Below are 56599 nucleotides of genomic sequence, written 5' to 3'. Positions count from 1 at the left end.
GGCAGCCGCTTCGTGTGGAGCCCGGACGGCACCGGCGTGCAGTACACGACCGGTTTCGGCTCGTCCTGGTCGGCGTCGAGCGGCATCCCGGCCGGCGCGATCGTCGAGTCCGACCGGGTCGACCCGAAGACCTTCTACGGCTTCAAGTCGGGGAAGTTCTACGTGAGCACGGACGGCGGAGCCACCTTCACGGCGTCCTCCGCGAGCGGCCTGCCGAGCGGTGACAGCGTCCGCTTCAAGGCGCTGCCCGGCGCCAAGGGCGACGTGTGGCTGGCGGGCGGGGCGAGCGGCAGCGCGTACGGCCTGTGGCACTCCACCGACGGCGGGGCGAGCTTCACCAAGCTGGCGAACGTCGACCAGGCCGACACGATCGGCTTCGGCAAGGCGGCGACGGGAGCGTCCTACCAGACCCTCTACACCAGCGCGAAGATCGGCGGTGTGCGGGGCATCTTCCGCTCCACCGACAAGGGCGCGAGCTGGACCCGCATCAACGACGACGCCCACCAGTGGGCCTTCACGGGCGCCGCGATCACCGGCGACCCGCGGGTGTACGGGCGGGTGTACGTGTCGACGAACGGGCGCGGGGTGATCTACGGGGACACCTCCGACACCGGCGGGGGCGACAGCGGCGGCGGCACCGACCCGACGCCCACCCCGACCGGCGCCTGCACGGTGACGTACAAGATCACCAACCAGTGGTCGGGCGGTTTCCAGGCGGACGTGCAGCTGAGCAACACCGGGTCCAGCGCCTGGAGCGGCTGGTCGCTCGGCTGGTCCTTCCCGGACGGCCAGCAGATCTCCCAGCTGTGGAACGCCGGCTTCACCCAGTCGGGCGCCGCGGTGACGGCGAAGAACGTGACCTGGAACGCCAATGTGGCGGCCGGGTCGTCGGTGAGCTTCGGCTTCACCGGGAGCTGGTCGGGCTCGAACACGAAGCCGGCCTCGTTCAAGCTGGGCGACCAGGAGTGCACGGTCGCCTGACCGGCCGGTGGGTGCGCGCACCGCGGGGCGCGCACCCACCTCCGCTCACGGTGTGTACACCGTGGGCCGCGGCGCCGTCGCCATCCCGTCGCCGATGAAGAAGCTCGGGTGCGGGGGCTGGTTGTAGGCGGTGTTCTGCCAGGCCAGGGCCGTGCGGTACTGGGTGTCGTGCAGCAGGGTGGTGATCCTGGTGCTCGTCTCGTACGGCGTCGAGTAGATCCTCAGCGCCGTGTTGTCGCTGGTCGGCCAGACGACCTCCTCACGCCAGTCGCCGAGGATGTCGCCGGACAGCGACGGCGTCGCCTTGGTGCTGTTGTTGGAGTGCACCGACGCGCCGGTCAGCAGGCGGGTGTCGGACGAGGTGCCGTACTTGTCGATGTGGGTGCCGTCGAGGAGTTCGCGGACGGTGTCGCCGTCCCACCAGGACAGGAAGTTGGTCGAGCCCGGCTTGCGGCTCGCGACGACCGTTCCCTTGGGGTTGCGGATGCCGCTCTCCGCGGCCGACCAGGACTCGGCGCCGGCGCTGCCGGCCCAGATGTCGCCGGAGACGCCGCGGCCGTTGTCGCCGTTGGCGGGGGTGGACCAGATGACCTGGCCGGTCCTCGCGTCCGCCATCCAGGACGACGGCTTGGAGGAGTCCTCGTCGACCTTGAACTCCTCCAGGCCCGCCCGGGACGGGTCCAGGTCGCCGACGTGCATCGCGTCGCCGTGGCCGTTCTTCGTGGTCCACAGCCCGGAGCCGTTGTCGTCCACGGCCATCGAACCGTAGACGATCTCGTCCTTGCCGTCGCCGTCGACGTCCGCGACGGACAACTGGTGGTTGCCCTGGGCGTCGTAGCCCTTGCCGGAGTTGGTCGAGGAGTTGGTGTCGAAGGTCCAGCGGCGGGTGAAGGCCCCGCCCCGCCAGTCCCAGGCGGCGATCACCGTGCGGGTGTAGTACCCACGGGCCATGATCAGCGAGGGGCGGGAGCCGTCCAGGTAGGCGGTGCCCGCCAGGAACCGGTCGACGCGGTTGCCGTAGGAGTCGCCCCACGACGAGACCGTGCCGCGGGCCGGGACGTAGTCGACCGTCTGCATCGCCTTGCCGGTCTGCCCGTTGAACATGGTCAGGTACTCGGGGCCGGACAGCACGTACCCGCTGGAGTTGCGGTAGTCGGCGGAGGAGGAGCCGATGACCGCGCCGGTGCCGTCGACCGTGCCGTCGGCGGTCTTCATGGCGACCTCGGCCTTGCCGTCGCCGTCGTAGTCATAGACCTGGAACTGCGTGTAGTGCGCGCCGGAGCGGATGTTGCGGCCCAGGTCGATGCGCCACAGCCGGGTGCCGTCGAGCTTGATGCCGTCCAGGACGGTGTTCCCGGTGTAGCCGGACTGGGAGTTGTCCTTGGCGTTCGTCGGCTGCCACTTCAGGACGAGGTCGAGCTGTCCGTCGCCGTTCAGGTCGCCGACGGAGGCGTCGTTGGCCTCGTAGGTGTAGGCCACGCCGTCCGGGGTGGTGCCGCCGGCCGGCGGGGTGATGGGGACGTCCTTGTAGCCGTTGCTCAGCTGCAGCGCGTGCTCGGAGTCGCCCTGCTCGGCGCCGTTCACGACCGCGCGGACGGTGTAGTCGGCGTTGGCGGCGCCGCCGGAGTGGAAGTAGTTCGTGGAGCCGGTGATCGGGCTGGAGTTGAGCTTGGCGCCGGACCGGTAGACGTTGAAGGCGACGTTGTCCGGGTCGGTGCCGAGCCAGCGCCAGCTGATCAGGTTGCCGCTGCTGGTGTGGACGCTGACCAGGCCGCGGTCGAGCTTCTCGACCTGCCGCGCCGTAGCGGCCTGGGCCGCCGTGGGGGGAAGCAGCGCGGTGAGTCCGGCGCCGACGAGGGCGGCGGCCGCCGTGGCGGCGGAGAGCAGGACTCGGCGTCTGCGGTGCGGGTGCGGGTGCTGCACGGGACGGACCTCCTGGGAGGACGGATGGGTTCCGCTCTCTCAGTCGCCGGCGCTCCGCGCCGCGTTGCCGTATCTTTCGGCCAGTTCGGCGAGGTTCTCGCCATCTTGGCGCGCAGTTCCGCCGGGCGCAGCACCTCGACGTCCGCGCCGAGGCGCAGGAACTCGCCGTGCGCGTGGCCGAAGGACTCGATGGGAACGGTGAACAGCCGCCAGCCATCCGCCTCTTCGGGCCCGGCCGGGCTGGTACGCCGTCCAGTACACGGCCGGCTCGAAGTCGTCAGGTCGGGCGAACTCCTCTTCGGTCAAGGTGAGTTCGAGGATCCGGTCGATACGGAAGGTGCGCGGCCCCGGGACGGCGACGACGTACCAGCGGCCCGCCTTCAGCACCAGGCCGTACGGCTCCAGGCGGCGCCGCACGTCGGTCGGTTCGGCCCGGCGGCGGTACAGGTTCCCGCCGGTCGTGGGCGGTTTCGCGGACCGCCGCGGCGAGTTCTACGGCGATGACCGGCACGACGGGAAGGACGTGCGGGTGCGGTTCGGGTGGACGGTCCTCTCCCCCGCCGCCGCCCGCTGGGAGCAGGCGTTCTCCGTGGACGGCGGCCGGACCTGGCCGACCGACTGCACGATGGACTTCACCCGGGCTTCCTGAAGGCGCGCAGGTGGAACACGGGGTCGGGGCGCGGCCGGTCCTGGTCGGGCAGCTGGGCGAGCCGGGTGGCGAACCGCTCGGTGAGCGGATCGCCGGGCGGCAGCGTGACGAACCAGCCGCGCCGCAGGTCGGCGATGGTGCGGCGGGGGCTGCGGCCCTGGCCCCGGCCCGGGAAGCCGGCCTGCCCGGCGGGGAGCAGCCCGTGCTCGGCGGCGCGCCGGGTGACGCGGTCGGCGGCGTCGCGGGCCGGGCTGCGCGGGCGGGCGGCCAGGACGGCGTCGATGTCGCTGCCGACGTTGTGGGACGCGGCCTTGTCCACGGTGGTGACGTACACCCCGCCGGGGCGCAGCACCCGGGCGCACTCGCCGACGGCGGCGCGGACGCCGTCCTCGTCGAGGAGGTGCAGCAGCCAGACGCTGGTGACGGCGTCGAAGGCGGCGTCCGGGAACGGCAGCGCGCGGCTGTCCGCCAGCACGACCGTGCCGGGCAGCCGCGCGGCGGCCATCCGGGCCATGCCCTGGGTCCGGTCGACGCCGGTCACCCGGGCGGCGGGCAGCGCGGCGGCCAGCCTCCGGGTCACTATCCCGGTGCCGCAGCCGATGTCGAGGAGCCGGCCGACGCGTGCGGGGAGCAGGCCCAGCACGGCGTCGGCGGCGGCCTCGGCCCTCGGCTCACCGCCGCGGGAGGCGTCGTAGACGTCGGCTTCCTTGTCGTAGTCGAGCACGGCGTCACTTGGCTCCGTGCCCGGGCGCGAGCGCCTCCACCCTCCGGGCGAGCGCGAAGTCCAGCTCGGTGATCTTCCCGCCGACGCTGTGCGTGTTCACGGACAGGGAGACGGTGTGGTAGCCGAGGGTGAGGTCGGAGTGGTGGTCGAGCTCCTCCTGGATCTGGGCGACGTGCACGACCATGGCGGTGGCCGCGAAGTGCGAGCCGAGCCGGTAGGAGCGGGTCAGGCGGTCGCCGTCGGCCGCCCAGCCCGGCAGCTCGGCCAGCCGGTCCTCGATCTCGGTGCGTGACAGCGGTTCGACGGGCATGAACTCGCTCCTCTCCGGGGGCCGGTACGCCTCTTCCAGCCTGCCACAGCCGCGCCGCCGCGTCCCTGGTCAGAACCACGCGGTGCGGCTTGAGCCACGGACATCCAGCCGCCGTCGACTACGGTCTTCCGTATGACGATTCTCGCCTCCGGCGGCACCGCGTCCGCCGCCGTCCCCGCCGGCCAGGGCGTCGGCCCGTTACTGCGGGCGTGGCGGGAGCGGCGGCGGGTCAGCCAGCTGGAGCTGGCGCTGCGCGCCGACTCCTCCGCCCGGCACATCAGCTTCATCGAGACGGGCCGCTCCCGGCCGAGCGAGGAGATGGTGCTGAAGCTGGCCGAGCACCTGGAGGTGCCGGTGCGCGAGCGCAACGCCCTGCTGCTGGCGGCCGGTTACGCCCCCCGCTACCCGAGGACCCCGCTGGACTCCCCCGCGCTGGACGCCCTGCGCGCGGGCCTGGAGCGTCTCATCCAGGGCTACGAGCCCTATCCGGCGCTGGTGGTCGACGCGACGTACGACGTGGTCACGGCCAACCGGGGCGTCATGATGCTGCTGGAGGGCGTCCCCGACGCCCTGCTGAAGCCCCCGCTGAACGCGATGCGGCTGACGCTGCACCCGCAGGGCCTCGCGCCCCGCATCCGCAACCTGCGCGAGTGGCGCGGGCATCTGCTGGCCCAGATGGAGCGGCAGATCGCCCTGGACCGCTCCGAGCCGCTGCGGGAGCTGTACGAGGAGGTGGCGGCGTATCCGGTGCCGGCGGGCGGGCAGGGCCACGAACCGGCCGAGTCCGTGCCGTACTTCGCGCTGCCGATGGTGATCGAGCACGCGGGCCGGACGCTGTCCTTCGTCTCGTCCATCTCCACGTTCAACACGCCCATGGACGTGACGGTCGCCGAGCTGGCCATCGAGACGTTCCTTCCGGCCGACCCGGCGACGGTCAAGTACCTCCAGTCGCCGGTGCCGCACGCGTGACGGCAGCCCGATGTGTATCTTCGCGGATCCTGTGAGAGTGTCGACGGAACATGACACACTGCTTCGCGCAGACGACGGTGCGTAGGGGAGGCGTGGCGTGAGTGAGCGGCGTCCCGCTCCCACGGTGGGGCAGGTGGTGCTCGGCAGGCGCCTGCAGGAACTGCGGGAGGCGGCCGGCCTCAGACGTGAGGAGGCCGCACGCGTCCTGCGGGTGGCGCCGGCGACCGTGCGGCGGATGGAGATGGCCGAGGTCGCGCTGAAGATCCCGTACGTGCAGGTGCTGCTGACCACGTACGGCGTGTCGGAAGCCGAGGCGGCCACGTTCGTCGCGCTGGCCGAGGAGGCGAACCGGCCGGGCTGGTGGCAGCGGTTCCACGACGTGCTGCCGGAGTGGTTCAGCCTGTACGTCAGTCTCGAGGGCGCCGCCCGGATCATCCGCTCCTACGAGCCGCACTTCGTGCCGGGGCTGCTGCAGACCCCGGAGTACGCGCGCGCCGTCATGGAGGCGGGGACGGTCGGGCAGACCGGCCCGGAAGGCATCGAGCGGCACGTGTCGCTGCGCATGGCCCGGCAGCGGCTGCTGGAGCGCCCCGACCCGCCCCACCTGTGGGTGATCATGGACGAGACGGTGCTGCGGCGCCCGGTGAGCATCCGCTCCGAGGTGATGCGCGACCAGTTGGACAAGCTGCTGGAGTTCACGGAACGCGACCGGATCACGCTCCAGGTCGCCGAGTTCTCCGACGGCCCGCACCCGGGGACGGTCGCGCCCTTCACGCTGTTCCGGTTCGCCCAGCCCGAGCTGCCCGACCTGGTCTTCGCCGAGTACCTCACCGGCGCGCTGTACCTGGACTCCCGCAAGGAGGTCTCCGCGCACCTGGAGGTCCTGGACCACATGACCGCGCGCGCCGCGTCGGCCGAGCGCACCAAGAAGATCCTGCGGGAGTACCGCGAGAACTTCTGAGCCGTCCCGCCACCGGATCACGCGCCGCACCTTCCGGGCGCACCCCTTCCGGGCACGCACATTCCGAGCACCTCCGAAGCACCTTCGAAGCACCGCCGAAGCACGCCGAAGCACCTTCCGAGAGACCGAGGAGAAGACAGCGCATGACCGGATCCGACGCCACCGCCGTCCAGATCGACACGAGCCGGCCGCACCCGGCCCGGGTGTACGACTGGTGGCTGGGAGGCAAGGACAACTACCCGGTGGACGAGGAACTGGCCCGCAGGATCCTGGCCTCGGACGGGACCGCGGTGCGCGGGGCGCGGGCCAACCGCCGGTTCATGCACCGGGCCGTGCGCACCGCGGCCGAGGCGGGCGTCCGCCAGTTCCTGGACATCGGCACCGGCATCCCCACCGAGCCCAACCTGCACCAGGTCGCCCAGGCGGCCGCCCCGGAGGCCAGAGTGGTGTACGCGGACAACGACCCGATCGTGCTGCGGCACGCCCAGGCGTTATTGCAGAGCACGCCCGAGGGCAGCACCGACTACATCCACGCCGACGTCCGCGACCCCGGCACGATCCTGCGCCTGGCCGGCGAGTCGCTGGACTTCGACCGTCCGGTGGCGCTGTCCCTGGTGGCGCTGACCCACTACCTGGGCGACGCGGAGGACGACGTGTACGGCCTGGTCAAGCGGTACGTCGACGTCCTCGCGCCGGGCAGCCACCTGATCCTCTCCCAGGTCACCCAGGACCTCAGCCCGGACGGCGTGGCCAAGGCCGCGGAGCTGTTCCGCAGGAGCGGCACGCCCTTCTACCCGCGCACCCTGCCGGAGTTCTCCCGCTTCTTCGACGGCCTGGAACTGCTCGGCCCCGGCGTGATCCCCGTCTACGGCTGGCGCCCGGACCCGGAGGACGTCACGGCCCAGGCCGAGGGCGTCGTACCGGTCTACGCGGGAGTGGCCCGCAAGAACTGACCGGCGCACGCGCCGGGCGCTCCCCGGGGCCGTACCCGGGGAGCGCGCGGCGGCATGATCCGGACGACGGGCCCGGCGCCTGGCCGGCGCGCCGGACGCCTCAGTCCTCGTAGGGGACCTCGGTCACCGCGGCTCCCCCGGTGACCGTGTGCACCGCGCCGCCCGGGCCGCCGGTCCGCAGCCGCCAGGGGTGCGGGCTGTCGGTCGTCACGCGGAGCCGGCCGCCCTCGCGGCGGACGTGGAAGCGGGCCGTCTCGCCGGTGCCGTCGGTGCGCGGGATCACGACCGTGCGCTCGGCCCCGTCGGCGAAGGCGTGCACGCGCAGCTCGACGTCCTCCGCCCACGCCGAGACCGGCCGCTGGTCGTCGGCGGCCAGCGGGATCACCGACTCCGGGCGGGCGAGCAGCGGCAGGGTGTGGAAGCCGTGCCGCTCGGTCACCCACCGCGGGCCGGTGACCCGGGCGCCGGTCAGGATGTTGGTCCAGGTTCCCTCGGGCACGTAGTACTCGACGGTGCCGTCGTCGGAGAAGACGGGGGCGACGAGCAGGTCGTCGCCGAGCATGTACTGGCGGTCGAGCAGGGCGGCGGTGGGGTCGTCGGGGAACTCCAGCAGCATGGCGCGCATCACCGGGACGCCGGTGGTGTGCGCCTGCTGCGCGGCGCGTTGGAGGTAAGGCGCGAGGCGGTGCTTGAGGAGGGTGAACTCGCGGGTGACCTCGACGGCTTCCTCGCCGTAGTCCCACGGGACGCGGTACGAGTTGCTGCCGTGCAGGCGGCTGTGCGAGGAGAGCAGGCCGAACTGCACCCAGCGCTTGAAGACGGCCGGGGTGGGGGTGCCTTCGAAGCCGCCGATGTCGTGGCTCCAGAAGCCGAAGCCGGACAGGCCCAGGGAGAGGCCGCCGCGCAGCGACTCGGCCATGGCGCCGAAGTGGGAGTCGCAGTCGCCGCCCCAGTGCACGGGGTACTGCTGGCCGCCGGCGGTGGCCGAGCGGGCGAAGAGCAGGGCCTCGCCCTCGCCGCGCTCCTCCCGCAGCAGTTCGAAGACGGCCTGGTTGTACAGGTGGGTGTAGTAGTTGTGCATCCGCTCCGGGTCGGAGCCGTCGTGCCAGACGACGTCGGTGGGGACGCGTTCGCCGAAGTCGGTCTTGAAGCAGTCCACGCCCTGGGCGAGCAGGGTGCGCAGCTTGCCGGTGTACCAGTCGCGGGCGGCCGGGGAGGTGAAGTCGACCAGGGCCATTCCGGCCTGCCACAGGTCCCACTGCCACACGCTGCCGTCCGGCCGGCGCACCAGGTGGCCCTCGCGCATTCCCTCCTCGAACAGCGGGGACTTCTGGGCGATGTACGGGTTGATCCAGGCGGAGATCTTCAGGCCGCGTTCCCTGAGCCGGGCCAGCATGCCCTCGGGATCGGGGAAGGTCTCGGAGTCCCAGTCGAAGTCGCACCACTGGTAGGCGCGCATCCAGAAGCAGTCGAAGTGGAAGACGCTCAGCGGGATGCCGCGTTCGGCCATGCCGTCGATGAAGCCGCCCACGGTGGCCTCGTCGTAGTCGGTGGTGAAGGACGTGGTCAGCCACAGGCCCAGGGCCCAGGCCGGGGGCAGGGCCGGGCGGCCGGTCAGCGCGGTGTAGCGCTGGAGGACCTCCTTGGGGGTGGGGCCGTGGACGACGAAGTACTCCAGCGACTGGTCCTCGACGCTGAACTGCACCTGGCCGACCGACTCCGAGCCGACCTCGTAGCCGACCTTGCCGGGATGGTTGACGAAGACGCCGTAGCCGCGGTTGGTGAGGTGGAACGGGACGTTCTTGTAGGCCTGTTCGCTGCTGGTGCCGCCGTCGGCCTGCCAGATGTCCACCGTCTGGCCGTTCTTGACGAACGGGGTGAACCGCTCGCCCAGGCCGTACACCGACTCGCCGACGCCGAGGGCGAGTTGCCCGACCATGTGGTGGCGGCCCTCGGCGTCGGTGACGAATCCGTTGCCCCGCTCCCCCGCGGAGGTCAGCACGCGCCCGTCCGCGACGAACTCCAGCCGCCACGGGCGGGAGGTGTCGACGCGCAGGGTCAGCCCGCCGGAGGTGAGGGTGAGCAGCGGGCCCTCGCGGCCGACCCTGCCCGCGTCCTCGCCGGCGCCGGGCAGCGCGAAGTCCGGTCCGCGGCGCGCGGATCCGGCGTGATGGGTGGTGCGCACCCCGATCACGCCCTCGGCCGGGGACCAGCACTCGACAGTGAGCAGCGGGCTGTTGAGGGTGCCGCCGCGGCGGGTGACCTGCTTCACCGGCGCGTAGAGGGTCATCCGGTGCCCGTCGGCGCGCACGTCGGCGATCTCGGCGGCGAAGTGGGCGGTGCAGCCCGGACGCATGAGCCAGTAGCCGTCCGTGAACTTCATCGGGTTTCCTCAGTACGGGCGCGGTGCGCGGTGATCAGGTCCCGGTACCAGCGGTAGCTGTCCTTGGGGGTGCGGGTCTGGGTGTCGTAGTCGACGCGGATCAGGCCGAAACGCTGCTCGTAGCCGCGTGCCCATTCGAAGTTGTCCAGCAGCGACCAGACGTAGTAGCCGCGCACGTCCACCCCGGCGGCGACGGCGTCGGCCACGGCGCCCAGGTGGTCGGCGAGGTAGCCGATCCGGTCGGTGTCGTGGACCTGGCCGTCGGGTGCGACGGTGTCGGTCTCGGCGGAGCCGTTCTCGGTGATCCAGACGGGAGGCAGCCGCGGGTGGCGGGCGTGCAGGTCGCGGAGCAGTTCGGTGAACGCGGACGGGACGACGGGCCAGCCCATGGTGGTGTGCCGGGTGCCGTACGGGTCCACCTCGGCCACGCCGATGTCCACCGCGGTGCGCCCGGCGGGGTCGTCGGCCTGGTGCGGCGCCGCGGCCACGCAGATGGGCCGGTAGTAGTTCAGGCCGACGAAGTCCAGTGGCGTGCCGATCAGTCGCAGGTCGTCCGGGAGCCGCCAGGGGCCGTCCGCCTGCCCGGCCCACGTCTCGGACTCGTGCTCGGGGTAGCGTCCGGCGAACAGCGGCTCGGTCCAGACGTCGTTGTGCAGGGTCTCGGCGCGGCGGAGGGCCGCGAGGTCCTCGGGCCGGTCCGAGGCGGCGTGGATCCGGTCGAGGTTGAGGGTGATGCCGACTTCGTGGTCACCGCTCGCGCGCAGGGCGCGCACCGCCAGACCGTGGCCGACCAGGAGGTGGTGGGCCGCGGCCAGGGCGCCGGCGCCCTCCCGGGTGCCGGGCGCGTGGCGTCCCTCGGCGTGGCCGACGAAGGCGGAGCAGTAGGGCTCGTTGAGCGTGATCCAGCGCCGTACCCGGTCGCCGTAGCGCTCGGCGGCGAGGGCCGCGTACGCCGCGAACGCCTCCGCCGTCTCCCGGACGCGCCAGCCGCCGCGGTCCTCCAGGGCCTGCGGGAGGTCCCAGTGGTACAGGGTGACGCAGGGCTCGATGCCGGCGGCGAGCAGTTCGTCGATCAGACGGTCGTAGAAGTCCAGGCCCTTGGGGTTCGCCGGGCCGGTGCCCGCGGGCAGCAGGCGGGGCCAGGAGATCGAGAAGCGGTAGCCGTCGACGCCGAGGTCGCGCAGCAGGGCGACGTCCTCGCGGTAGCGGTGGTAGTGGTCGGCGGCCGTGTCGCCGGTGGCGCCGCCGAGCGTACGGCCGGGTGTGTGGCTGAAGGTGTCCCAGACGGAGGGCCCGCGGCCGTCCTCGTCGTGGGCGCCCTCGATCTGGTAGGCGGCGGTGGCGGCGCCGAAGCGGAAGCCGGCGGGCAGTACCGGGAAGACCTGATCGGTCATGCGTTGTGAACCTTCGGGGAGTCGAAGCGGAAAGAGGCGAGGCGGAAGTCGCCGTGCAGGGTGAGCCGCAGGTCGTGGACGCCGTCGACGGGGGACGCGGTCGCAGTGGTCACCGTCGTCCAGGTGTGGCGGCCGCCGGTCACCGGGACGGCGGTGGCGGCGATGAGCCGGTCGCCGGCCCGGACCTCCAGCACCGCCCCGCCCGGCCCGGTGTCCTCGCGGGCGACCTCCGCCTCGAAGCGGGTGGCGCCGGACAGGTCGGCCGAGCGGAACAGCAGGGTCGCGGGGCGCCCGGCACCGGCCGGGGTGACCGCGTCGCCGGCGGCGCGGGTGGCGTCGACGAGGGTGATGTCCGTGTGGTCGTCGAAGTCGGCGGCCCGGGTGCGCCGGCCGGCGACCGCGCGGGGTGCGGGGGCGGGGCCGGTCACGGTCAGCGGGGCGGTCAGGACGACGTGTTCCGCGGAGCGGGCGACGAGGACCTCGTAGGCGCCGGGGTCCACGGTGAAGGCGCCGGTGGCGACGTCCCAGTGGGCGAGCCGTTCCGCGGGCAGCCGGAAGGCCACCTCCCGGCTCTCGCCGGGTTCGAGCCGTACCTTGCGGAAGTCGGCGAGCCGCAGCCGGGGCGCCTCGTAGCGTGCGTCCACTGCCCGGACGTAGAGCTGCACCACCTCGCTGCCGGGCCGGTCCCCGGTGTTGGACAGCGTCACCGAGACGTCCAGCGCACCGTCCTGGGCCGTCGTCGGGGCCGACAGCCGCAGGTCGCGGTGGGCGAAGCCGGTGTAGGACAGGCCGTGCCCGAAGGCGTACAGGGGCGCGGTCCGGTGGTACTGGTAGGTCCAGCCCGCCTTGATGACGTCGTAGTCGAGGGGGTGCGGAAGCTCGTCGTCACCGCGGTACCAGGTCTGCGGCAGCCGGCCGGCCGGGTCGGCCTCGCCGAGCAGTACGGCGGCCAGCGCGCGGCCCGTCTCCTGCCCGCCGTGGGAGGTCCACACCACGGCGGGCAGGTGCTCGTCGGCCCAGTCGACGGCGTAGGGGCCGCTGCTCATGACGACCAGCGCCGTCCGCGGGCGGACCGCGGCGACCGCGCGCAGCAGGGCCTCCTGCGTGCCGGGCAGTGCGGTGCCCGAACGGTCCTCGGTCTCGCGGCCGTTGATGAGCGGGTGGTTGCCGAGGACCACGATCGCCGCGTCGGCCGCCGCGGCGGCCCGGCGTGCCTCGGCCGGCCCGTCCCGCAGCAGTTCGCGCTGCCAGCGTTCGGCGGTCCGCGGGGTGTCGGCGGTGACGCGGAGGCGGCCGTCGGCGGGGTCGACCGCCGCGTAGCGGCCGGTGCGGACGTGGCGCAGGAGCACGGTGCCGGGCTCGCCGAGCGGGTCCGGTTCCAGGGTGAACGTCTCGTCGACGTACCAGGTCTTGATCACCCGGCGGTCCACGGCGAGCGAGTCGTCGTCCTTGCGGCCGAGGTGGCGGCCGGTTGCGGCGTCGCGCAGGGTCAGCACACCGTCGCCCCACTCGGCGACGTCGAACGTGGTGCCCGCCAGGAGGTCGCCGGTGGTGCGGGAGCGCAGCGCGATCCGGTCGGCGCCCTCCTCGGTGACGACGTCGCCGCCGCCCGCGCCGAGCGCCGCCCGCAGCCCGGACGCGATGCCGACCTGGTAGGGCAGGGTGCCGCTGTACCAGTCCTCGTACAGGGTGTCGGCGTGCGGGCCGATGACGGCGATGCGCGGTGCGCGGTCCGCCCGGAGCGGAAGCAGGCCGTCGTTCTTGAGCAGCACCACCGACTCGGTCGCGGCGCGCAGGGCGAGGGCCCGGTGCTCGGGCGAGTCGATCACGTCCGGAGCGATCCCGGAGTACGGATCCAGGTCCGGGTCGAACTCGCCCAGCCGGAAACGCAGTTGGAGGTGGCGCCGGGCCGCGCGGTCGATGTCGGCCTCGTCGAGCAGGCCGCGCTCCAGGGCCTCGCGCAGCCGGCCGGCCGTGGTCGAACCGTCCTCGTCCAGGTCGGTGAAACTGTCGATGCCGGCTTTCAGCGCCGCGGCGTGGGCCTCGGCGTGGTCGTCGAAGTAGTGCTCCGGGTCGACCAGGTTGGCCGGCGCTTCGGCGTCGCTGACGCAGAACAGCTCGTGTCCGGTCGGCGCGGCCCAGCTGCGCAGCTCCGTCTCCAGGAGCGGACTGACGTGACAGGGACGGCCGTTGACCAGGTTGTACGCGGCCATCGCGCCGGTCGCCGCGCCCGAGGCGACGACGGGCCGGAAGGCGGCCAGGTCGTATTCCTGCAGTACACGGGGGCGCAGCCCGGAGGAGGTGACGCTGCGGCCGTCCTCGTTGTTGTAGGCGAGGAAGTGCTTGAGCACCGGAGCCGTGCGCAGGTAGGCCGGATGGCCGCCGGCCAGGCCCCGGCAGTAGGCCGTGCCGAGCCGCGCGGTGTGCACCGGGTCCTCGGAGTAGCCCTCCTCGTTGCGGCCCCACCGCGGGTCGCGCAGCAGGTTCACGACGGGCGCCCACACCTGGAGGCCGGGGGTGCCGATGTCGTCCACCGGGGGGCGGTGGTGGTGGAAGGCGCGCAGTTCGGCGGAGACGGCTTCGGCGACCTCGCGGACCAGATCCTCGTCCCAGGTCGCGCCCAGGCCCACGGCCTGCGGGAAGACCGTCGCCGTGCCGAGCCAGGCGACGCCGTGCAGCGCCTCCGTGCCGGTGCGGAACGCGGCGACGCCCAGGCGCGGGACGGCCGGTGCGTACTGGTGCAGCAGCGCGATCCGCTCGTCGAGGGTGAGCCGGCCGAGCAGGTCGTCGACGCGCTTGCCGGTCGGCAGCGCGGGATCACGGAACGGAATCCGGCCGGTGGCGGGCAGGGACGGAGATCCCACGTGGCAAACCCCTAGTGAAGACTGATGCGGAGAGCATATCGTCGAAGCGCTTCGACGCTGACATTCGGCCCGGAGGACTGTCAATAGCCCAAGGTGAAGAAACTTTCGCTGCGTTCTCCCCCTTGTTTCGTCAGATACATGCCATTAGCGTTCGCCGCCGAGTGAAGCGCTTCGACGCTCTGAGGGAACAAGGGACGAACCAGCCGTGACAACGACAACCACCCAGCCGTCACAGGGACCTGACGGCATGCCGGACGAGCGGCCGGCGGACGCCACCGTGACCAACCCCGTGATTCCGGGTTTCCACCCCGATCCCAGCGTCTGCCGCGTGGGCGACGACTACTACCTCGTCTGCTCCAGCTTCGAGTACTTCCCCGGCATCCCCGTCTTCCACAGCCGCGACCTGGTGCACTGGCGGCAGATCGGCAACGCCCTCGACCGGCCGGGCCAGCTCCGCCTGACCGCCGCCACGCCGTCGTCCGGTGGCATCTACGCCCCCACCCTGCGCCACCACGACGGCCGCTTCTGGCTCATCGTCACGAACGTGGCCGAGGGCGAGGGCAACATGCTGTTCACCGCCACCGACCCCGCGGGTCCCTGGTCCGACCCGGTCCGTCTGCCCGGCGTCAAGGGCATCGACCCGGACCTCGCCTGGGACGAGGACGGCACCTGCTGGTGCACGGTCGCCGGGGTCTCGCAGGTCCGGATCGACCCGTACACCGGGGAGACGCTGGAAGCGCCCCGGCGGCTCTGGTCCGGCACCCCCGGCGCCCTGGCCCCGGAAGCGCCTCACCTGTACCGCGTCGGCGAGTACTGGTACCTGCTCATCGCGGAGGGCGGCACCGAGCGCGGCCACGGCGTCTCGATCGCCCGCGGACGCACCCCCGACGGTCCGTTCGAGCCCTGCCCGGCCAACCCGATCCTGACGCACCGCAGTACGGATCGTCCCGTCCAGAACACCGGCCACGCGGACCTGGTCCAGGGTCCCGACGGTTCGTGGTGGATGGTGCTGCTGGGCGTCCGGCCGCGCGGTGGTACGCCGGGCTGGCACGTGCTCGGGCGCGAGACCTTCCTCGCGCCGGTGACCTGGGCGGACGGCTGGCCCGTCGTCGGCGAGGTGACGCCCGCCCTGCCCGCCCCGCCCTGGCCGCTCGTCCCCGGGCCCGCCGAGGCCGGCCGGGACGACTTCGACCTCGCGGAGCTGCGGCCGTACTGGATCTCCGTGCGCAACCGTCCGGAGGCCCACTGCACCACCGAGGAGCGCACCGGCTGGCTGACGCTCCGCGCCCGGGGCGACGGCCTGGACGATCCGGACGTCGTCTTCGTCGGCCGCCGCCAGCAGCACCTGACCTGCCGGGTGCGGACCCGGATCGATCCGGCGCAGGGGCGCGGAGGTCTCGCCGTCCGGCTGGACGAGGAGCACCACTACGAGATCGAGGCGTCCGAGGGGGAGGTGCGCGTGCTCGCCCGCGTCGGTCCGCTGCGTACCGTCGTCGGGTCCCGGGCCGTGCCGCCGGGGCCCGTGGTCCTCGGCCTCCGCGTGAACGGCACCCCTCCGCGGGACGCCCGCACGGGGCCCGACACCCTCACGCTCGGCGTCGAGGAGCCGGACGGCACGTTCACCGTGCTCGGCACGCTGGACGGCCGCTATCTGTCGACCGAGGTCGCGGGCGGCTTCACCGGCAGGGTCATCGGCATGTACGCCTCGGCCGGCACGGTCCACTTCGACTGGTTCGACTACGAGCCGCTCGCCCCCTGAACCGGCCACGCGGTGACGGCTGTCCTCACCGTCCCGGGCCGGCCCGCCTCCCCCTCGACCCCTGCCTTCACCGACCCCCCACGGGCGGAACCCCCGCTCGGCCAACGAAGAAAGGTCAGAGATGAAGGGAACACAACGCCCCGGCGGCCACCGCGGACGCGGTGCCGGACGGGTGCTCGGCCTGCTGCTGGCGCTGGTCGCCGCGATCGGGCTGACCAGCACCAGCGCCTTAGCCGCACCGAGCCACGAGGAGGCGTCGGCGGGGCTCAAGACCCGGGCGCTCAGCCCCGTGAGCGCGGTGGCGGCGATGCAGCCCAGCTGGAACCTGGGCAACACCCTGGACGCCATCCCGGACGAGACGTCCTGGGGCAACCCGCTGGTCACCAAGGCCCTGTTCGACACCATCAAGGCCGAGGGCTTCCGCAGCGTGCGGATCCCCGTCACCTGGACCGACCACCAGTCCGCCACCGCCCCCTACACGATCGACGCGACGTTCATGAACCGCGTCAAGCAGGTGGTCGACTGGGCCCTGTCCGACGGCCTCTACGTCGTGATCAACGTCCATCACGACTCGTGGCAGTGGATCTCCGCCATGCCCACCGACCACGACAACGTCCTGGCCCGCTTCAACGCCATCTGGAAGCAGGTCGCCGCGGAGTTCAAGGACTCCCCGCAGACACTGCTCTTCGAGAGCATCAACGAGCCGCAGTTCAAGAACGTCAGCGACGCGCAGAGCATCCAGTACCTCGACGAGCTGGACACCTCGTTCCACGGCATCGTGCGCGCCTCCGGCGGCAACAACGCGACCCGGCTGCTGATGCTGCCCACCCTCTTCTGCAACGCCGGCCAGACCTATATGGACGCCCTGGTCAGCAAGATGACGGCGCTGAACGACGCCAACCTCGTGGCCACCGTGCACTACTACGGCTGGTACCCGTTCAGCGTGAACGTCGCCGGCGGCACGCGGTACGACGAGACCGCGCAGAAGGACATGACCGACACCTTCACCAGGATCCGCGACACCCTCGTCGCCAAGGGAATCCCCGTCTACATCGGCGAGTACGGACTGCTGGGGTACCCCGACCACACCCACCCCTCCCGCGTCGAACAGGGCGAGGCGCTCAAGTACTTCGAGCAGTTCGGCTACGCGGCCCGTACCGCCGGGGTGACCACGGCCCTGTGGGACCCCTTCTCGTTCCTGAACCGCGGCACGCTGCAGTGGCGTGACCCCGCCCTGATCGCCCAGATCAAGTCGAGCTGGACCACCCGCTCCGGCACCGCCTCCTCGGACCGGGTCTTCGTGCCCAAGTCCGGTGCGATCACGGCGAAGACGCTGACGCTGAACCCGAACGGCACCACCTTCAAGGGCCTGTGGCAGGGCAGCACCAAGCTCACCTCGGGCCGGGACTACACCGTCTCCGGCAACCAGCTCACGCTCACGGCCGCCGCCCTGACCCGGCTGACCGGCGACCGCGCCTACGGCACCAACGCGACCGTCGAGGCCCGGTTCTCCAAGGGGCTGCCCTGGAAGATCTACGTGACCACGTACGACACGCCGGTCCTCTCGAACGCCACCGGCACCACCGGTGGTCTCACCATACCCACGCAGTTCCGCGGCGACCTGCTGGCGACCATGGAGGCGAAGTACGCCGACGGCAGCAACGCCGGCCAGACCAACTGGACTCCGTACCAGGAGTTCAGCGCGGCCTTCTCCCCCGACTATCCGGGCAACGCACTCCTGCTCACCCCGGACTTCCTCAACGCCCTGCACGACGGTGCGCCGGTGACGCTCACCTTCCATTTCTGGAGCGGAGCCACCGTGACGTACCAGGTGACGAAGTCCGGAAGCTCGGTGACCGGCACGGCCTCCTGACCGTCCGCGCCCAGGGAGGGCCCCGGCACCCGGGGCCCTCCCTGCCCGCTCAGTCCTTGGGCGGGGCCGTGCTCTCCCGGACGGTGAGCGTGGTCGCGATCTCCAGCCCGGCCTGGGGCACGTCCTCGCCACGGCCCAGCGCCAGCGCCAGCTCGGTGGCGGCCACCGCCATCTCGGCCAGCGGCTGATGAACCGTGGTCAGGGGCGGGTCCACCCAGGCGACGGCCGGTACGTCGTCGAAGCCCACCACGCTCACGTCCTCGGGGATGCGCAGCCCGAGCTCGCGCGCCGCCCGGTACACGCCGAGCGCCTGCATGTCGTTGGCGGTGAAGACGGCGGTGGGGCGATCGGGCCGGGAGAGCAGATCGCGTGCCGCCAGGTAGCCGTCCTCCCGGGTGAGGAAGGTCTTGACCACCAGGTCCGGCTCCACGGGCAGGCCCGCCTCGGCGAGCGCCGAGGCGTAACCCGCCTGACGCGCAAGGCAGAACGGGTGATCGGGGCCGTTGATCATGGCGATGCGCCGGTGTCCCAGTCCGGTCAGGTGCCGGGTCGCCGCCTGACCACCCCTCCAGTTGGTGGCGCCGACGAACGGCACGTCGTCGGGGAGTTCCTCGTTGGGGTCGAAGACGACGAACGGGATGCCCTTCGCGGTCAGTTGTTCCCGCTCCGCCTCGGACAGCTGCGCCACCGACAGGACGCACTGCGGACGCCGCCCCACGGTGTCGTCCATGGTCCTGGCGGGCGTGTCCTGGAGGCCGAACTCCGACACGAGGACACTGACCTTGTTCCTGCGGGCCACCCGCTCGACGCCACGGATGATCTCCACCGCCCACATGCTCTCCAGCTCACGGAACACCAGCTCCACGAGGTTGCTGCGGTTCTTCGGCGGCTTGCGGTAGCCGTACCGGTGGATGAGTTCCTCGACGCGGGCCCGGGTGCCGTCCGACACGCCGGGCCGGCCGTTGAGCACCTTCGACACGGTGGGGACCGAGACGCCCGCGGACTCGGCGATGTACGCGATGGTGACAGCCGCCGGCCCGCCGGCCCGAGCACTCCGTTCCGCCGCCTCTTGGACCTCTTCGGCCTCTTGGGCTTCTCCGGTCTCTCGGGCTTCTCCGGCCTCTTGGGCTTCTCCGGTCTCTCGGGCTTCTCCGGCCTCTTGGGCTTCTCCGGTCCCTACCGTCTCTTCCGCCGAAGGTACTTGCGATCGGTTGTCCGGCACGGCCGCCTGTCCCCATCCCCTCGCCTGCTGAGGGCGTCATTGTGACACCGCTCGTCACCGAGGAGCCCGGCGGTCCTCAAGCCGCTCTCAAGCCGCTCCTCCCTTGTGGTCCGTGTCGTCGTCGACGATCTCCGCGTCGACCACGCCGTCGTCGTGCGGCCCGGTGTGCTCCGTGCCCGCGCCTGCGTCCCCGCCCGCGTCCGCCGCGGCCGACTGCTGCCCGGCCCGCTCGTACATGGCCTGGCCCATCTTCTGGCTGACGGTGGCGAGTTTCTCGACGCCGGTGCGCAGGGCGCCGGTCTCGGCGTTCTCCTTCAGCAGGGTCTTCAGCTCGCCGGTCGCGGCCTCGACCTCGGACTTCGTCTCCGCCGGGATGCGGTCCTCGTTGTCGCGGAGGAACTTCTCGGTCTGGTAGACGAGTTGCTCGGCCTGGTTGCGGGTCTCGGCGGCCTCCCGGCGCTTGCGGTCCTCCTCGGCGTACTGCTCGGCCTCCCGCATCATGCGGTCGATGTCCTCCTTGGGCAGGGCCGAGCCGCCGGTGACGGTCATCTTCTGCTCGCGGCCCGTCGCGAGGTCCTTGGCGGAGACGTGCATGATCCCGTTGGCGTCGATGTCGAAGGCCACCTCGATCTGCGGCACGCCGCGCGGGGCGGGCGGCAGGCCGGTGAGGTCGAAGACGCCGAGCTTCTTGTTGTAGGCGGCGATCTCGCGTTCGCCCTGGTAGACCTGGATGCCGACCGAGGGCTGGTTGTCGGTGGCGGTGGTGAAGATCTCCGAACGCCGGGTCGGGATCGTGGTGTTGCGCTCGATCAGCTTCGTCATGATGCCGCCCTTGGTCTCGATGCCGAGGGACAGCGGGGTGACGTCGAGCAGCAGCACGTCCTTGACGTCGCCGCGGATGACGCCCGCCTGCAGGGCCGCGCCGACCGCCACGACCTCGTCCGGGTTGACGCCCTTGTGCGGCTCCTTGCCGGTGAGTTCCTTGACCAGGTCGGTCACCGCGGGCATCCGCGTCGAACCGCCGACGAGGATGACGTGGTCGACCGCGGACAGTTGCACGCCCGCGTCCTTGACCGCCTGGTGGAAGGGGGTCTTGCAGCGGTCGAGCAGATCCGCGGTGAGCTCCTGGAACTGGGCGCGGGTCAGCTTCTCGTCGAGGTGCAGGGGGCCCTCGGCGGAGGCGGTGATGTAGGGCAGGTTGATCGTCGTCTCGGACGACGCGGACAGCTCGATCTTGGCCTTCTCGGCGCCCTCGCGCAGCCGCTGCAACGCCATCTTGTCCTTGCCGAGGTCGATGCCGTACTGGCCCTTGAACCGCTTGACCAGGTATTCGACGATCCGCTGGTCCCAGTCGTCGCCGCCGAGGTGGGTGTCGCCGTTGGTCGCCTTGACCTCGATGACCCCCTCGCCCATCTCCAGCAGCGACACGTCGAAGGTGCCGCCGCCCAGGTCGAAGACGAGCACCGTCTGCTCCTCGCCCCGGTCGAGGCCGTAGGCGAGGGCCGCGGCGGTCGGCTCGTTGATGATCCTGAGGACCTTCAGGCCCGCGATCTCCCCGGCCTCCTTGGTCGCCTGCCGCTGGGAGTCGTCGAAGTAGGCGGGGACGGTGATCACCGCTTCCGTGACGTCCTCGCCGAGGTAGGACTCCGCGTCCCGCTTCAGCTTCTGCAGCACCCGGGCCGACAGCTCCTGCGCCTGGTAGCGGGTGCCGTCGACGGAGCCGTGCTCCGGGAAGCGCCAGTGGGCGTCGCCCATGTGCCGCTTGACCGAACGGGCCGTGCGCTCCACGTTCGTCACGGCCTGCCGTTTCGCGACCTCGCCGACGAGCACCTCCCCGTTCTTCGCGAAGGCCACGACCGACGGTGTGGTCCTGGCCCCCTCCGCGTTCGCGACGACGGTGGGCTCGCCGCCTTCCAGGACGGCCACCACCGAGTTCGTGGTACCGAGATCGATCCCGACCGCACGTGCCATCTCCGTCCCCTTCCGCGAGGGCACTGCCACATTTCAAGCACAAAACTTGAGTGGGCCGTTGTCAATGCCACATGCCGCCGAGTACCCCGGGAACGCCGGTGCCGCGCCTCCCGATCCCAGGGAGGCGCGGCACCGGAGCGGAAGCGGGTCCGCGGGGCTCAGGCGAGCTTCGCCGACAGCGTGATCGTCGTGCCCGCGAGGGCCTGGCTGACCGGGCAGTTGGCCTTGGCGTTCTCCGCGGCGGCGACGAACGCGTCGTTGTCGATGCCCTCTACCGTGCCCTCGACGGTCAGGTGGATGCCGGTGATGCCCTCACCCGGCTGGAAGGTGACGTCGGCGGAGGTGACGAGCTTGGTGGGCGGGGTGCCGGCACCGGCCAGTCCGTGCGACAGCGCCATGGAGAAGCAGCTGGAGTGGGCGGCGGCGATCAGCTCCTCGGGACTGGTCTTGCCGTTCGCCTGCTCGGCGCGCGACGGCCACGACACCGGCTGCTCGCCGATGCCGGAGGAGTCGAAGGTGACGACTCCGTTTCCCTCGAGCAGGTTGCCTTCCCAGACGGTGTGTGCGGAGCGCGTGGTTGCCACGGTGAATCCTTCCGAATTCCGGCTGTTGCCATTCCGGCTGTTGCCATTCCGGCTGTTGCTTGGGACGCCATCCGATCACATTCCCGGCCGCCGCACCCGGAAGACCGGCCCACGGGCGGTGAACCGCAGCCGGCGTCGTGCGGGGCGGGGAGGGCGGGGCCGCGTCGCGTCGCGTCGCGTCGCGGAATCCCACGCGGGCGGCCGGTGGTTCTCAGGCGGCCCGCTCCTGCTCCCCGCTCCCGGTGAGGGGCACCTGGGGGCCGTCCGCCTCGCGCAGCCAGCGCCGCAGCACGTGGTGCACCTGCTCGGCGCCGACCAGCTCGCACCCCTCCCCGGCCGGCGCGGAGAAGGCGAGCGGCGACAGCAGGAACGGCCTGCCCTGCGCCCCGCCGAGCCCGCCGTGCGAGCCGATCTGCTCCTCGAAGGCGAGGACCTCGCCGTCGGCCGGGTCGTGGAAGGAGTTGACCATGATGTCGGCGGTGTGCGGGAAGGAGTGGGTGCGGCGCACGGCGTCGGCGGCGCCGGGCCCGAACGCGGCCAGCGGACCCGGATCGTGCTCCAGCCGGTCGAGCGGAAGCTCCGCGCCGTACGCGCCGAGCACGACCCCTCCGTGCTGCTCGCTGCGCACCAGCAGGAAGCCGATCCCGGGGTGGTTGGCGAGCGTGGTCAGCAGCGCCGGGTGTCGGGCGTCGATCTCCTCCTTGCTCATCCGGTGCGGCACGTCCGGGAAGGACACCAGGCCGAGGTTGCCGGAGGCCAGCACGATCGGCTCAGAGCGGCGCCCCGGGAGCCGGTGCTGCTCGCCGCTCTCCTCGACGGGCCGGCGCAGCGCCGCCCGCACCGCGGCGCGGGCCTCGGCGCCGCTGTGCGTGCTCCCCCGGGGCCTGAAGCCTGGGGGGACCCCCAGCGCCTTGCGCGGCACGGGCAGCCCGCAGCCGGCCCGCACCAGCTCGCCGAGGCCGAGTCCGTAGCGGGCGCGGAAGGTCTCGCCGGGGCTCTGGCCGTGGTCGGACAGGACGACGATGCGGTACGGCCGCGGGGCGTGCTCGGAGACCTTCTCGATCAGCGCGAGCGCCCGGTCCAGGCGTCCGAGGACCTTCTCGGCGTCCCGGCTGAGCGGGCCGGAGTGGTGCGCCACCTCGTCGTAGGCCACCAGGTCGGCGTAGATCGCGGTGCGCCCGGCGAGCATGTCGCCCATCACGGCGGAGACCACGACGTCGCGTTCCACGACGGTCGCGAAGGCGCGGACGAAGGGGTAGAGGCCGCCGCGCGAGACCCGTGGGCGCTGCTTGCGCAGGCGGGCCCGGGTGGACTGGCCGATCTCCCGGCCGGCCTCGGCGACGAACGACATGGCGGTGCGCACGGCGTTGGCCGGGTCGGAGAAGTACGCGAAGTAGCCCGCGCGGGACCGGTTCTCCCGGCCGCGGCGGCGGGTGGCTATGGACAGTACGAGGGCCTGCTCGTCCGCGCCGCCGCTGAAGAGGTTGCCGCGGCTCGCGCCGTCGGCGGTGAGCAGGCCGGTGTCGCCGGTGCGTGCCACGGCGCGGCGCTGGAGCTCGGCGGCACTGGTCGGGCGGTTGCAGACCATCACCTCCCGGGTGTCCTTCTCGTACCAGCGGAACGCCGGGACGTCGTGGTTGGTGCCGTGCAGGATGCCGAGCTGGCTGGCGCCGGTCTGACTGGACCAGTCGGTGCGCCAGGGGGTGAGCCGGTGGGTGCCGTCCAGCCATCTGGCGACGGTCGGCGCCAGTCCCTTCCCGACGGCGTCCAGCAGCACGTCGTGGCCGACGCCGTCGAGTTGCAGGAAGACGGTGCCGGGGCTGGACGGGCCGGGCGGCCTGCGTCTTCCGCGGCGGTGGGCGAGGCGGTAGAGGCGGCGCCGGTAGGCGTCGTCGTCACGGACGGCCAGCGCACCGCCGGTGGCGGAGGCGACGGCGGACATCACCGCGGCGACGATGACGGCGGTCTCGGGCGCGGCCTCACTGTCGCCGGAGGGATTGATGCGCAGGGCGAGCAGCAGCAGCGAGCCGTTGAGGAAGAAGACCAGCAGCCCGAGCACCAGCGCCGGCACCAGCAGCAGGGCCCGGACCAGGAGCGGCCACACCAGCGCCGACAGCAGACCGAACGCGCCGGCGCCGAGCGCGGCCGTGACGGCGATCCGGGTGGCGCTGTCGCCGGTCGCGGACTGGAGCTGGAAGTCCGGCAGGATCCCGGCGAGCACGAGCATGGTGACGGTCGAGACGACCCAGACCGCGACGCTCCGCCCCACCTGACTGGCGATCCGCCGCCAACGCACGCCACGCACGCCTGCCCACCTCACGTCCCGGCCCGCCCCCGCAGCGGGCCCCCACCCCTCCTACCCTGTCACACCCCCTCCGAGCCCCCACCGCCTCGGCACGGACCCGACAGACGCCTGGGCATGGGCATGGGCATGGGCGGGGGCGTTGACACTGGCCCGGCATCGGCGCCGACGGCGGGTGCCGCCACCGAGCCACCGGCCCCGCCACTGGCCCGGCCACCAGCCCCGCCACCGAGCCGCGGGGCTTGTCTGCCGGACCCCGGGCCCTGACACCGGACACCGGACCCGCCGCCGAGCCGCGCGGTTTCGCTGCCGGTCGCGCGGGGTCCGATGCCGGCTGCGGGGCTGCGGGGCTGCGGGGCTGCGGGGCTGCGGGGCCAGTAGATCGAAGCGGCGAAGGAAGGAATGCCGCCAGCGGTGGTCGTCGGCCGTGTGCACGCAAATCAACGTGCGTCAGGACGTGGAGTTCTTCATCGGCGTGGTCGATCCGAGGGCCGCGGTGGGTGAGCCGGGGGTGCATTCGGTCCCCGTCCGTCGCGGTAATCGTGCCGTGGTGGGTGGTGTCCGTTGCCGTATTGAAGGCCAGTAATCAGCCATTCATGCGGCTTTGGAGTTCCTTGTCCCGGGAACGGATACAGCCTGCATTGTCTCGGCGCCGACCGGTTGCGCCCCGGCCCGCGGCGCGGGGCTCTCCCACCCGTGCTGGCCTGCGAGCACAGCGGACGAGCGGGGCATTTCGTCCGTACCGATGCGCCTGCTCCGCGCGTCCATGACCCTGGGCGGTGGCATACGGGGCCACCGCGGGCTGCAAGACCGTTTCCCGACTTTCGGTACAACGCATCACACTTGACGTCGTGCGAACACTGCGCGTTTGATCGGACGCTGTCGGCCGAGCCTTTCACCAAGGAGGTTCCGTGTCCGTCCACGACGATGAACTCGTCCCTGTCGAACAAGCGCTTGCGTCCCACCCCGAATTCAGCGACGCTTCCAGAATCACTTTGAAGGCCACCGAATTCTACCGTTTCGCGGTCGATCTACTGTGCGAGCGGTCCGCGACGGTGGAGCGCCTGGCGGCGGGCATCCGCGACGAGACCGGCCAGCTCCCGGTCGCCGTCGTCGAGGACCCGCTGGTACGGGTGACACTCGACGAGGCGGTGTCCCGGCTGGAACGGGGCTTCCTCGACGAGGACGCCTGGACCGAGGTCGTGACCATGCTGCGTCTGGTCTCCGATGTTCTGGAGCTGCACGGCGCCACAGCCCCGCCCACCGGCGCCAGTATCTCCGCCGGCCGCCGGGTGCGGGTCACTCGAGGCCGGGAATCCTGGCTGTGCGGCACAGGCTCGGGTGCTACGGCCCCGCTGGGCGGTACGTTCCTCAACACCTTCGAGCGGGACTTCCTGCGTGGTGTGCCCGGTCACCTCATGGAGCCCACGCCCGAGCACGCGCAGCAGTTCGACGACGGCTTCGCGGCCCTGGGCGCCCTGCTTCCCGAGCTGGGAGCAAGTGTCGCGGCCCACTACATCGGTGTGGGCGTCGTCGACGTGCGGACCGAGGGCGAGACCTTCCTCGCGGGCAACGTCGGACGCATTCCCGGAGTGGTGTTCTTCTCCCCGAACCGCATGGCCCGCCCATGGCGGTTCGCCGAGACGGCGCTGCACGAGGGACTGCACCTGAAGCTGTTCGACATCCAGCGGTCGGCGAGCATCTTCGCCGCCCCCGAACGTCTGGCCGACGGGCCGAAGGTCAGGGTGCCGTGGCTGAAATGGGCCTCCATGGTCGCGCCCAACGAGTGGGCGCTCGACCGTGCCCTGGGCGCCTTCCACGTGTACGCGCACCTCGTGCTGTTCCAGGCCGCGTTGCGGACCAGGCTCACGCCCGAGCTGAAGGAACGTTTCGGCGCCCCCGAGCCCGATGACCCGCCTTCCCTGTACCGCTTCGGCAGCGAGCGCGCCCACTATCTGGGTCGGCAGATCCTGGACCGTGGCGGCGACGAACTGACCGATCACGGCCGGGAGTTCGTCAGCTGGCTGCTGGAGACCACCGCATCGGTGCCGAAGGAGGTTGCCCGTGTCTGATGTCCGCTACACCAAGGCACCCGGCCTGAGCACGCGCCCCGTCGAGGCCGCCGACGCACTCATGGTCTTCACCCCGGTCAAGCCCAAGGTCCATTGGCTGAACCTGGCCGGCTGGTACCTGTTCGAACTCAGCGACGGCAGCGGCGAGGAACACATCGCCGCCGAGTACGCGGAAGCGGTCGCGGGCCAGATACCGCGGGACGAGGCACTGTTGCAGGCCCGTAGCTGTCTGGCCGACCTGGCGCAGCGCGGCATCCTCGTCACGACCGAAGCCTGAGCCGGTCCGACGAAGGCCCCGAGGCCGGCTGCCCGCGGGCCGTGCCCCAGGCCGCCGGGTTCCGCGTCGATGTCTCCTCGAGTTCCTCCGATCCGTCCGGCCGGAGGTTCCTTCTACCTTCGCTGAAGGAGGTGAACTCCATGACGGAGCAGCTGAAGAAGAGGCTGTCCAAGGCGGTGAACGTGGCTCCGCCGAAGGCCGCCGCACCTTCCAGGGACCAGCGTCTGTGGCCCCCGTGGTACATGCAGAAGCACTGAGCCGACAAGGTGCCGGCCCGCCCGAACGGGCGGGCCGGCACCCCCTCGTGGAAGGTGTTCCATGCGGCACGTCGGCGTACTGGTGGTGGGCGGCTCGCTCACCGGGCTGTCCGCGGCCCTTTTCCTCGGCATGCACGGCGTGCCCTGTCTGGTGGTCGAGCGCCGTGACGGCATCCTCGCCCATCCGCGTCTGCGTGGCCTGCTTCCTCGGGCCATGGAGCTGTACCGGCAGGCCGGAGTGGAGGACGAGATCGTCAGCCGCTGTCCGGCCGGCGCCCCGCCCACCGATCTCGTCTCCGTCCACGCCCGCACCCTGTCGGAGGAGCACGAACCGCTCACCGAGCCGGAAGACGGCGGGGCGGACGCCGAACAGGTCTCCCCGTGCGGCTTCGTCCCCATCGGCCAGGACGAGCTCGAAACCGTGCTCGCGCAGCAGGTACGCGAACGGGGCTGCGACCTCAGATTCGGCACGCAACTCACCGACCTGGCGCAGGACTGCGAGGGGGTGACGGCGCGCCTGCGGGGCCCGGGCGGGACGGAGGAGACCGTCAAGGCGGACTACGTGGTCGCGGCGGACGGCGCCTCCAGCTCCGTCCGCCGTCGTCTGGGCATCCGCAGCAGCGGCCCCGGAACCCTCTTCCACATGGTCACCATGCACATCCACGCCGATCTGTCACCGGCACTACGCGGCCGTCGTATCGGCATGGCGTATCTCGGCCGGCCCGTGCCGGGAACCACGCTGGGTCCCCTCGACTCCACCGGCACCCGGTGGTTCTTCGCCACTGCCGTATCGTCCGGGGACATCGCGAGCGAGGACCCTGCCGCCTGGGTCAGAGCGGCGACCGGACTGGACGCACTGGATGTGCGGCTGCTGGAGCAGGTCCCGGGCGCCGGACGGATCTTCACGTTTCCGGTGGGGGCGCGAGTCGCCGAGCGATATCGTGTGGGCCGGGTGTTCCTCGCGGGCGACGCGGCCCATCTGATGCCGCCGACCGGCAGCCTGGGCGGCCTCACAGGCATCATGGACGCGCACGACCTGGCCTGGAAGCTGGCCTTCGTCCTGGGTGGCAGCGCAGGTCGGGCGCTGCTGGACACGTACGGGGCCCAGCGCCGCCCGGCCGCCGAGCAGGCCATGCGGCAGGCGTATGCCCGGGCACGGCTGCGCTGGCGGCTGCCCGGGCACGGCAGGGGCGATGCGCTGCTGCCCACGAGCGTCCTGATGTACGGCGCCGCTGTCCCGGAGGGTGCCCCCGGCACGCGCGCGCCTCATCTGTATGTCTCCGAGGACGCGTCCTCGCCGATGTCGACGCTCGACCTCTACGGCACCGGCCTCGTCCTGCTGGTCGGCCCGGAGGGCGACGCCTGGGAGTCCGCCGCCCTCCGGGCCGGTCAGCGCCTGTCCGTGCCCATCGATGTGTACCACCTCGATGCGGACTTGGCCGGTCCGCATGGCCTGACGGACGGCAGCGCGCTGCTCGTCGGCCCCGACGGTGTCGTCGCATGGCGCTGCGACGGCCGACTGCGCGACCCCGACGGCACGCTGGAACGGGTGCTGCGCGACCTGCTGTGCCGCTGAGATCTTGGCAGTCGCCCTGCGGCCGGCGCGGGAGGAGTACGCCTTGTCCGCGGCGACCGCGCCGGGCCGGGTGCGCGGGCGGCCAGCCCGACCACGCACCTTGATACCGGCACATCCCAGAACCGCCGCGCGGACGACGCCGGACTGCCGGCACCACGGCGGCGCCCCGCGCGGGGGTGCCACCGGCCGCCGGGTCTCCTCCACCACCAGGCGGTGGCCGCCGTGCGGGAGCGTCATGACCTGTCGGCCGCCATACGACGACCGGTTCGAGTCCGGTCCGGGGCACTGCGGAGGAAGCGCCGCACTGCCCCGCAATGATCCGAACCTGGAACAGGCCCTCTCGTGCCGCTGCGCGGAAGACGGAACACAGCCGCCGCCCAGCCCCCGTCAGGGACTTCGCGAAGATCCACCCTGACGAGCCGAAGTCAGTGACGAAGCTCTGCTAGCGGCCGTCGTAGCCGGCTGTCGGCATGGAGAGGCGGCGGTGCACGCGGGCCTTCATCTGGGCGTCGTAGCAGGGCTCCGCCGAGCCGACGGTCTCCACCCGTACCCCGCGCCGTGCGCACTCCGCGGTGAACTCCTCCACGGACGACAGCGCGCTCTCCAGTACCCGCCGGCTCGGCGCGACGAACAGGTCGGTCTCCGGGCGGACCCCGTCCCACAGCACGCAGTGGTCGGCCCTGAGCCCCCGCACCAGCAGTTCGCGGGCGACGACGTAGCCCCGCTCGGCCGCCCAGCGCGCGCACATCGCGTGCTGGCTGCGGGAGTCCACCAGGAAGGGATCGGCGTCCAGCTCCTCGAGCGGCGTCAGACTCGCGATCGCCGTGACCCGCACCGGTCCCATGGTGTTCCCCTCACCTCCGGGTTTCGCCGCCGACCCTACTCCTGCCCGTAGGCTTCGGGGAGTCGCGCGAAGGAGGCAAAGAGGTGCCGGTGGAGGTCACCTGGTGGGGTCATGCCACCTGCACGGTCGAGGACTCGGGCGTACGGGTGCTGACCGATCCCCTGTTCGCCCGCCGGCTCGCCCATCTCCGGCGCCGCCGGGGCGCGCTGCCGCCGCCGGGCGCCTGGCACGCGGACGTGGCGCTCGTGTCGCATCTGCACGCCGACCATCTGCACGTTCCCTCGCTGGAGCGGCTCGCGCCGGGCACGCGCCTGCTCGTGCCCCGGGGCGCACGACGGGCGGTGCCGGCGCTGCGCCGGCTCGTCCGGCTGCACGTCACCGAGGTCGCGCCCGGCGACGTCGTGCGGGTCCACGACCTGAGCGTGCGTGCGGTGCCCGCGCGGCACGACGGGCGGCGGCTGCCGGTGGGCCCGCACCGCTCCCCCGCGCTCGGCTACGTCCTGGAGGGCGAGGCGCGCACGTACTTCGCGGGTGACACCGGCCTGTTCGACACCATGGCGAAGGAGGTCGGCCCGGTCGACGTGGCGCTGCTGCCGGTCGGCGGCTGGGGGCCGAGTCTCGGCGAGGGGCACCTGGACGCCGGGCGGGCGGCCGAGGCGCTGGCCCGCCTCGCGCCGCGCAGCGCGGTGCCCGTGCACTACGGCACCTACTGGCCGATCGGCATGGACGCCGTACGCCCGCACGAGTTCCACACGCCCGGTGACGAGTTCGTGCGCCGGGCGGCCCAGCGCGCGCCGGGCGTGACCGTGCACCGGCTCGGACACGGGGAGAGCGCCCGTCCGGAGGTCTCCCGGTGACCTGGCTGGCGGCGGCCCCCGCGACGGTCGTACCGCCCGAGTCGACGCAGCAGGCGATCGGGTATCCGTCACTGTTCCTGCTGGTGCTGATCGGGGCGCTGGTGCCGGTCGTGCCGACGGGCGCGCTGGTGAGCTCGGCGGCCGTGGTGGCCTTCCACCACACCGCTCCGTTCACGATGGCGCTGGTGTTCGTGACGGCGTCGCTGGCCGCGTTCCTCGGGGACATGACGCTGTACTGGCTGGGCCGGCGCGGCATGACGTCGAAGAACGGCTCGCGCTGGCTGGAGGCGATCCGGTCGCGGGCGCCGCAGGAGCGGCTGGAGCAGTCGCAGGCGAAGCTGGCCGACCACAACGTGGCCGTGCTGGTGCTTTCGCGGCTGGTGCCGGCCGGCCGTATCCCGGTGATGCTGGCCTGTCTGATGGCGCGCTGGCCGGTGCGCCGTTTCGCCCGCGGCAACGCGCCGGCCTGCCTGGCCTGGGCGGCGACCTACCAGCTGATCGGCGTCCTGGGCGGGTCGCTGTTCAAGGAGCCGTGGCAGGGCGTGCTCGCGGCGGTCGCGCTGACGGTGGTCCTCAGTGCGGCGCCGAGCGTGTGGAGGCGGGTGCGCGGCAGCGCCCGGAAGACGCGGACCTGACGTCACCCGGCGACCGCCCCGCCCGTCTCTTCGCCGACCGTCCTCCGTCCTCTTCCTCGGCGACCTCCTCCGTCCTCTTCCGCGGCGACCGTCCTCCGTCCCGTCTTCGGCAAGCATCCTCCGTCCGCCTCTTCGGCGACCGCCGCCGGACGGCCCGGAGGCCGCGGACCTCGCCCGCTCGACCTGCTTGCTCAGGCCAGCACCCGTGAGCCGCCCACGGGCAGGTCCCACAGGTCCGCGCGGTCCAGGCCCGCTTTCTCCCAGGCCGCGAGCACGCGCGTGAGCGGTTCCAGCACCGGTTCCGCCGACAGCACGAACGTGCCCCAGTGCATCGGCGCCATCCGGCGGGCGCCCAGGTCCCGGGCGGCCCGTACCGCCTCCTCCGGGTCGCAGTGGACGTCGCTGAGCCACCAGCGCGGGTCGTAGGCGCCGATGGGCAGCAGGGCGAGATCGATGCCGGGGTAGCGCTGTCCGATCCGGGAGAACCAGTGGCCGTACCCGGTGTCGCCGGCGAAGTACACGCGCTGTCCGTCGCGGGAGGTGAGGACCCAGCCGCCCCACAGACTGCGGCAGGTGTCGGTCAGGGTGCGCTTGGACCAGTGGTGGGCCGGCACGAAGTCGAAGCGCACCCCGTCCAGTTCGGCCGCCTCCCACCAGTCGAGTTCGGTGACGGCGGTGAACCGGCGGCGGTGGAACCAGCCGCCGAGTCCGGCCGGCACGAACACCGGGGTGTCGCGCGGGAGCCGGCGCAGGGTGGGGGCGTCCAGGTGGTCGTAGTGGTTGTGGCTGATGACGACCGCGTCGACGCGCGGCAGTTCGCTCCAGGGGATGCCTACGGGGGTGATGCGGGCCGGGGTGCCCAGGATGCGGCGGGACCACACCGGGTCGGTCAGGACGGTCAGCCCGCCGATCCGCACCACCCAACTGGCGTGCCCCGCCCAGGACACGGCGACCGTGCGGGCGTCGACGCGGGGCAGCGGTGCGGGTTCGACGGGGATCAGGGGGATGTCGACGAGGCTCTCGCGCGTGGGCCGTATCGCACCCTCGCGGGCGAAGCGGGCCATGGCCTTCAGGCCGGGCAGCGGGGCGGTCAGACGGTCGTGGAACGTCCGCGGCCACACGCGGCGCTCGGCCAGCGGCCGGGGTTCGGCGAGCGGCGGGGAGGGTGCCGCGAGAGAGGACGTGGGGAGCGACGAGGACCGGGGCGGAGAGAGAGCCGGGGACCGGGAGGGAGAGAGGGCCGAGGGGTGGGTCGAGGGGTGGGACGAGGGGTGGGACGACGCCGGATCGTCGTCCTCCCGGCCGGGCGTACTGGTGGTGGTCGACTCGGACTGTTGCGTCATCGAGGAGGCTCCCATCGCTGAGCGTCGTCACGGAGATCGTCGAGTACCGATTCCACTCGGTTCAACGCGCGTTGCACGTGTGGCAGTTCCAACGGCGTGGGTGAGCTGAGGCATTCCGCGCGCTCCGCCTGAGTGCTCCCCAGCAGGGGGCCGGTGGGCAAGCGGACGCGCAGTTCGTCGAGTTCGTCGCCGAAGCGGTGGCCGCCCGGGGCGGGCATGGCGAGCCGGGCGGTGAGGAAGTCCTCCAACTCCTGTGCGTCGCCGACTCCGCGGGCGGCGAGCGCGGAGCGCAGCGGGCCGAGGTCGGCGTACAGGTGCCGGCCGGCCTGCGGGGGCCGGGCCAGGGCGCCCGCGGCGACGACCGCCGCGTGCAGGGCGGCGGCCACGCGCGCGTGCAGCCCTACGGCGGCTGCCATGTGGGCGGCGACGGGCTCGGGCTCCCGCAGCGCGTAGGCGGCCGGGGCGGCGACGGGTCCGGCGACGCGGGCGCCGAGCGCGGTCAGCACGTCGAGCACGCGGGCGTGCAGGCCGTGCCCGTCCGTGCCGGCCGGGAAGCGGGCGATCGCGGTGGGCCAGGCCGGCGGGAGCAGGGCACCGGCCAGGTCGGCTACGACGGTGACCCGTTCGGGGAGCATCTCCGCCGGACTGAGCACGACGGTGTCGTGCGGGGCGTGCAGCGTGTCCCGCCAGGTCTCGTCGCTGACCAGGTGCAGGCCCTCGGCCGCGGCCGCCTCGGCGCACTGGTGCAGCAGTTCGGGCGGTGCCACCGCCGCGGTGGGGTCGTCGGCGACGGACAGCACCAGCAGCCGCGGGTAACCGCCCTCGGCGCGCACCCTGCGGACGGTCTCCAGCAGGGCGTACGGATCGGGCACGCCGCCGCTCTCGGCGGGCGTCGCCACGTGGAAGACGCCTCTGCCCAGCAGGCGCGCGTACGGCGCCCACCAGGCCGCGCAGGGCCGGGGCACCAGGACGTCGCCGCCCAGCGCGGCGGTCAGCGCGAGCAGCAGGGCCGGGGCGCCGGGCCCTGCTGCGACCCGTCCGGGGTCGACGGGCAGTCCGCGCCGCTCCCAGTAGTCGCAGGCGGACCGCAGGAGTTCCGGGCCGCCGCCGACCGGTTCCTCGTCGGCGCGTTCCGCGGCGGCGGCGAGTACGGCGGTGAGCTCGGGCGGCACGGGCAGTCCGTCCTCGGGAAGCCGCGGCCCGTACCGGACGGGGCCGTGGCCTTCCCCGTCCGTCCACCGCATGCGTGCCTCCGCGCAGTCCTGGCGCCGTGTCCGGTGCCGTGTCCATGGCCGTCGGACCGGTCTGTCAGGCCGTCCCCGCGCCACGGGTGCCCGCGTGCTGCTCCTGCGGTACGAGTCGTGCCCTCGGGCTGTGAGTACCCAGGGTGGCGCCGGACCATGGCCGCCGGCGCGGATGGCGCCCGTCACACGAGCCTCCGGGGCACCGAGCGGGGCACCGGACGGGGCACCGGACGGGGCACCGGGCGGGGTCAGCCCTTCGTCGCGGAACGCCGGAGCAGCAGCCGGTGCGCGGCGGCGCCGAGCGCGCCCGCGATCAGGACACCGCCGGCGACCAGGGCGGGCACGGATCCGCTGAAGGCGCCGCCCTCGCCGGCCTGCACGCCGCCCCAGGACCCCGGGCGACGGCTGCCGTCGCCGATCACCCGGAACGTGGCGCTCCACGCCGCGCCCTTGCCGCCGGGCCGCGCAGGACAGGTGCCCTCGACGGCCCACGTGGAGCCGTCCTCTCCCCCACCCGGACCGCCGTCGGCCGAGGAGGGGTGCTCCTCCTCGGGGCGTCCCCCGGCGGAGTGCCCGTCGCCTCGGTCCCCGTCCGTGGGCTCCTGGGCTGCGGGTTCCTTCGCCGCGGGTTCCTTTGCCGCGGGGTTCTGGGCAGCCTGGTTCTGGGCGGCCGGGTCCTGGGCGGCCGGGTCCTGGGCCGTGGCATCCCCCTCCGCGGGGTCCTGGGCGCGGGGGGTGCGGGACGCGTCCTCGGCGGCGGGTGCCTCGGGGCCTGCGGCCGCGGCCGTCTCCGGTACGTCCTCGCCCGTGACGTCCTCGCCCGCGCCGCCGTCGTCCGGTACGTCCCCGTCCGGTACGTCCCCGTCCGGCGACGCGTCCGGGACGTCGCCGGTCGTGGGGGGATCCACGTCGGCTTCGGCCGTCCGGCCGGCGGTGGAGGGGGCCTTCTGGTCCGTGGAGCGCTGGCCGCCGAGAGCCCCGGAGGAGTCCTCGCCCGTCGTCGGACCCTTACCCGCCGGGTCCTCGCCCGCCGGGTCCTTGCCGGCCGGGTCCTTGCCGGCCGGATCCTTCTCCCCCGGGTCTTCACCGGCCGGATCCTTCCCCGCCGGATCCTTACCGACCGGGTCCTTCTCCCCCGGGTCCTTGCCGGCCGGATCCTTCCCCGCCGGATCCTTACCGACCGGGTCCTTCCCCGCCGGATCCTCACCAACCGGGTCCTTCTCCCCCGGTTCCTTCTCCCCTGGCTCCTTCTTTCCCGGTTCCTGCTCCCCCGGCTCCGCCTCCCCCGGGTCCCTGCCCGCGGAGCCCTCGTGCGACGGGTCCTCCGCCGTGGCGTGCGGGTCCCGGTCCCGGAGTTGCTCAGCGGACGCGATGCGGGCGACGCCGCGGTAGACGGGGCCGGACTTCCCGGTGCCGGTGCCGGGAACCCGGTGCAGCTGGACCCTGCGCTCGGCGAACGCCTGCGAGGTGGCGTCGAGGGTGGCGGGCGCGATCCCGCCGGTGGGGTCGCAGGAGACGGACACGGTGACGCTGCCGCCCGGCGAGACGGTGCTCGGGCTGACCCGTGCCGTCGGATCGGCGAGGGCGGTCGAGGCGGCGGCGCCCAGCGTGGCGCCGGTGAGCGCGGCGACGGACAGGACATGGGCGGTGCGGCGCATGAAACGGGCTCCTTCGAGCGACGGCTGCGGGTGAGGGCACGTCGGTCCGTGCCCCGCAGCCATCACAGCCCGCCCGGCGGCCCGGCGCGCGCGGCCGGGCACCATTCGCGGGACGACAGGGGCCGTGCGGGTGACGGCCCGTGCCGGCGCGGCTTACGCGGCCGCCTCGCGCATGATCTGCTCCCGCATCCGGTTGCAGCACCGGCTGATCAGCCGCGACACGTGCATCTGGGAGATCCCCAGCTGCTCGGCGATGCTGCTCTGCGTCATGTCGTCGAAGAACCGCATGTAGAGGATGGCCCGCTCCCGCTCGGGCAGCGCGGCCAGCCGGGGCTTGACGGCCTCGCGGTCGATCACCGTGTCCAGCGCGGGGTCGGAGGAGCCTAGGGCGTCGCCGAGGGAGCAGCCGTCCTCGCTGCCGGGCAGTTCCGCGTCGAGGGAGAGCGCGGTGAAGCTGTCCAGCGCCTCCATGCCGACCAGCACGTCCTCCTCGCTCATGCAGGCGTGCTCGGCGATCTCGGCCGCGGTGGGCGGGCGGCCCGGGAGGGTCTGCGACAGGTCCTGGGAGGCGGCGCGGACACGGTTGCGCAGGTCCTGGACGCGGCGCGGCACGTGCAGGGTCCACATGTGGTCCCGGAAGTGCCGCTTGATCTCACCGGTGATGGTGGGCACGGCGTAGCTCTCGAAGGCGTGGCCGCGGTCGGGATCGTAGCGGTCGACGGCCTTGACCAGGCCGAGGGCCGCGACCTGCCGCAGATCCTCGTAGCTCTCGCCGCGGCTGCGGAACCGCCCCGCGAGCCGTTCGGCCATCGGCAGCCAGGCCTCGACGATCTCCCCGCGGAGGGCGTCGCGCTGCACGCCCGCGGGCAGTCCGCGGAGCCTGCGGAAGTCCTCGGCGGTGTCGGGGGCGTCGTCGTGCGGGTGGTGCTTCGCGCTCACTTGAATGGGCATGTTGCGTAGCAACTCCCTGGTCGGTGCTCTCGGTTGGACGGTCACCGGGGGAGCGCGGCCGGGACCGGGACAGGGCCCGTCCGGCCGGGTCGGCGGGTCACCGTTCCGACGGACGTGCCTCCTGTCCGAAGCACATCAGGTCCTCATGCCCACCTCTTCGCGCCGCAAACACCCGCGTCGGGTCTTCCGGGTGCCCATGGGTTTTCCGCGTGCCGACGGGGTGACTCGGGACGCAGCCGAATGCGGTGAACGCTGTCCGTAACCATGTCGAGCCCGGGAGGTCCGCACATGAGCACCAAGGTCTCCGACCACGTCCTGCAACGGCTGCTGGAGTGGGGTGTGGAGCACGTCTTCGGTTACCCGGGGGACGGCATCAACGGCTTGCTCGCGGCGTGGGGCCGGGCCGGGAACCAGCCCCGCTTCATCCAGTCACGGCACGAGGAGATGTCCGCGTTCCAGGCCGTCGGCTACGCCAAGTTCAGCGGCCGTCTCGGCGTCTGCGCGGCCACCTCGGGGCCCGGCGCGATCCACCTGCTCAACGGCCTGTACGACGCCAAGCTCGACCACGTGCCGGTGCTCGCGATCGTCGGCCAGACGCACCGCACGGCGATGGGCGGCTCGTACCAGCAGGAGGTGGACCTGCACAGTCTGTACAAGGACGTCGCCTCGGAGTTCGTGGAGACGGTGACGGTCCCCGAGCAGCTGCCGAACGTGCTGGACCGGGCGATCCGCACCGCGTACGCCCGGCGCTGCCCCACGGCGGTCATCATCCCCGGCGACGTGCAGGAGCTCGACTACTCGCCGCCCACGCACGAGTTCAAGATGGTGCCGTCCAGCCTGGACCGCAGCGCCTGGACGGCGATCCCCGCGGAGGAGCCGCTGCTGCGGGCGGCGGAGATCCTCAACTCCGGTGAGAAGGTGGCGATCCTGGTCGGCCAGGGCGCGGCCGGAGCGCGCCGAGGTGGAGCGGATCGCCGGCCTGCTGGGGGCCGGCGTGGCCAAGGCGCTGCTGGGCAAGGACGTCCTCAGTGACGAACTCCCCTTCGTCACCGGCGCGATCGGGCTGCTGGGCACCCGCCCGTCGTACGAGCTGATGCGGGACTGCGACACCCTGCTGACCATCGGATCGTCCTTCCCGTACACGCAGTTCCTGCCGGAGTTCGGCAAGGCGCGCGGGGTGCAGATCGACATCGACCCGCACATGATCGGCATGCGCTACCCGTACGAGGTGAACCTGGTCGGCGACGCGAAAGCGACCCTGGAGCGGCTCATCCCGCTGGTCGACGAGGGCCGCTCGCACGACTGGTACGACACCGTGTGCGTGAACGTCGCACGGTGGCACGAGGTGATGGAACGGCGGGCGGGCCTGTCGGCCGACCCGATCAACCCGGAGTACGTGGCCCGCGCCCTGGACCCGCTGCTGCCGGAGAACGCCATCATCAGCTCCGACTCGGGCTCGACGGCCAACTGGTACGCGCGTCACCTGACGATGCGGCCCGGCATGCGGGGCTCGCTGTCCGGCACGCTCGCGACGATGGGCTGCGGAGTGCCGTACGCGATCGGCGCGAAGTTCGCCCACCCGGACCGGCCGGCGATCGCGCTGGTCGGGGACGGCGCGATGCAGATGAACGGCATGGCGGAGCTGATCACGGCGGCCAAGTACCGCGAGCTGTGGGACGATCCGCGGCTGGTGGTGGCGGTGTGGAACAACCACGACCTCAATCAGGTCACCTGGGAGATGCGGGCCATGGAGGGCTCCCCGTCCTTCCTGCCCTCGCAGGAGCTGCCGGACGTGCAGTACGCCGCGTTCGCCCGCTCCCTGGGCCTGACCGGCGTCCGGGTGGAGAAGCCCGAGGACGTCGAGGCGGGCTGGCGGGCCGCGCTGGAGGCCGACGGCCCCGCGGTGATCGAGTTCCTCACCGACCCGGCGGTGCCGCCGATCCCGCCGCACGCGACCTGGGAGCAGATGGAGGCGACGGCCGCGTCGATCCTCAAGGGCGACACGGACCGCGGCTCCATGGTGAAGCAGGGCTTCAAGGCGAAGGTGCAGGAGTTCCTGCCGGGCCGTGAGAAGAAGCAGGCCAAGAAGTAAGGAGCGGAGACAAGGACAGAAAGCAACTGCTCTACGGCAGCGGGCGGTTCAGTGGCGCGGAGGAAACCGGCGGAGGCCGGTGGCGCCGGGCCGGGAGTACGAAGTGATCGTGGGGATGTCCGCAGAGGGCGCCCCACCCCTGTGGTCGGCGCCGGTGCCGGTCACCGCCGACGTCGTCACGGTGGAGCGGGCGGAGACCGATCCGGCGACCGGCGCCCTGACCCTGTCGTGGCAGGCGGCCGAGACGGACGAGTTCCGGATCCGGGTCACGTTGAACGGCACCCCCTGCGAACCGGAGTCCGTCGCCACCGGTCGTTCCAGGGTCTCCTGGACCCGCTGCCGCCCGGGGCCGCCGCGACCGCCGCGCCGGCCAGCGTCCGCCGCCGCGGCGACGCGCTGAGCATCGGTCCCCACGGTCCCGCCGTCGTGCTGCCGACGCGGCGCCCCGCCGTGCTCGCCGCCAAGTTCGCCGCCGGCACCCTGTCCACCACCTGGACCGCCGTGCCCGCGGCCGACGGCTACCGGGTCAGCGTGCTGCACCGCGGGCGGGTGACCTACGAGTCCCGGGTCCCGGCGTCGACGACGACGTTCCACGCGATCCCCGGTATCAGCGACGAGATGGACTGCTCGGTCGTCGCCGGTCACCGTTCCCACCGCGCCGGTGCGGTTCACGCTCGCCCAGGCCGACGGCGGCCGGGTCCGCCTGGCGTGGGCCGGTGCGCCGGACGCGACGTACCGCGTCACCGTGGGCGACACCGCCGGACACGGCCGGACGGCTCGCGCAGGTCCTCGACGACTGGCGGGGCCGGGAACGGCCGGACGGCGCGGACGGCGCGGACGGCGCGGACGGCGCGGACGGCGCCTGAGCCTTCCGGGTCAGCCTGTACTCCTCCGTCGACCCCACGCTCCAGCGCCCGCTCGTCAATCTGCGCCACGTCGTCTCCGCGCTGGCCGCGGAGCTGCCCGGCTCCGCGGCCGGCACGGAGGCCGGGGAAGGAGGACGGCGGAGGACGACGGCGAAGGTTCGGCGCGTGAACCCCGGTGTCGGCCTCCGGTGCGCGGGTACGCGGAGCTGACCCCCGAAGATGTGGAGGGAGTCATGCAACGAGGCAGTGACCGGCTGAGCGTCCACCGCGACGACGAGATGAAGCACGAGCTGCAGGGTCTGCTCAGGTCCGGGCGCCCCACCCGGACGGAGGAGTGGCACGACCCCGAACCCACCGCCGACGATGACCCGGAGGTCGCGGGCGGGCCCGTGGCGCCGGGCGGCTCGACGGCCTCCCTGAGCGCCGTCCGTCTGGAGCTGGCCCGCCTCCTGGGCCGTCAGGTGTTCCCCGCGGACGCGCACAAGCTCGCCCGCGCGCTGCGCCGGGTGTACGCGCCGGATGCCGTGGTCGAGGCGGTGGAACGGCTGCCGCGCACCGCGCGGTTCACCACCGTCCAGCAGCTGGCCGAGGCCGTGGTCTCGAGCGGGCGCGAGGAGAACGCATAGGCACCCGGGCCGGGGGTACTGCGGGCGGCGTCATGCAGGAGTCGGCCGCTCCACCCCGACGGCCGGGAAACGGAGGAAAGGGCCAGATGGCTGATTTCGTGAGGGAGGTCATGCGGCCGGGCGCGGTTGCTGTCCGGCCCGACGCCTCACTCGTCGAGGCGGCGCAGCTGATGCGCACGCAGGACATCGGTGACGTCCTGGTGGCCGACGGGCAGCGCGTCGTCGGTGTCCTCACCGACCGTGACATCACGGTGCGGGCGGTCGCCGACGGCGCCGACCCGCTGACGGTGAGCGCGCAGTCCGTGTGCACGCCGGACCCGGTGGTGGTCGGGCCGGACGACCCCGTGTCGGCGGCCGTCGCGCTGATGCGGGCGCATGCCGTGCGGCGGCTGCCGGTCGTCGAGGACGGACTGCCGGTGGGCGTGATCAGCCTCGGCGACCTGGCCGAGGCCGAGGACCCCGGTTCGGCCCTCGCCGACATCAGCCGCGCCGAGCCGGACGGCGGGGGAACCGCCTGACGGGCACGAGACCCGCGACGAAAGGAACCTGATCCATCATGCGCATCGCATTCCTGACCGCACCCGAGGGCGTCGAGCAGATCGAGCTCACCGACCCTTGGCAAGCGGCGCGCGACGCGGGCCATGAGCCCGTGCTCGTGTCGACGAGGTCCGGGAAGGTGCAGGCGTTCCACCATCTCGACAAGGCGGACACGTTCCCCGTGGACGAGGTGGTTGGTGAGACCTCGGCCGACTCCTTCGGCGCCCTGGTGCTGCCGGGCGGCGTCGCCAACCCGGACTTCCTGCGCATGGACGGGAAGGCCGTGGCGTTCGTCCGGGACTTCTTCGACCAGGGCCGTCCGGTCGCGGCGATCTGCCACGCCCCCTGGACGCTGATCGAGGCGGACGTCGTGCGCGGCCGGGTGCTCACGTCCTGGCCGAGCCTGCGGACGGACGTCCGCAACGCGGGCGGCACCTGGGTCGACGAGCAGGTCAAGATCTGTGACCACGGCCCCAACAAGCTGATCACCAGCCGCAAGCCGGACGACCTGAAGGCGTTCTGCGACGCGTTCCTGCGGGTGTTCCCGGAAGGCGCGGGCTGACGGACGGCCCGGAGCCGGCCAGAAACGACGCCTGGATGCCGGCCGGCCCGGACGAGAGCCCGGATCGCCTCGGATCGCCGTCGGCCGCTGCCCGGCCGGTGGCGATCCGGGTGTCCGGGCTGTCGTCCGGGTCCGGCGGTGCCGGCTGTTCAGGCGCGGGGAGTCGCGGACTCCCCGCCCTTGCGTTCCCTGGCTCCTTCCCGTGTGCGGCCGGCGGCGACCGGACGTCGCGGGTTGCGGCGCAGGTACTCGCCCTCCAGCTGGGCCATGCGTTCGTTGTGGGTGCGCAGCGCGTCGTTCGAGCCGTACAGCAGGGTGTCGTGACGCGTGCGGTGGATCGTTTCCAGCTCCTTCATGAGCTGCTGGTCGTCCAGCCGGCTGGGTTCGACTCCGGTCATGGTGGCTACCCGCTCGTCGTGTTCGTCCATGAGGTCCGGGTACCCGCCCGGTGAGCACTACCCGCGAGCGATGTCCGGGAGGGAGCCATGGATCTCGCGTTTCTGCACCCACTGTACGAACATCCCGGGCCCTGGGCCTCCGTGTACGTCGACACCTCGCGTCACGCGGAGGACGACTCCCACGAGCGGCGGCTGACGGACGAGGCCCTGTCCCGGGAGCTGTCCGGACAGGGGGCGGACGATGCGACCTGCCGGGCGGTGCGGGAGGCACTGGAGGAACTCCGGCTCTCCCCGGAGCCTCCCGGGCGGGCCCTGTTCGCGCGCGCGGGCGGGGTGGTCCTGGACCCGCCGCTGGCCCGGCCCCCGCGGCGCGACAGCGCCCGCTGGGCGCCGCTGCCGCACACCGCGCCGCTGCTGGAGCTGGCCGGTGAGGACCCGGTGTGCGTGGTGGCGTACATCGACCGCAAGGGCGCCGACTTCGAGCTGCGCGGTGCGCCGGACCGGCGGGACGCCGGTTCGGTCTCCGGACGCCAGTGGCCGGTGCAGCCGGTGCACCGTACGAGCACGGTCGACTGGTCGGAGCGGCAGTTCCAGCTGAAGGTGGAGAACACCTGGGAGCACAACGCGGGCGAGATCGCCGACGCGCTCGCCGTCGCACAGGAGGAGACGCGAGCCGACCTGCTGATACTGGTGGGCGACGACCGGGCGCGGCGGGCGGTGCGCGAGCGGCTGCCCGGGCGCCTCGCGGATCTGGTCGTCGACGCCCCGCACGGCATCGGCAGCCGGCTGCTGGACGAGGACGTCGAGCAGGCGCGCGCCGAGCACGTCCGGCGGCGGGCCACCCGCGAGCTGGAGCGCTTCCGCGCGGCCCGCCACCCGGACGCCGAGGGGCGCAGCACGGCGGTGGAGGGCGTGCCCGCGCTGGTCGAGGCCGCCCGCGAGCATCGCATCGACGAGCTGCTGATCCTCCCCGACGGTCCGGACGCGCACCGCGAGGTGTGGATCGGCGAGGACCCGGACCAGCTGGCGGTGCGCCGTACGGACCTGGGGATCCTCGGCGAGCAGCACTCCTGGTCCGCGCGTGCGGACGACGCGCTGATCCGGTCCGCGGTGGCCACGGGAGCCCCCGCGCTGTCGGTCACCCCGGCCGCCGCGGCGGCCCGGGAGGAGGCCCCGGTGGGCGGCCTGGGAGCGCTGCTGCGCTGGTCCTAGAGGCTGCTGCGCTAGTGCTGGAGCTCTGAGCCCCGCAGACGGCGGCCGGCGGGTACCGGGCCTCCTCGGCCCGTCGGCCGTCACCTCACCCGCCCGGCCCGTCGGAACCCCGACCGTCACCTCACCCGCCCGGCCCGTGGGCCTCGGCCGTCACCTCACCCCTCGGCCCCGCCGGGCCACTGCCTGTCACCTCACTCGCTCGACCCGCCGTTCGTCCCACACCGGTTCCGGGGTCTCCCGGACCCGGCCGTCGCTGCCGAAGACCAGGTAGCGGTCGAAGGAACGGGCGAACCAGCGGTCGTGGGTGACGGCGAGGACCGTGCCCTCGAAGGCCTCCAGGCCCTCCTGGAGCGCCTCCGCGGACTCCAGGTCGAGGTTGTCGGTCGGCTCGTCGAGCAGCAGGGCGGTGACGCCCGCCAGTTCCAGCAGCAGGATCTGGAAGCGGGCCTGCTGGCCGCCGGAGAGCTTGTCGAAGGACTGCTCGGCCTGGGCGGTCAGTTCGTAGCGGCGCAGCCGCGACATGGCGGCGCCGCGGTCCTGCGAGTGCTCCTGCCACAGGATGTCCAGCAGCGGACGGCCCCGCAGCTCGGGGTGGGCGTGGGTCTGCGCGAAGTGGCCGGGCACGACGCGCGCCCCGAGCTTCCAGCGGCCGGTGTGCGCCACGTCCTCGCCGGCCAGCAGGCGCAGGAAGTGCGACTTGCCGGAGCCGTTGGAGCCGAGGACGGCCACGCGTTCGCCGTAGAAGACCTCCAGGTCGAAGGGTTTCATCAGGCCGGTGAGTTCGAGCCGCTCGCAGGTGACGGCGCGGATGCCGGTGCGGCCGCCCTTGAGGCGCATGGTGATGTCCTGCTCGCGCGGCGGCTCCGGCGGCGGCCCGGCCTCCTCGAACTTGCGCAGGCGGGTCTGGGCCGCCTGGTAGCGGGACGCCAGCTCGTGGCTGACGGTGGCCGCCTGACGCAGGTTCAGCACGAGCTTCTTCAGCTGGGCGTGCTTCTCGTCCCAGCGTCTGCGCAACTCCTCGAAACGGGCGAAGCGTTCGCGCCGGGCCTCGTGGTAGGTGGCGAAGCCGCCGCCGTGCACCCAGGCGTCGGCGCCGGCCGGGCCGGGTTCCACGGACACGATCTTCTGGGCGGCGCGGGCGAGGAGTTCGCGGTCGTGGGAGACGAACAGGACCGTCTTGCGGGTCTCCCCCAGCCGCTCCTCCAGCCAGCGTTTGCCGGGCACGTCGAGGTAGTTGTCGGGCTCGTCGAGCAGCAGCACCTCGTCGGTGCCGCGCAGCAGCGCCTCCAGCACGAGCCGTTTCTGCTCGCCGCCGGAGAGGGTGCGCACCAGCCGCCACTGCGCCTTCTCGTACGGCACGCCGAGCGCGGCTGTGGTGCACATGTCCCACAGCGTCTCCGCCTCGTACCCGCGGGCCTCGGCCCAGTCGGCGAGGGCCTGCGCGTACCGCATCTGGGCGGCCTCGTCGTCGACGGTCATGATGGCGTGCTCGGCCTCGTCGACGGCCCGCGCGGCCTCGCGGACGCGGGGCGGCGCGACCGACACGAGCAGGTCGCGCACGGTCGTCTCGTCCCGCACGGAGCCCACGAACTGGCGCATCACGCCGAGCCCGCCGCTGACGGTGACGCTCCCGCCGTGCGGCTTCAGCTCGCCGGAGATCAGCCGCAGCAGGGTCGTCTTGCCGGCGCCGTTCGGTCCGACGAGGGCGACGACGGCCCCCTCGCCCACCCGGAAGGACACGTCACCGAGCAGCGTCCTGCCGTCGGGGAGGTGGTACTCGAGGTGCGCGGCTTCCAGATGTCCCATGGGAGGGCATTGTGCGGGCGGTGCGCTCACCGGGGCAAACGCTTATCCGGGCAAACCCGTGTCCGGCCGCACGCTTGTCCGGGCACACCCTCGTCCGGCCTCGGTGACCGGCCGTCCCGCCGGGCCGCCCTCACCGGCCGGGGACACCGTCGCGCCCGCCCACGTCAGCGCCGTCCAGCCGTCGGACGGGGAGCCCTCCAGGACCACGACGCCCGTGTTGGCGAGGGGGCGGGCGGCGGCGAAGGAGACGTCGACGTTGCCCGCGCGGGCCGCGGTCCACACCCGGATCGCCGCGCCGTGGCTGACCATGGCCACCGTGGCTGCCCCGCTGCGGGCGGCCTCCGCGACGACGGCGTCGTACCGGGCGAGCGCCTCGGCTCCGGTCTCGCCGCCCGGCATCCGCAGCCGCGTCTCCCCGGCCGCCCAGGCGAACACCGTCCTCAGGTACAGCGCGCCCTGCTCGGAGTCGCCGGGCAGCATCTCCAGGTCGCCGGCGGACAGCTCCCGGATGCCTTCCCGGACGACCACGCCGAGGCCGCGCACGGCGGCCAGCGGGGCGGCGGTGAGCTGGGTGCGGACCAGCGTGGAGGCGTACAGGACGTCGATCTCCTCGCCGGCGAGCGCCGTCGGCAGGGCGGCGGCCTGCCGCTCGCCGAGCGCGGTCAGGCCGGGGCCCGGGGCGGCGGTGTCCAGCAGCGCCCGGACGTTGTTGGGGGTCTGGCCGTGCCGGATGAGGAGCAGACGCATCCAGGGACCTCCGCGTGTCGGTCACCGCCCGCCGTGAGCGGCAACGGCCTGCTCAGCGTACCCGCACGGGACCAGCCCCGGCCGGTCCGCGAACCGTACTGACGATTCGTCAGTCCACATGGCAGAACACGGGTCTCATCATTCGGCATGCGCGCGTACCGTGACGGGTACCGGCCGCCGGGGCCCGAAGCCCCGAGGGCCGTACGACGAGAGGGGATCAGCCATGCCGAAGCCGCGGGAGACCGCCGTCTACACGCACGGGCACCACGAGTCCGTGCTGCGCTCGCACACCTGGCGGACCGCCGCCAACTCCGCGGCCTACCTCCTCGGCTCGCTCAAGCCCCACATGAAGATCCTGGACATCGGCTGTGGACCCGGCACCATCACCGCCGACCTGGCGGCACTGGTCCCGGACGGGCACGTCACCGGCGTCGACATGGCGCCGGAGGTGCTGGAGCGGGCCCGCGCCACGGCCGCCGAGCGCGGCTTGGGCAACGTCGACTTCGCCGTCGCCGACGTCCACGCGCTGGACTACCCGGACGACACGTTCTGCGTCGTGCACGCCCACCAGGTGCTGCAGCACGTGGGCGATCCGGTGCGGGCGCTGCGGGAGATGCGGCGGGTGACCAGGCCGGGCGGCTACATCGCCGTCCGCGACTCCGACTACGCGGCCATGACCTGGTATCCGGCGTCCGCCGGGATGGACGACTGGCTGGACCTCTACCACCGGGTGGCCCGCGCCAACGGCGGCGAGCCGGACGCCGGGCGCCGGCTCAAGGCGTGGGCGGTGCGGGCCGGGCTGACCGACATCACCGCGACCTCCTCGACCTGGACGTTCTCCACCGCCGAGGAGCGGGCGTGGTGGAGCGGCCTGTGGGCGGACCGGACGGTGGCGTCGGCGTACGCCGAGCAGGCCACCGCGGGCGGTCACGCCACCGCGGAGCAGCTGCGCGCCGCGGCGGACGCGTGGCGGGAGTGGGGCGCCCGGGAGGACGGCTGGTTCTGCGTCCTGCACGGAGAAATCCTCTGCCGCAAGGACGCCTGAGACGCGGTATTCGGGAAACCCGGCGCAGCAGGAGATTCATTTATGGTTCCCATCCTGCTCGGACTGCTTCTGGTGCTGATCCTTTTCGGCGCGGGATTCGCGGTGAAGGCCCTGTGGTGGACAGCGATCGCCCTTTTCGTGGTGTGGCTGCTGGGATTCCTGATGCGCAGCACGACGGGGACCGGCGGCAGGGGACGCTGGTATCGGTGGTGAGGTGATGACCGGATTGTCCCGCCGGATCGTCCCGGTGGATTCATTCCCGGGGAAGCAGCGGTCCCAGCGGCCCGAGGTCCAGGTTCAGGTCCTCGGGCCGCAGTCCGTAGCGCTCGCGCAACTCGGTCATGCGGTCGTCGAGGAGCATCAGCGTGAGCCCGATCCGCTCCTCCTGGTCCTCGCTCAGGTCGCCGGTGTCGAACCGGCGCAGGGCCTGGCGTTCCATGAGCTGCCGCAGCAGCTCCACGACGGTCAGGACGAGCTTGACGAGGTCGCGCTCTACGGTGTCGGGCTCCAGGTCCAGCCGGTTGCGGCGGGGGGCGGTCACGTCAACTCTCCCCAAGGCGAAGGTACTTGCTCGTTCACGGAGCTGATCAGCGCGTTCAGGTCGATGCGCACCAGGTCGACGTCCGCGATGCGCAGGGTGATGTCACCCGTGATGACCACGCCGCCGGCCAGCAGCCGGTCGAGCAGGTCGACCAGCGCGACCTCACGGCGTTCGACGACGGTCACTGCTCCTCCCCGGCGAAGGAGTACGCCGCCCACGGCCCGGTGAGTTCCACCCTGATTCCGGCGTCGTCCATCATCTTGTCGTCCTTCGTCCGGTCCACCAGTTCCACGAACTGCTCGGAACTGCTGCGTGGCACCAGATACGCGGCGTTGAGGACGTTGCGCCCGGAGACCCCGGAGAGTTTCGGATTCTGCGGGGCGTGCAGCCGGACATCCTCGGCGTGCGCGGAAAGCGTCGCGTGGAGGCGGCTGGCGAACTCCTCGCACTTCTGCCACGTCTGCTCGTTCGACTGCACCCGCATCCGCCGCTGCCGCAGGTAGTCCCGGCCCGACGCCGGTTTCCCGGCGGGCGCGGGCGCCTGCCGGGGGGCCTCGATCTCGGCGTACACCTTGACGCCCCACTCCACGCGGCCCTCCAGCCGTGCGAGGGTGCGCCGGAAGTCCTCCTCGCGCTCCTCGATCATCACGCGGACGCCGCTGTCGTCCCGGAAGACGGTGCCGAGCCTCAGCGGCAGCGGCGTGGTGACGACGGTGAGCGCGTCGATCACTCCCTGGTGGGCCCGGGCCACGGCGGTCAGCCAGTCCAGGTCCTCCAGATGCCTGTGAAGCGGTTCCTCGGCGAAGTCCCGCTCCGGCACGTGGCTCACCACGGCCACCAGGCCGTGGTGAGGCACCACTCTGGGCGGGTCGTCCGCCACGCCCGTCAACTGGGCCTGCAGGGGCGCGTCGAAGGGGCGGCAGACGGCGTAGACGTACCGCAGTCCGGTCACGGTGCCTCCTTCTTCTTCTCTTCCTCTCCCCGGCCTTCCCCGACTCCCCGGCCTTCCTCGACGGGCTCCCCGTACAGCTCCAGTCGAGCCAGCCGCTCACGCAACTCGGCGTTCTCTCGCGCGAGTTGCTTACGGCGGGCGCGGGAGGACAACTCGGGGTCGTCCTCCCACCAGTCGATGCCCATCTCCTTCGCCTTGTCGACGGAGGCCACGATCAACCGGAGCTTGATGGTGAGGAGTTCGATGTCGAGCAGGTTGATCCTGATGTCGCCGGCGATGACGATGCCCTTGTCGAGCACGCGCTCCAGGATGTCGGCCAGATTGGACCCGCCGCCTCCGGCGTAGGGTTCGGGCATCCGGCTGGACATGGTCATCGGCGGCTCCCGCCGGCGTACTCATACTCGTCCTCGGGCTCTTCTTCCTCTTCCTCCTCGTCGTACTCCTCAGGCCCCTCTTCCTCTTCTTCTTCCTCTTCCTCTTCTTCCTCTTCCTCCGCGGTGGGCTCCTCGCCCTCCTCGCCTTCCTCGTACTCCCCGTTCTCCTCCTCGCCCTCGTAGGACTCCTCGCCCTCCTGCTGCTCCCGCTCCTCCTCGGCAAGGGCGTCCTCGTGGCTGCGGACGACCTCGGCGTCGCGGATCTCACCGCGCCAGCCGTCCTCCGCCTCGCCCTTGAGCGTGATGAAGCGGACGTAGTTCTTGAGGTCGAGCCGGGCCCGGCGGCCCTGGGCGCGCCAGATGTTGCCGGTCTTCTCGAAGAAGCCCGAGGGGTAGTACTCGATCACCAGCAGGACGCGGGTGAGGCTGTCGGCGAGCCGGTGGAAGGAGACGACGCCCTTCGTGGTGCCCTTGGCGCCCTCCGAGGTCCAGGCGATCCGGTCGTCGGGCACCTGCTCGGTGGTCGTCGCCTTCCAACTGCGGTTGGACCACCAGACCTTGAGCTGCCAGTCGGAGTGCGTGTCGTCGGCGCGGCTCGCGCTCTTGACGCCCTTGGCGAAGGTGCTGAAGTCCTGGTACTTCGTCCACTGGTCGTAGGCGGTGCGCAGCGGCACGCCGACGTCGATGCTCTCGATGATGACGGTCGGCTTCTGGCCCGAGCCGGCCTTCTTCTTGCCCTTGCCCTTGCCGCCCCCGAGGTTCTTCAGAGCGCCCATCACGTTGTCCTTGACATGGGAGGCCCCGAGTTCCAGTGCGGAACGCAGCGGCCCCTTGCCCTCGGCGAGCTTGCGCCCGCCTTCGAGGGCGAGCTTGGCGAAGCCGGGGCTGTTGCCCTCTGCGATGTCGTTCAGCTTGCCGGTGGTCTCGCCCAGCTTGTGGCCGACTCCGGCGAGCAGGCGCTCGGCCTGCGCGGCCAGGTACTCCTGTACCTCGGCCTTCAGCCGGTCGGCGGCCTCGCTGTGGGCGACGCCGGTGAGCGGGTTGTCGGTGGCCTTGCCGGCCGCCTTGCCCGCCGTGCCTGAGAGAGTCTCGGTCATCGGTCACCGCCGCCCTTCCGCATCCGGCCCCGGGCGCCGCGCGCGGCACCCCTGGCCGCGGTCGTCTTCTTCCCCGCGGTCTTCTTGGCGGCTGCCGTCTTCTTGGCCGCCGTCTTCTTGGCCGGGGCTGTCTTCTTCGCCGCCGTCTTCTTCGCGGGCGCCTTCTTCACGGGCGCCCGCTTGGCGGCCTGCTTCGCCGGTGCCCGCTTCGCCGCCGCCTTCCTGCCGCGCGGCTCGGGCTCCTCCTCCGCCTCGGGCTCCTCCTCCGCCTCGGGCTCCTCCTCCGCCTCGGGCTCCTCGGGCTCCTCCTCCGCCTCGGGCTCCTCGGACTCCTCCTCCGCCTCGGGCTCCTCGGCCTCAGGTTCTTCCTCGCCCGTCGGTTCCTCGTCCTCGCCGACCCGGCCGCCGCCCGGTACCACGCCCGCGAGCTGGTCGCGGACCCGCGAGGTACGGCCGTGCAGGCGGTCGGCGAGCGCGTCGATCTGCCGCTCCACCATCGCACCCGAGGCCGCCTTGCCCACGCCCCGCAGGTCGGTGCGCAGCTGGTCCCCGATCTCCTTGAACTGCGGGTTCTTCAGCAGTTGCTGGGAGACCAGGTCCCCGACCGCCCGCGGGGTGAGATTCATCCGCTTGCCGGCCACGAGCGAGCCGATGGCGAGCGCCATCTTCAGTTTCTTCGTGCGTCCCAGGAGATATCCGGCCCCTACCGCGAGGCCCAGTCCTACTCGGTTCATCGTGCCGTCCCGTCGCCACTTCACACGCCGTTGCGCAGGCCGATCTCCAGCCTGTCGAGGAGTTCGTCCTCCATCCGGTCGAACTCCTCCTCGTCCATCTCGCCCGCTTCCAGCCGTGCCTCCAGCTGCGCGAGTTCAGCCCGGACCGTGGCCGGGTCGTAGTAGATGCGCTCCGCCTCGCTGAGCGCCTGTCTGATCGCCCAGGCGCTGCCGCGCACCGGGGCGAACGGCAGCAGGAGGACCTCTGAGATCAGTCCCATGGGGACTCACTCCTCCTGGCTTTCCGTGCCGAGCGCGGCGGCCGCGGGCTTGCCGGGTCCCGGCTCCACGAAGCTGTACGGCGGCAGCGGGCCGTTGACGCGCAGCTCCAGGTGCGGCTGGCTGCTGCGGACCTCCTCCACCGCGGCGAGGAAGTCCTCGGCGGACCCCCGCTCCACCAGGAAGGAGATGTTGGCCAGCCAGCCGGTGGACTCCGGGCCCACGCTGATCGTGTCGGCCAGCGGCTCCAGGGCGCTGCGGACCGCTTCCGCGTCCTCGCCCTCGCGGGCCTTGACGGCGTCCGCGACCATCTCGCCGAGCCGCAACCGGTCCTCGTAACTGCCTCCGCCTGCCTGCCGGTTGGCCTCCGCCATGCCGCGGAGCTCCGCGTTCTCGGACATCACGCGGTGCAGCACGGCCTCTTCGTCGTGGACGGCCTTGACGTTGTACTCGTCCTTGCCGTCCAGCGCCCGCAGGCGCTCCTGGTAGTGCTCCGCGCGCTCGGCGAGCACGCTCGTGACCGTGTCGTCGTCCTGCGCGACGCTGCCGAACCGCATGGGCAGCACGCAGCCGCCGGCGCCCGCCTCGCTCAGCACGTTCTGGTGAGCGAGCAGCTCCTTGCGCTTGGGCCGCAGCCCTTCGGGGGCATCGCTGACGACGGCCACCAGCTCGCCCGCATGGAGGATGCGCACCGGCCGCGGCGGGTCGCCGACGCCGCCCATCCCGTCAGGCAGCGACGGGTGGGAAGCGGCCGTGATGCCGTAGACGTAGGTGCTCACTCCTCTTCCTCCCTCCGGCGCGCGGCCGTCGACTTGCGGCGCGGCCTGGACTCGCTCTGGCTCTCCTCACGGGCCTGCTTGAAGGCGCCGGATATGGTCTCCGCCGCTCCGGACAGGGCCCCCTTCGACTTGCCGCGGGCGCCCGACTCGGTGACCTGGCCGACGATGTCGGGCAGGCCGGGGCTCTTGCGCGGGCCCGCCTCCAGGTCGAGCCGGTTGCACGCCTCGGCGAAGCGCAGGTAGGTGTCGACACTCGCCACGACGACACGTACGTCGATCTTCAGGATCTCGATGCCGACCAGGGACACGCGCACGAACGCATCGATGACGAGCCCCCGGTCGAGGACGAGTTCCAGGACGTCGTAGAGGCCGCTGGAGCCGCCTCCGCCGCCGCTCTGCTGGGCCGGGACAACGGTCATGCCGACCGTGCCTCCTTCTCTGTGGACTGGTGAGTGGTCGGTTGCTTCCGGCGAGCGGCCTACCGGCCGCCCGGCCTGTGGGAGTCGGCCCGCCCGCGCTCGTAACGGCGAACGCGCCGGTAGCCGGTCAGCTGGCCGTCAGGGTCGAGTTCGACCTGGTAGCTCGCCATCAGACTCATCGTGTCGGGCACGCGGGCGAGTTCCATGACCTCGATCTCCAGGGACCAGCCGTCCTCCGTCTGGTCGAAGGACGAAACGCTCTCGGCGGCCATGCCCGTCAGCTCCGCGAGCTGGGCGCGCGCGTGGCGCAGCACCTCCATGGGGCCCGGCCGCTTCTTGGTCGTGCGGCTCTCCGCCTTCTTCGGGGAATCCTGTATGTCTTGCGAATCTTGTGACTCTGGTGTGTTCTTTGTGTTCGTCATGGCCACCTCTCACTCCGTGTGGCCGCCCAGCCGTCGGACAAACCTTCCTGAACGTCCGGGTCCGGGGGATCGGCGTCACCGGTGGACGGCGCGGGTACGTGCATCAGCCACGTAGCCCGTCGAGCCTGCGGCGGGCCGGTCCGAGGGCGCGCCCTCTGCTCATGACACCGGCCCAGGGGTCGGTGCGGGCCTGGTCGACGGCGTCGGCGACGGTCCAGCGGCGGGCGTGCAGGCCGGGGTCGTCGAGCTGGGACCAGGCGATCGGCGTGGCCACGGGAGCGCCGGGCAGGGCGCGCACGGTGTAGGGGGCGACCGCGGTCTGGGCGTAGGCGTCGCGTCCGATGTCGAGGTAGAGCCGGTCGCCGCGGTCCTTCTTGCGGGGCGCGGTGGTGAGCCGGTCCGGGTGCGCGGCGGCCAGGGTGGCGGAGTCGTCGCACACGGTGTGGCGGACGGTGCCGCCCTCCTTCGGCACCTCGACGCGGGAGACCCAGTCCGGGTATGTGTCCGGGGTGTTCTTCTGCATGAAGCGGCAGCCGTCGATGCCGTCCGGGTGCCGTTGCAGCATCAGCGGCCGGCCGCGCAGGTGCGGCAGCATGAACGGGCCGACGCTGCGGTGGTAGTCCACCAGGTCGGACTTGGTGTACTCCGTCCCGTCGCCGCCGGGGAACAGCACCTTGTCCGGCCGGTGCACCCGGACCGTGCGGCGCCCCGCCCGCACGGTCCGCGTGTCGTCGCCGGTCCGCACGCCGTCGCCGGTCCGCGTGTCGTCGCCCGCCCGCGTGTCGTCGCCGGCCCGCACGCCGTCGCCGGTCCGCACGTCGGTATCGCTCACCGCACGACCGCCTCCCCCACCAGCAGCCGCCCGGCCGCGGCGATCGACTCGGCGTCGATGCCCGCGGCGTGCAGCTGCTCGTCCGGGGAGGCCGAGCCCGGCATCGTACGGACGGCGAGCCGCACCAGCCGCGGCACGGGCCGTCCGTCGGTGAACGCGTCGAGGACCGCGTCCCCGAGGCCGCCCTCCTCGTGGTGATCCTCCACGGTCATCAGGCAGCCGGTCTCCTCGGCGGCCCGGCGCAGGGTGAGCCGGTCGACGGGCTTGACCGAGTACAGGTCCACGACCCGGACCGGGACGCCCTCGCGCTCCAGCGCGTCGGCGGCGGCCAGCGCCTCGTGCACGGTCACTCCGGCGGCGACGATGGTCAGCCGGTCCCGGTCGGAGGAACGCAGCACCTTGCTGCCGCCGACCGGGAACTCCTCGTCGGGCCCGTAGATCACAGGGCTCTCGCCGCGTCCGGTGCGCAGGTAGCGGATGCCGTCGCGGCCGGCCATGGCGGCGACGAGTTTCGCGGTCTGGTTGGCGTCGCACGGGTACAGCACGGTCGAGCCGTGGACCGCCCGCATCATGGCCAGGTCCTCCAGCCCCATCTGGGAGGGGCCGTCCTGCCCGATCGCGACGCCCGCGTGCGAGCCGACGAGGTTGACACCGGCGCCGCTGACCGACGCCATGCGCACGAAGTCGTGGGCCCGCGTCAGGAAGGCGGCGAAGGTGGCGGCGTACGGCACCCAGCCGCGGGCGGCGAGGCCCACCGCGGCCGCGACCATCTGCTGCTCGGCGATGTAGCACTCGAAGTAGCGGTCGGGGTGTGCCTTGGCGAACAGTTCGGCGCGGGTGGAGTCGCCGACCTCCCCGTCCAGGGCGACGACGTCGCGGCGCGCGGTGCCGAGCGCGGCCAGCGCCTCACCGAAGGCGTTGCGGGTGGCGACCTTCTCGCCCTTGTCCCAGCGGGGCAGGTCGGGCCGGGCGGCGGTGACGTCGTGCGCCCTGCCGTCCGCGGCCGGCTCGTGCACCCGTACCCGGACCTCGCCCGGTCCGCCGAGCTCGGCCACCGCCTCGTCGGCGTCCGGCAGCGGCTTGCCGTGCAGGCCCTCGCGGTCCTCGACGGCGGCCACGCCCTTGCCCTTGAGCGTGCGGGCGATGATGGCGGTGGGCTGGCCGGTGGTGGACCTGGCCTCGCCGTAGGCGCGGTCGATCGCGTCGACGTCGTGGCCGTCGACCTCGACGGTGTGCCAGCCGAACGCCTGGAAGCGGCGGGCGTAGGCGTCGAGGTGGTGGCCGTGGCGGGTCGGGCCGCGCTGGCCGAGCCGGTTGACGTCGACGATCGCGGTGAGGTTGTCCAGGTGCTCGTACGCCGCGTGCTCGGCGGCCTCCCAGATCGAGCCCTCGGCCAGCTCGCTGTCCCCGCACAGCACCCACACGCGGTAGTCGCGGTGGTCCAGCCGCTTGCCGGCCAGCGCGATACCGACGCCGACCGGCAGGCCCTGGCCGAGCGAACCGGTGGCCGTCTCGACCCACGGCAGTCTGCGCGGCGTCGGATGCCCTTCGAGGCGGCTGCCGAGCTTGCGGAAGCTGAGCAGTTCGCCGTCGTCGATGGCGCCGGCCGCCTTGTAGGCGGCGTACAGCAGCGGCGAGGCGTGCCCCTTGGACAGGACGAAGCGGTCGTTGCCGGGGTGGGCGGGGCGTGCGAAGTCGTAGTGGAGGTGGTTGGCGATCAGTACGGCCATCAGGTCCGCGGCGGACATCGAGGACGTCGGGTGCCCGGATCCCGCGGCGGCCGACGCCCGTACGCTGTCCACGCGCAACTGGCGTCCCAGCTCGTCGAGTTCGGCGGTGTTCATACGTCTCCTTCTGTTGCGTCAGTCGGACCGCTGGACGGGACCGGGAGGCTCGGAGTGCGGTCCACCGGGCTGATTCCTGGCGGGCTCACCGCCAGGCTGGTTCCTGGCCGGTTCACCGCCAGGCTGGTTCCTGGCCGGTTCAGGCTGCTGGTTCCTGGCCGGCTGGGCTCCGGGCCGGCTGTCGGCGGGCACGTCGCCCGGCCTGCCGCCGCCCGGCCTGCCCTCGCTCGACCTGCCGTCGCCCGGCCTGCCGTCGGGCGACGCGCCGCTCGGCCGGGTCCCGGCGGAGGACCGGTGGGGCGGCTCCGAGCCCGCGTCGGCCGGCGCACCCCCGGGCCTGCCGGCCGGCGTCCCCGCAGGCGTGCCGGCCGGCAGGCCGTCCGGCGGCTTCGCCCGCCGCTCCCGGCTGCCCGGCGTCCGGGCCAGTTCCGGCGCCGCCGTGTCCAGCGGGACCGACCAGGCCCGCACGAGCCCCAACTGCACGGCCTGGCGCGGCAGTACGGCGTCCAGCAGCCAGTCGGCCGCGACCCGCACCCGGTTGCCCGGCATCGCGGCCAAGTGGTAGCCGCGGGTGACCGCGCCGGCGACCGGGCCGGAGAGCGCGACGCCGAGCGGGTTGGCGGCCGCCTGCACCCCGCCGAGGTCCACGACGAAGCCCAGGTCGCGGTGGCGGTAGGCGCGGCGGTCGCCGACGCCGAGCGACGCGGCCACGTTATGGCCCGCGACCTTGCCCTGCCGCCAGGCGTGCTGGGCCGTCATCGGCGTGTACGCGCCGGGCTGCTCCAGGTCCGGCACCGCGGCCGCGTCGCCGCACGCGAACAGGTCCGGGTGGCTCGGCACCTGGAGGTGCGGGTCGACGAGCAGCCGGCCGCGCTCCATGGGCAGCCCGAGGGACTCGGCGAGCGGATCGGGCCGTACGCCCACGCACCACACGAGGGTGCGGGAGTCGACGAACTCCCCGTCCGTCAGGAGCACTCCGTCGGGCGTGGCCTCCTTGACGGACGTGCCCGTCCGCACGTCGACGCCGCGCCCGCGCAGCACCCGGTCGGCGGTCCGCGACAGCCGCTCGTCCAGTTCGGGCAGCACCCGCGGCGCGATGTCGAGCAGCATCCAGCGCGGCCGCATGCCCCGCCGCAGGGGGCGCTTGCGCACCTGCGCGTCGGTGAACAGCTGCCCCTGCGCGGCGACTTCGGTGCCGGTGTAGCCGGCGCCGACCACGACGAAGGTGCAGCGGGCGGAACAGGTCTCGGGGTCCTTCGCGGCGGCCGCCAGCTCCAACTGCCGGGTGACGTGGTCGCGCAGGTACAGCGCCTCGGGCAGGCCCCGGAAGCCGTGCGCGTGCTCGGCGACGCCGGGGATGGGCAGCAGCTTGTTGACGCTGCCCGCGGCGAGCACCAGCCGGTCGTAGGACAGGGTGTCGCCGTCGCCCTCCGGGCCGGTGTAGTGGACGGTGTGCGCGTCCAGGTCGATCGCGTCGGCCTCCCCGAGCACCAGCCGTACGTGCGGCAGGGTGCCGGAGAGGGAGACGGTCACCCGGCGGGGTTCCAGGATCCCGGCGGCCACCTGGGGCAGCAGGGGCAGGTAGAGGAAGTAGTCGGTCGGGTTCAGCAGGGTGACGTCGGCCTTGTGCCGGACCAGCCGGGACAGGGTGCGGGCCGTCCGGTACCCGGCGAACCCGGCACCGACGATCACGATGCGGGGTCGACTCACGGTTCGCCTCCGGCGCTGTCGGGTGCGTCGTACGAGAGCCTTCCGCGTCCCCCTGGTCGGACCGGCCAAACGTCCGCCGGTTGCCGCCGGGGCCACCCGGGTACCCGGGTGGGCGACCTGACCGCCGCTTTCGCGGAGCTGCGTTGGAGGTACCCCTATGCCCGAGTACGGCTACTTCCTGTCGTGCGAGGAGTTCGCTCCCGCGGACCTCGTCGAGCAGGCGCGGATGGCCGAGCAGGCCGGATTCCAGTCGCTGTGGATCTCCGACCACTATCACCCGTGGAACGACGCGCAGGGTCAGAGCCCGTTCGTGTGGTCGGTGATCGGCGCGCTCTCGGAAGCGGCGTCGCTGCCCGTGGAGACGGCCGTGACCTGCCCGACCGTACGGGTCCACCCGGCGGTGGTGGCGCAGGCGGCGGCGACCTCGGCGGTGATGACGAACGGCCGCTTCCGGCTGGGTGTCGGAACCGGCGAGGCCCTCAACGAGCACATCCTGGGCCATGTCTGGCCGCCCGCGCACGTGCGCCTGGAGATGCTGGAGGAAGCCGTACAGATCATGCGCCGGCTGTTCACCGGCGAGGAGGTCAATCACCGCGGCACCCACTACTCGGTGGAGAACGCCCGTCTCTACACCCTGCCGGAGGAGCCGGTCGCGATCGACGTCTCCGGGTTCGGCCCGGCGGCGACGAGCCTGGCCGGACGTGTGGGCGACGGGTTCGTCACGATGATGCCGGACGCCTCGATGGTGGAGCAGTTCCGTAAGGGCGGCGGGGGCGGCAAACCGGTCATGGGCGGCACGAAGGTCTGCTACGGCGCCGACCGGGACGAGGCGGTGCGCACCGTGCGCGGGCTGTGGGCCAACCAGTTCCTGCCGGGCGAGATGAGCCAGATCCTGCCCGAACCGAGCCACTTCGAGCAGCTTCAGCCGCTGGTCACCGAGGAGATGGTGAGCGAGAAGGCGGTGTGCGGGGACGACGTCGACGAGCATGTCGCCGCGCTGTCCGCGTTCGCCGAGGCGGGCTTCGACCGGATCTACGTCAACCAGATCGGCCCCGACCAGCGCGGCTTCTTCGACTTCTACCGGACGAAGGTGCTGCCGCAGCTGAGGGAGTGACGGCCGGGGGTCCGGCACCTTGACGGTCTTGATGGTGCCGCCGGGGCACTCGCCCGGCGCCAGATTGACCAGGCCCTGGGCGACCCGTTCGGCGAC

General features: G+C 72.6%; 52 protein-coding genes and 2 pseudogenes (1 of these 54 cut by a window edge). 22 read left to right on the top strand and 32 right to left on the bottom strand.

Features of this window, described 5'->3' with window-relative positions:
• Positions 1-981 carry the 3' portion of a cellulose binding domain-containing protein gene (locus tag AB0G63_RS27685; protein WP_360755399.1) on the top strand. 1686 nt of this gene lie to the left of the window's left edge, so the window shows 981 of its 2667 coding nt (coding positions 1687-2667); the start codon falls outside the window, past its left edge; it ends in the stop codon at positions 979-981.
• Positions 982-1026: 45 nt separating this feature from the next.
• On the opposite strand, the gene AB0G63_RS27680 is transcribed toward AB0G63_RS27685, so the two are convergent.
• Both AB0G63_RS27680 and AB0G63_RS27675 read right to left on the bottom strand, forming a co-directional pair.
• The gene (locus AB0G63_RS27680) at positions 1027-2814 is read right to left on the bottom strand and encodes a rhamnogalacturonan lyase (protein WP_360755417.1); all 1788 of its coding nucleotides are present in this window, start codon (positions 2812-2814) and stop codon (positions 1027-1029) included.
• A pseudogene (locus AB0G63_RS27675) lies at positions 2718-3291 on the bottom strand (WYL domain-containing protein). The gene AB0G63_RS27680 and the pseudogene AB0G63_RS27675 overlap by 97 nt, the downstream one beginning before the upstream one ends.
• Positions 3292-3364: 73 nt before the next feature.
• Between AB0G63_RS27675 and AB0G63_RS27670 the strand changes: the two are divergent.
• On the top strand, positions 3365-3553 hold the full coding sequence (locus AB0G63_RS27670; protein WP_360755397.1) for a hypothetical protein: 189 nt from the start codon (positions 3365-3367) through the stop codon (positions 3551-3553).
• On the opposite strand, the gene AB0G63_RS27665 is transcribed toward AB0G63_RS27670, so the two are convergent.
• Positions 3537-4277 carry a class I SAM-dependent methyltransferase gene (locus tag AB0G63_RS27665; RefSeq protein ID WP_360755394.1) on the bottom strand — a complete coding sequence of 247 codons (741 nt, stop codon included), beginning with the start codon at positions 4275-4277 and terminating at the stop codon, positions 3537-3539. The genes AB0G63_RS27670 and AB0G63_RS27665 overlap by 17 nt on opposite strands.
• A gap of 4 nt (positions 4278-4281) precedes the next feature.
• Positions 4282-4587, bottom strand: a complete 306-nt coding sequence (locus AB0G63_RS27660; protein ID WP_360755392.1) for a 4a-hydroxytetrahydrobiopterin dehydratase — start codon at positions 4585-4587, stop codon at positions 4282-4284.
• 132 nt (positions 4588-4719) lie between these two features.
• On the opposite strand from AB0G63_RS27660, the gene AB0G63_RS27655 reads away from it, so the two are divergent.
• From AB0G63_RS27655 to AB0G63_RS27645, 3 genes are all read left to right on the top strand, one after another.
• Positions 4720-5556 carry a helix-turn-helix transcriptional regulator gene (locus AB0G63_RS27655; RefSeq protein ID WP_360755389.1) on the top strand — a complete coding sequence of 279 codons (837 nt, stop codon included), beginning with the start codon at positions 4720-4722 and terminating at the stop codon, positions 5554-5556.
• Between the two features lie 97 nt (positions 5557-5653).
• Complete coding sequence (locus AB0G63_RS27650; protein WP_360755386.1) at positions 5654-6517, top strand: helix-turn-helix transcriptional regulator; 864 nt, start codon at positions 5654-5656, stop codon at positions 6515-6517.
• A 143-nt stretch (positions 6518-6660) separates the two neighbouring features.
• A complete protein-coding gene (locus AB0G63_RS27645; RefSeq protein ID WP_360755384.1) occupies positions 6661-7470 on the top strand; it encodes an SAM-dependent methyltransferase in 810 nt (269 codons plus the stop codon).
• A 100-nt stretch (positions 7471-7570) separates the two neighbouring features.
• On the opposite strand, the gene yicI is transcribed toward AB0G63_RS27645, so the two are convergent.
• From yicI to AB0G63_RS27630, 3 genes are read right to left on the bottom strand one after another with little or no spacing between them, the layout of a single operon-like run.
• The gene (gene yicI / locus AB0G63_RS27640; RefSeq protein ID WP_360755382.1) at positions 7571-9853 is read right to left on the bottom strand and encodes an alpha-xylosidase; all 2283 of its coding nucleotides are present in this window, start codon (positions 9851-9853) and stop codon (positions 7571-7573) included.
• Positions 9850-11247, bottom strand: coding sequence for a GH1 family beta-glucosidase (locus AB0G63_RS27635; protein WP_360755379.1), 1398 nt, complete (start codon positions 11245-11247; stop codon positions 9850-9852). Before AB0G63_RS27635 ends, yicI begins: the two co-directional genes overlap by 4 nt.
• Positions 11244-14111: a glycoside hydrolase family 3 C-terminal domain-containing protein gene (locus AB0G63_RS27630; RefSeq protein WP_360755376.1), complete on the bottom strand. Its 2868-nt coding sequence runs from the start codon at positions 14109-14111 to the stop codon at positions 11244-11246. Before AB0G63_RS27630 ends, AB0G63_RS27635 begins: the two co-directional genes overlap by 4 nt.
• A gap of 247 nt (positions 14112-14358) precedes the next feature.
• Between AB0G63_RS27630 and AB0G63_RS27625 the strand changes: the two genes are divergently transcribed.
• Positions 14359-15870, top strand: a complete 1512-nt coding sequence (locus AB0G63_RS27625) for a glycoside hydrolase family 43 protein (RefSeq protein ID WP_360755374.1) — start codon at positions 14359-14361, stop codon at positions 15868-15870.
• Between the two features lie 121 nt (positions 15871-15991).
• On the top strand, positions 15992-17743 hold the full coding sequence (locus tag AB0G63_RS27620) for a cellulase family glycosylhydrolase (RefSeq protein ID WP_360755371.1): 1752 nt from the start codon (positions 15992-15994) through the stop codon (positions 17741-17743).
• A 49-nt stretch (positions 17744-17792) separates the two neighbouring features.
• Here the strand turns inward: AB0G63_RS27620 and AB0G63_RS27615 are convergent, their stop codons facing one another.
• The 4 genes from AB0G63_RS27615 to AB0G63_RS27600 all read right to left on the bottom strand — a co-directional run bounded on the left by AB0G63_RS27615 (position 17793) and on the right by AB0G63_RS27600 (position 23825).
• Entirely contained in the window at positions 17793-18764 is a 972-nt protein-coding gene (locus AB0G63_RS27615; RefSeq protein WP_360755414.1) for a LacI family DNA-binding transcriptional regulator, read from the bottom strand.
• A 288-nt stretch (positions 18765-19052) separates the two neighbouring features.
• Entirely contained in the window at positions 19053-20936 is a 1884-nt protein-coding gene (gene dnaK / locus AB0G63_RS27610; protein ID WP_360755368.1) for a molecular chaperone DnaK, read from the bottom strand.
• A gap of 158 nt (positions 20937-21094) precedes the next feature.
• Complete coding sequence (locus tag AB0G63_RS27605; protein WP_360755366.1) at positions 21095-21520, bottom strand: OsmC family protein; 426 nt, start codon at positions 21518-21520, stop codon at positions 21095-21097.
• Positions 21521-21731: 211 nt separating this feature from the next.
• Entirely contained in the window at positions 21732-23825 is a 2094-nt protein-coding gene (locus AB0G63_RS27600; protein WP_360755363.1) for a phage holin family protein, read from the bottom strand.
• Positions 23826-24817: 992 nt separating this feature from the next.
• On the opposite strand from AB0G63_RS27600, the gene AB0G63_RS27595 reads away from it, so the two are divergent.
• The 3 genes from AB0G63_RS27595 (at position 24818) to AB0G63_RS27585 (ending at position 28004) form a co-directional block, all read left to right on the top strand.
• Positions 24818-25894, top strand: a complete 1077-nt coding sequence (locus AB0G63_RS27595) for an HEXXH motif-containing putative peptide modification protein (RefSeq protein WP_360755361.1) — start codon at positions 24818-24820, stop codon at positions 25892-25894.
• Positions 25887-26171 (top strand): hypothetical protein, encoded by a 285-nt coding sequence (locus AB0G63_RS27590; RefSeq protein ID WP_360755358.1) that lies wholly within the window; start codon positions 25887-25889, stop codon positions 26169-26171. The genes AB0G63_RS27595 and AB0G63_RS27590 overlap by 8 nt, the downstream gene beginning before the upstream one ends.
• Before the next feature lie 318 nt (positions 26172-26489).
• Positions 26490-28004 carry an FAD-dependent monooxygenase gene (locus AB0G63_RS27585; protein ID WP_360755356.1) on the top strand — a complete coding sequence of 505 codons (1515 nt, stop codon included), beginning with the start codon at positions 26490-26492 and terminating at the stop codon, positions 28002-28004.
• Positions 28005-28446: 442 nt separating this feature from the next.
• Here the strand turns inward: AB0G63_RS27585 and AB0G63_RS27580 are convergent, their stop codons facing one another.
• Positions 28447-28848: a hypothetical protein gene (locus AB0G63_RS27580; protein WP_360755353.1), complete on the bottom strand. Its 402-nt coding sequence runs from the start codon at positions 28846-28848 to the stop codon at positions 28447-28449.
• Between the two features lie 83 nt (positions 28849-28931).
• Here AB0G63_RS27580 and AB0G63_RS27575 point away from each other — a divergent pair, with 83 nt between their 5' ends.
• Positions 28932-29705: an MBL fold metallo-hydrolase gene (locus tag AB0G63_RS27575; protein ID WP_360755350.1), complete on the top strand. Its 774-nt coding sequence runs from the start codon at positions 28932-28934 to the stop codon at positions 29703-29705.
• Positions 29702-30340 carry a VTT domain-containing protein gene (locus AB0G63_RS27570; protein ID WP_360755348.1) on the top strand — a complete coding sequence of 213 codons (639 nt, stop codon included), beginning with the start codon at positions 29702-29704 and terminating at the stop codon, positions 30338-30340. The genes AB0G63_RS27575 and AB0G63_RS27570 overlap by 4 nt, the downstream gene beginning before the upstream one ends.
• 191 nt (positions 30341-30531) lie before the next feature.
• On the opposite strand, the gene AB0G63_RS27565 is transcribed toward AB0G63_RS27570, so the two are convergent.
• The 4 genes from AB0G63_RS27565 to AB0G63_RS27550 form a co-directional block, all read right to left on the bottom strand.
• The gene (locus AB0G63_RS27565; protein WP_360755346.1) at positions 30532-31683 is read right to left on the bottom strand and encodes an MBL fold metallo-hydrolase; all 1152 of its coding nucleotides are present in this window, start codon (positions 31681-31683) and stop codon (positions 30532-30534) included.
• A complete protein-coding gene (locus AB0G63_RS27560; protein WP_360755344.1) occupies positions 31680-32927 on the bottom strand; it encodes an aminotransferase class I/II-fold pyridoxal phosphate-dependent enzyme in 1248 nt (415 codons plus the stop codon). The genes AB0G63_RS27565 and AB0G63_RS27560 overlap by 4 nt, the downstream gene beginning before the upstream one ends.
• Positions 32928-33175: 248 nt before the next feature.
• The gene (locus tag AB0G63_RS27555; RefSeq protein WP_360755342.1) at positions 33176-34585 is read right to left on the bottom strand and encodes a hypothetical protein; all 1410 of its coding nucleotides are present in this window, start codon (positions 34583-34585) and stop codon (positions 33176-33178) included.
• A 153-nt stretch (positions 34586-34738) separates the two neighbouring features.
• Positions 34739-35536: an RNA polymerase sigma factor SigF gene (locus AB0G63_RS27550; protein ID WP_360755339.1), complete on the bottom strand. Its 798-nt coding sequence runs from the start codon at positions 35534-35536 to the stop codon at positions 34739-34741.
• A 288-nt stretch (positions 35537-35824) separates the two neighbouring features.
• Here AB0G63_RS27550 and AB0G63_RS27545 point away from each other — a divergent pair.
• From AB0G63_RS27545 to AB0G63_RS27520, 6 genes and pseudogenes are all read left to right on the top strand, one after another.
• A pseudogene (locus AB0G63_RS27545) lies at positions 35825-37628 on the top strand (thiamine pyrophosphate-requiring protein).
• 109 nt (positions 37629-37737) lie between these two features.
• On the top strand, positions 37738-38028 hold the full coding sequence (locus AB0G63_RS27540; protein ID WP_360755336.1) for a hypothetical protein: 291 nt from the start codon (positions 37738-37740) through the stop codon (positions 38026-38028).
• A 316-nt stretch (positions 38029-38344) separates the two neighbouring features.
• The gene (locus AB0G63_RS27535) at positions 38345-38494 is read left to right on the top strand and encodes a hypothetical protein (RefSeq protein ID WP_360755333.1); all 150 of its coding nucleotides are present in this window, start codon (positions 38345-38347) and stop codon (positions 38492-38494) included.
• Positions 38495-38727: 233 nt separating this feature from the next.
• Entirely contained in the window at positions 38728-39120 is a 393-nt protein-coding gene (locus AB0G63_RS27530) for a DUF2795 domain-containing protein (RefSeq protein ID WP_360755331.1), read from the top strand.
• Between the two features lie 86 nt (positions 39121-39206).
• Positions 39207-39638 (top strand): CBS domain-containing protein, encoded by a 432-nt coding sequence (locus tag AB0G63_RS27525; protein WP_360755329.1) that lies wholly within the window; start codon positions 39207-39209, stop codon positions 39636-39638.
• 38 nt (positions 39639-39676) lie between these two features.
• The gene (locus AB0G63_RS27520) at positions 39677-40219 is read left to right on the top strand and encodes a type 1 glutamine amidotransferase domain-containing protein (RefSeq protein ID WP_360755326.1); all 543 of its coding nucleotides are present in this window, start codon (positions 39677-39679) and stop codon (positions 40217-40219) included.
• A 149-nt stretch (positions 40220-40368) separates the two neighbouring features.
• Here the strand turns inward: AB0G63_RS27520 and AB0G63_RS27515 are convergent, their stop codons facing one another.
• Positions 40369-40647: a DUF6158 family protein gene (locus tag AB0G63_RS27515; RefSeq protein ID WP_360755323.1), complete on the bottom strand. Its 279-nt coding sequence runs from the start codon at positions 40645-40647 to the stop codon at positions 40369-40371.
• Between the two features lie 57 nt (positions 40648-40704).
• Between AB0G63_RS27515 and AB0G63_RS27510 the strand changes: the two genes are divergently transcribed.
• Positions 40705-41829: a Vms1/Ankzf1 family peptidyl-tRNA hydrolase gene (locus AB0G63_RS27510; RefSeq protein WP_360755321.1), complete on the top strand. Its 1125-nt coding sequence runs from the start codon at positions 40705-40707 to the stop codon at positions 41827-41829.
• A gap of 186 nt (positions 41830-42015) precedes the next feature.
• On the opposite strand, the gene AB0G63_RS27505 is transcribed toward AB0G63_RS27510, so the two are convergent.
• Both AB0G63_RS27505 and AB0G63_RS27500 read right to left on the bottom strand, forming a co-directional pair.
• Positions 42016-43635, bottom strand: a complete 1620-nt coding sequence (locus AB0G63_RS27505) for an ATP-binding cassette domain-containing protein (RefSeq protein WP_360755318.1) — start codon at positions 43633-43635, stop codon at positions 42016-42018.
• A 42-nt stretch (positions 43636-43677) separates the two neighbouring features.
• The gene (locus AB0G63_RS27500) at positions 43678-44382 is read right to left on the bottom strand and encodes a histidine phosphatase family protein (protein WP_360755315.1); all 705 of its coding nucleotides are present in this window, start codon (positions 44380-44382) and stop codon (positions 43678-43680) included.
• 223 nt (positions 44383-44605) lie between these two features.
• Here AB0G63_RS27500 and AB0G63_RS27495 point away from each other — a divergent pair, with 223 nt between their 5' ends.
• Together AB0G63_RS27495 and AB0G63_RS27490 are read left to right on the top strand one after the other, a co-directional pair.
• Positions 44606-45427, top strand: coding sequence for a class I SAM-dependent methyltransferase (locus AB0G63_RS27495; protein WP_360755312.1), 822 nt, complete (start codon positions 44606-44608; stop codon positions 45425-45427).
• A 42-nt stretch (positions 45428-45469) separates the two neighbouring features.
• On the top strand, positions 45470-45640 hold the full coding sequence (locus AB0G63_RS27490; protein WP_360755310.1) for a hydrophobic protein: 171 nt from the start codon (positions 45470-45472) through the stop codon (positions 45638-45640).
• Positions 45641-45680: 40 nt separating this feature from the next.
• Here the strand turns inward: AB0G63_RS27490 and AB0G63_RS27485 are convergent, their stop codons facing one another.
• The 13 genes from AB0G63_RS27485 to AB0G63_RS27425 all read right to left on the bottom strand — a co-directional run bounded on the left by AB0G63_RS27485 (position 45681) and on the right by AB0G63_RS27425 (position 55389).
• Positions 45681-45968: a gas vesicle protein K gene (locus tag AB0G63_RS27485; RefSeq protein WP_360755307.1), complete on the bottom strand. Its 288-nt coding sequence runs from the start codon at positions 45966-45968 to the stop codon at positions 45681-45683.
• The gene (locus AB0G63_RS27480) at positions 45965-46153 is read right to left on the bottom strand and encodes a gas vesicle protein (RefSeq protein ID WP_006376647.1); all 189 of its coding nucleotides are present in this window, start codon (positions 46151-46153) and stop codon (positions 45965-45967) included. Before AB0G63_RS27480 ends, AB0G63_RS27485 begins: the two co-directional genes overlap by 4 nt.
• A complete protein-coding gene (locus AB0G63_RS27475) occupies positions 46150-46920 on the bottom strand; it encodes a GvpL/GvpF family gas vesicle protein (protein ID WP_360755303.1) in 771 nt (256 codons plus the stop codon). Before AB0G63_RS27475 ends, AB0G63_RS27480 begins: the two co-directional genes overlap by 4 nt.
• The gene (locus AB0G63_RS27470) at positions 46917-47294 is read right to left on the bottom strand and encodes a gas vesicle protein (protein ID WP_360755300.1); all 378 of its coding nucleotides are present in this window, start codon (positions 47292-47294) and stop codon (positions 46917-46919) included. The genes AB0G63_RS27475 and AB0G63_RS27470 overlap by 4 nt, the downstream gene beginning before the upstream one ends.
• Positions 47291-48391, bottom strand: a complete 1101-nt coding sequence (locus AB0G63_RS27465; protein WP_360755297.1) for an SRPBCC family protein — start codon at positions 48389-48391, stop codon at positions 47291-47293. The genes AB0G63_RS27470 and AB0G63_RS27465 overlap by 4 nt, the downstream gene beginning before the upstream one ends.
• Positions 48388-49125, bottom strand: coding sequence for a DNA primase (locus tag AB0G63_RS27460; RefSeq protein ID WP_360755294.1), 738 nt, complete (start codon positions 49123-49125; stop codon positions 48388-48390). Before AB0G63_RS27460 ends, AB0G63_RS27465 begins: the two co-directional genes overlap by 4 nt.
• Positions 49126-49145: 20 nt before the next feature.
• Positions 49146-49385, bottom strand: coding sequence for a gas vesicle protein GvpG (locus tag AB0G63_RS27455; RefSeq protein WP_360755292.1), 240 nt, complete (start codon positions 49383-49385; stop codon positions 49146-49148).
• A gap of 6 nt (positions 49386-49391) precedes the next feature.
• Complete coding sequence (locus AB0G63_RS27450) at positions 49392-50162, bottom strand: GvpL/GvpF family gas vesicle protein (RefSeq protein ID WP_360755289.1); 771 nt, start codon at positions 50160-50162, stop codon at positions 49392-49394.
• Entirely contained in the window at positions 50159-50581 is a 423-nt protein-coding gene (locus tag AB0G63_RS27445) for a gas vesicle structural protein GvpA (protein ID WP_360755287.1), read from the bottom strand. The genes AB0G63_RS27450 and AB0G63_RS27445 overlap by 4 nt, the downstream gene beginning before the upstream one ends.
• Before the next feature lie 59 nt (positions 50582-50640).
• Positions 50641-51003, bottom strand: a complete 363-nt coding sequence (locus AB0G63_RS27440) for a gas vesicle protein (RefSeq protein ID WP_360755285.1) — start codon at positions 51001-51003, stop codon at positions 50641-50643.
• Between the two features lie 103 nt (positions 51004-51106).
• On the bottom strand, positions 51107-51748 hold the full coding sequence (locus AB0G63_RS27435) for a hypothetical protein (protein ID WP_360755411.1): 642 nt from the start codon (positions 51746-51748) through the stop codon (positions 51107-51109).
• Between the two features lie 83 nt (positions 51749-51831).
• On the bottom strand, positions 51832-53679 hold the full coding sequence (locus tag AB0G63_RS27430; RefSeq protein WP_360755282.1) for a transketolase: 1848 nt from the start codon (positions 53677-53679) through the stop codon (positions 51832-51834).
• 18 nt (positions 53680-53697) lie between these two features.
• Complete coding sequence (locus tag AB0G63_RS27425) at positions 53698-55389, bottom strand: FAD-dependent oxidoreductase (RefSeq protein WP_360755280.1); 1692 nt, start codon at positions 55387-55389, stop codon at positions 53698-53700.
• Positions 55390-55546: 157 nt separating this feature from the next.
• Between AB0G63_RS27425 and AB0G63_RS27420 the strand changes: the two genes are divergently transcribed.
• Positions 55547-56503 (top strand): LLM class F420-dependent oxidoreductase, encoded by a 957-nt coding sequence (locus tag AB0G63_RS27420; protein WP_360755277.1) that lies wholly within the window; start codon positions 55547-55549, stop codon positions 56501-56503.
• Positions 56504-56599 lie beyond the last annotated feature (96 nt).

The sequence above is a fragment of the Streptomyces sp. NPDC020996 genome (assembly GCF_040641355.1).
Taxonomy (GTDB): domain Bacteria; phylum Actinomycetota; class Actinomycetes; order Streptomycetales; family Streptomycetaceae; genus Streptomyces.
The sequence above is the reverse complement of the archived record's forward strand: the minus strand, read 5'-3'. Positions and strand labels throughout refer to the sequence as shown.

Coding starts and splice junctions, on each gene's coding strand:
- AB0G63_RS27660 (WP_360755392.1), bottom strand. CDS start 4,587: ATGCCCGTCGAACCGCTGTCACGCACCGAGATCGAGGACCGGCTGGCC.
- AB0G63_RS27655 (WP_360755389.1), top strand. CDS start 4,720: ATGACGATTCTCGCCTCCGGCGGCACCGCGTCCGCCGCCGTCCCCGCC.
- AB0G63_RS27645 (WP_360755384.1), top strand. CDS start 6,661: ATGACCGGATCCGACGCCACCGCCGTCCAGATCGACACGAGCCGGCCG.
- yicI (WP_360755382.1), bottom strand. CDS start 9,853: ATGAAGTTCACGGACGGCTACTGGCTCATGCGTCCGGGCTGCACCGCC.
- AB0G63_RS27635 (WP_360755379.1), bottom strand. CDS start 11,247: ATGACCGATCAGGTCTTCCCGGTACTGCCCGCCGGCTTCCGCTTCGGC.
- AB0G63_RS27625 (WP_360755374.1), top strand. CDS start 14,359: ATGCCGGACGAGCGGCCGGCGGACGCCACCGTGACCAACCCCGTGATT.
- AB0G63_RS27620 (WP_360755371.1), top strand. CDS start 15,992: ATGAAGGGAACACAACGCCCCGGCGGCCACCGCGGACGCGGTGCCGGA.
- dnaK (WP_360755368.1), bottom strand. CDS start 20,936: ATGGCACGTGCGGTCGGGATCGATCTCGGTACCACGAACTCGGTGGTG.
- AB0G63_RS27585 (WP_360755356.1), top strand. CDS start 26,490: ATGCGGCACGTCGGCGTACTGGTGGTGGGCGGCTCGCTCACCGGGCTG.
- AB0G63_RS27580 (WP_360755353.1), bottom strand. CDS start 28,848: ATGGGACCGGTGCGGGTCACGGCGATCGCGAGTCTGACGCCGCTCGAG.
- AB0G63_RS27565 (WP_360755346.1), bottom strand. CDS start 31,683: ATGACGCAACAGTCCGAGTCGACCACCACCAGTACGCCCGGCCGGGAG.
- AB0G63_RS27560 (WP_360755344.1), bottom strand. CDS start 32,927: ATGCGGTGGACGGACGGGGAAGGCCACGGCCCCGTCCGGTACGGGCCG.
- AB0G63_RS27555 (WP_360755342.1), bottom strand. CDS start 34,585: ATGCGCCGCACCGCCCATGTCCTGTCCGTCGCCGCGCTCACCGGCGCC.
- AB0G63_RS27550 (WP_360755339.1), bottom strand. CDS start 35,536: ATGCCCATTCAAGTGAGCGCGAAGCACCACCCGCACGACGACGCCCCC.
- AB0G63_RS27530 (WP_360755331.1), top strand. CDS start 38,728: ATGCAACGAGGCAGTGACCGGCTGAGCGTCCACCGCGACGACGAGATG.
- AB0G63_RS27525 (WP_360755329.1), top strand. CDS start 39,207: ATGGCTGATTTCGTGAGGGAGGTCATGCGGCCGGGCGCGGTTGCTGTC.
- AB0G63_RS27520 (WP_360755326.1), top strand. CDS start 39,677: ATGCGCATCGCATTCCTGACCGCACCCGAGGGCGTCGAGCAGATCGAG.
- AB0G63_RS27515 (WP_360755323.1), bottom strand. CDS start 40,647: ATGGACGAACACGACGAGCGGGTAGCCACCATGACCGGAGTCGAACCC.
- AB0G63_RS27510 (WP_360755321.1), top strand. CDS start 40,705: ATGGATCTCGCGTTTCTGCACCCACTGTACGAACATCCCGGGCCCTGG.
- AB0G63_RS27505 (WP_360755318.1), bottom strand. CDS start 43,635: ATGGGACATCTGGAAGCCGCGCACCTCGAGTACCACCTCCCCGACGGC.
- AB0G63_RS27500 (WP_360755315.1), bottom strand. CDS start 44,382: ATGCGTCTGCTCCTCATCCGGCACGGCCAGACCCCCAACAACGTCCGG.
- AB0G63_RS27495 (WP_360755312.1), top strand. CDS start 44,606: ATGCCGAAGCCGCGGGAGACCGCCGTCTACACGCACGGGCACCACGAG.
- AB0G63_RS27490 (WP_360755310.1), top strand. CDS start 45,470: ATGGTTCCCATCCTGCTCGGACTGCTTCTGGTGCTGATCCTTTTCGGC.
- AB0G63_RS27470 (WP_360755300.1), bottom strand. CDS start 47,294: ATGACCATGTCCAGCCGGATGCCCGAACCCTACGCCGGAGGCGGCGGG.
- AB0G63_RS27465 (WP_360755297.1), bottom strand. CDS start 48,391: ATGACCGAGACTCTCTCAGGCACGGCGGGCAAGGCGGCCGGCAAGGCC.
- AB0G63_RS27460 (WP_360755294.1), bottom strand. CDS start 49,125: ATGAACCGAGTAGGACTGGGCCTCGCGGTAGGGGCCGGATATCTCCTG.
- AB0G63_RS27455 (WP_360755292.1), bottom strand. CDS start 49,385: ATGGGACTGATCTCAGAGGTCCTCCTGCTGCCGTTCGCCCCGGTGCGC.
- AB0G63_RS27445 (WP_360755287.1), bottom strand. CDS start 50,581: ATGACCGTTGTCCCGGCCCAGCAGAGCGGCGGCGGAGGCGGCTCCAGC.
- AB0G63_RS27440 (WP_360755285.1), bottom strand. CDS start 51,003: ATGACGAACACAAAGAACACACCAGAGTCACAAGATTCGCAAGACATA.
- AB0G63_RS27430 (WP_360755282.1), bottom strand. CDS start 53,679: ATGAACACCGCCGAACTCGACGAGCTGGGACGCCAGTTGCGCGTGGAC.
- AB0G63_RS27420 (WP_360755277.1), top strand. CDS start 55,547: ATGCCCGAGTACGGCTACTTCCTGTCGTGCGAGGAGTTCGCTCCCGCG.